This window comes from Ruegeria sp. CF8, from assembly GCF_056537285.1.
On record NZ_JBQFRG010000017.1, the window covers coordinates 1 to 41,302 of the forward strand.

Consider the following 41,302-nt stretch of genomic DNA (forward strand, 5'->3'; position numbering starts at 1 on the left):
CGCAAACAACAGCAAACCAACACGAAGCAGACGTTGAAAATGTTGCAGATTTGCCGGGTTCCTGCGTTCGCAGTCACCATTGCGAACATTCAATGCGTATGTTCAACAGCTGAAACTGGAATTCTGAATAGTCGGGAGAAGATCAGTTCAATTCGTTGAACTAAACAACGCCGGCGCGTTGCAATCCTCCCACCAAGCAGCTTTCGAATTCCAAACTAGTCAACGGAAAATCATGTCGAACCAAGCGCAAACCGAAGTCCCGATTGATTTGCCGGACCCGCTTTACAGCCTGCGACGCCTCGTCTTCCTGGCCCAGATGAGCCTGAGCACAAATCTCTCCCAGGTAAGCAACATAAGTTGCCTTGGGCTGCCTTTGCGCCCGTCGCGACCACTCTACAGCGTCTTGGTAGTGACCAAGGGAAAGCTCTGCCATTGAACGCCCAGCCTCGCCAAGCCAGCAATAGGCTGCATTGGGCGCGACTGTGAGCGCTTGATCAAATGCTTTAATGGCACGATTTGGTGCGCCTTGCACAAGATACGACAGACCAAGCCAGTTGTAGGCCAACCCTAGGTTTGGATTAATTTCTACGGCCCGTTCTGCGGATGCAATTGCTTCGTCTAAATGTCCCAACGCGTAGTTTACACGCGCCAACGCCACCCAGGCAAAATCCATATTTGCATCGAGAACTGTGGCTTTTTTCGCTTCTTCAAGAGACCTCAATCGCATAGGGCTATGGCGATCTCCTCCCACATTATCTTCAAGGTTTTGGTTCATCACGCAGAGTGCATAGGCCAGTGACGCATGTGGGTCTGCAAAGGATGAATCAAGTTCAATTGCCCTTTCGAACAGGGCGATGGCTTCTGTCTGATGCTCTGGCAGGAAAGTCTCAAGGCGTTCAGAACCCCGCAGGAAACACTGCCAAGGATCAAGCTGTTCGATGCGCAGCGGTCTTGCCATTTGCAGCTCATGATCGTTGAGCACTTTGGGTACCGCTCCGACAACCGTATCAACAGCTTTGGTGTCACCATTGAGGAAGGAGATGCGTTCAAAATCCACGCTCTCAGCCCAAATCTGCGTTTGATCGGATGCTGCTATCAAGTTCAGGTTCATGCGAACATTTGCGCCAATTTCGCGTAGGCTCCCTTCGAGCACGTAGTCCGCCCCCAGTTGCTGCGCGATCTCTCCAATAGATTGATCTTTTGCTTGGGAAGCAAAGGTCGATTTTCGGGCCAGAACTCGAAGACTGCGAAACTTTGTCAGTTGCAAGATCACGTCATCTACAAATCCATCCGCGTGGTTCTTCAAAGACGCGTCGTCAGACATCAGCAGCATTGGCATGACTGCCAAGGTGCGAGGATAAGCGCGCGGTGCGATACTCGGAATTGGTGTTGCCGTTGCTTCTGAAACTTCAGCTATAAATTCGAACCCGTAGCCGTAGTGAGTTTTGACCACGTCCTCTTGGTATCCGGCCTTTTCCAAGGCTCGCCGAATGTCACGCACGGCAGAAGAAACGGCAGTGTCTGAGACAACGCGCCCCCTCCAAACCTCTGCGATGACCTCATCCTTGGAAGTCACTTTCCCAGGCTCGCGCGCCAGGAACGACAGCAAAGCAAGCGGGCGCGGTTTGATCGGAACCGGCACGCCGTCCTGCGTCAGCAATTTGGCTGATGTGTCGAGTTGAAAGGGGCCAAATCGAAGAGGCATCAATAAAAATCCGCAGAACAGTGAAACTCTAGAGCGCACTTTGGCCAAATTTGGCCAGATTTCAATCTCCTCACGCCTTCATTCTCCAGAATTGACCGTCTTGCTGGCCAAGATCGATAGCTGGCCTGCGAATAAAGTAGACGCTGAAGCAACGGCACCTTCGCAACCAACTGCATGAAGTACCGCTGCTCTGGGATTTGTTAGGCGCAAGCCACCGAAAAATGAGGAAACAATGCTGAAATCAACTCGTACTGCTCTCTGCGCAGCCCTTTTGACGCTTTCAACAACTGCACAAGCCGAAAACCTGACCTTTACGATCTTCAACGACAGCTCTGCTGATTTAGTGGAATTCAATGTGAGCAAATCAACTTCGGATTCCTGGGAAGCCAACCTGATGCGCGGCGGGTATCTAGCTCCCGGGTACGAGATCGATGTTGTGATTGCTGATGGGCAAACAACATGTGTCTATGACTTGCGCGGCATCTTTGACGATGGGTCTGAAGTTGAGGACTTCGATATCGATATGTGTGACTTAGGGTCATACACGTTCACCGACTGACCGATGACAGTGCGTTCCGCAAGGCTTTGAGCCAAAGAGTTTTGCGGGATGCGGCGATGCCAGGCGGAAGACCTTAAATCTTTGAACGATTGCCCGCAAAAGCTCCAAAAGGACAGTGAGACTCAAATACAATGACCACCATGCAGATCGTTAATTACGCGGCCTTTGCCATCCTTATGGTGGCCACGTTTCTAGGCATCTCTACGGTTTGGGGTTTGCTGTTTCTCTATTGGGTGATCCCGAACTTCTACTCGGGCCATGCCTTTCTGATCTCCGACATCGCACGGGATGATGACCCGGTGCTGTTTTGGCTCATTCAGGTGACCTGGGTCGTGTTCGGTGTCGTCCTTCTGATCTCTGACTTTGTACCGGCCCTGCAATGACAACAGCGTCTTCCGCCTCAATGTTCCACCACCTCCCCGTGGAGGCCTACACAAGCCAAGACTGGTTCGACCGGGAACAGTCCGACATCTTCTCAAAGACTTGGGCTTACGCCGGTTTCATGGAAGATGTCCCGGAGCCCGGGCACTACATCACGGTGCAAGCTGGCCTAAACAGCATCTTCATCGTGATGGGGCGCGACAGACGCCTGCGTGCTTTTCACAACATCTGCCGTCATCGCGGCACACAATTGATCCGGGCCGTTGGAAAAACGGAAAAGGCGTTAACCTGCCCGTACCACGACTGGACCTACGATCTGGAAGGGAACCTTGTTTCGGTCCCCAAAGAGGACAAAGAGTTTGGTGAAGTGGACAAGTCCTGTTTGGGGCTAAAGCCTGCTGCTGTTGATATCTGGAAAGGGATGCTCTGGGTGCATCCCAATCCTGAGGCCGGGTCTATTATGACCTGGTTCGGCGAAGTCGACGACAAGCTTGGCCCGCACGAGCCCGAACGGCTGATTGAATATCCTGAGGCGCGCACCAGCTATCAAGTGAGGGCCAACTGGAAGATCGTCGTGGAGAATTACATCGACGTCTACCATCTGAGCCATCTGCACTCGAACACTTTGCAAATGTATGATCACGCCAAGGCTGAATACGGCTTTGTTGGTCCGCACTTCGTGTTCTGGGAGCCGCCCGTTGCAAGTTTTGCTGAAGACCAAGAAAAGAAACTGACGATGCCTCGCGTGATACCGGAAGACTATTCCGGAGCGTGGGTGCCAATGCTATTTCCGGGCATCGGGATCGGCGCATCAGAGGACGCATGGTCTACGTTTGTAATTGAGCCGATCGCGCCAGATTTGACGCGCATTGAAACAAGAACCCGCGTTGCAAACGCATCCTCTTGGGAATTCACCAAGCAAAGCATACGCTCGTCAGGATTCTGGAACAGCTTTGGCCTGCGCGGAAAATACGAAGCGCATAATGCTAACGGTGAGGACGATCCGATGGCTTCCGGCGATTTTTCCAAAGAAGATATCTACGCTTGCGAGCAGCAGCAAAAGTCGCTGCAAAGCCCCTATTTTGAGGTCGGACCTGCATCTGCAGGCGAACGTCCGGTTCTGGAGCATCAGATTGTAGTCAAAAGCTACATGGATGGCGCGGTATGACCGGCGGATTTCATGAATTGACTGTTCTTGGCACGCGTGACGAGATTGGCGGTTCCGCAAAAACGGTTGTTTTTGATGTGCCACAAGACCTGTCTGACCAATTCAAATGGCGACCAGGGCAGCATCTGTCGCTGCGCTTCACTTTGGATGGGAAAGAGGTTCGGCGCAGCTATTCAATCTCAAATTCCCCGTATACCCCCCAGCCTCTTCAGTTCACGGTCAAAAGGGTTCGGGGTGGCCTCGTAAGCAATTACATCAACGACGCTTTGAGTGCTGGCGATAAGGTGGACGTGATGCAGCCGTTTGGACAGTTTTGTTTGACGCCAGAACAAGACCTGCGGCGCACGCATTACTTTTTTGCTGCGGGCAGTGGGATCACGCCAATCTTTGCAATGCTGCAGTCCGTACTGTTGGCAGAGCCTTGGTCTGATGTGCGTCTCCTTTATGGGAACCAAAATGCAGACAGTATTCTGTTTCGCGACACGCTTGACGCGCTCGCACATGACTTCTCTGGGCGGCTCGCCGTGCGCCATATCCTGTCCAGCCCATCAATGTGGTCCAGCTTCGAACACTGGCGACGCGGCAGGATCGATGCAGGTGCAATTGCAGATTTCATCGGGGAGCTTCCCCCCTATGCGCAGGATGCACAGTACTACATGTGCGGACCGGGCGGGATGAACGAGGCTGTCGTGCAAGGGCTCACATCACTTGATGTGCCGGAGGCACGCATTCATTCCGAAAGCTATGGCGGCGCTGACAGCACTCCATCCAGTGTCGAAGGCATACCGGCAATCGCGCACATCGAGCTTTCAGGCTATACCCACACGGTGCCGGTTGAAGCTGGGCAAACGGTGTTGGAAGCATCGCTCAATGCCGGGATATCCCCGCCATACAGCTGTCAATCCGGTGTCTGCGGGGCATGCCGTGCAAAGCTTTTTTTGGGCGATGCAAAGATGGGCGCACGTATGGCTCTGTCAGACGATGACATTGCTGGAGGTCAGGTTTTGGCATGTCAGGCACTCCCACAAACGCCCGAACTTGCTTTGAAATTTGAATAAAGCCGCATGCAGGACTTCTCCGATAACACGAAAAAGATGCCAGGTTAGCCGACATGTCCACAACTTATACCAGAAGAAAAATCGCTGCCTTGTTGGGAGTAAGCCCCGCAATGCTTGCCCTCGGTTCTGGGAGCATTGGTGCACAAAACAGCAATGAACCGGGCGTTCTGGACGTGGCGATCCTTGGCGCTGGCGCGGCGGGGCTAACTGCAGGTTTCTTGCTGAAAGAAGCTGGACTAAATTTTCGAGTTTTTGAAGCCGCGAGCATCCACGGCGGGCGGGCAAAGAAGGACACAACTTTCGCCGATTTCCCGCTCGATCTCGGAGGCGAATGGGTTCACACGTCGGCTGACATCTTGAACACGCTCTCGCAGACCAAAACCGCTTCACAATCAACACGAGAATGGCGTCCTATGACATGCCACCTGTGGGATGGTAAAAATCTGCATCAAGCTGACCGTTACGCGCACGAATGGCGTGGCGAGCAACGTTTTATTGATACGACTTGGTTCGACTTCTTTGATTGGTATATGGCGCGCGGCATTCGTGACAAAATCACTCTGAACGCCCAGGCAAAGACGGTAGATTACAGCGAGGCCTTTGTGCGCATTGGCTTTGCTGATGGGTCAACGGTCAGGGCGCGCCACGTGATTGTCACCGTCCCAGTCAATGTTCTCAAACGCGGGGATATTGCGTTCACTCCAGACCTGCCACGCAAGAAAAAGCGCGTCCTTAATCAGGTTATCATGCCGGATGGGTTCAAGCTGTTCATGCGGATGAACGAGCGTTTCTATCCCGACATGGTGCTGTTTGATCATGGGTACGAGACACCTGAGTCGGAGTTTATGTTCTACAACGTCTCGCTTGATAAGCCGACACGTCAAAACATCCTTGGCCTTTTTGCACATGGTGAACTCGCAACGCCCTATGCGCAACTGGATGAACGCACGTTGGTTCAAGCAGCATTAGATCAGTTGGACCTTTTGTACGATGGCGCAGCATCGCGGACTTACCAAAGTCACGTGCTCCAAAACTGGAGCAATAGCCCGTTTCAAGGAGGCACCTATTCTTATTTTGGAAGTGGATCCCCAAGAACGCTGGGGGCCTCAATCGATGGACGCGTTCACTTCGCAGGAGAAGCATACAACCAGCGATGGGATGGTGAATGGGGCTACATGCATGTAGCGGCCCGCAGTGCATACGACGTTGTGGCAGAGATCGTTAGCTAGGCTGTCAAAATTAAGACGAAAAGGTGTTCATAGAGATCATTCGGTCATTACTATCAAATTACCGACGGCTTCTTTGAGGCTGGATTAAACTTTTGGGGGACAAAGAAAGGGGCGGTTTAGCGCCCCAGCGGGCTCTTTCAGCAAACGCTTAGTGCGCATACCAGCTATTCGTAGTAATGGGTCAAAGTTCTGCTTTGTCCGCGTTCTGTGAGTTCGCTTGTGTTGAGATTTGCGGTCGCAGCGAATGGCCGGTTCAACGGGCCGCGCCGCAGCATCTCGACCGGGTGGTGGAGGTCCGCATTGGGCCGGGGCTACCAATATCCCCGCCAAGCATCTCCAACCATGCCAGCGCCAGACTCGATGGACTTTCCTACCGCCGCGCCTACAACCAAGTCCCCAACGACGGGTAGATATGCCATAGCTCCAGCACCGGCTGAAGCATTGAATGAAACTACCGACACACCTTTGGTCGCACTCCAGGTTCTTTGCCAAATCGAACGTTCATTACGTGTTTCCATGGCGTCTACTTCGCCGTGAAATGCTGCACATGCCATCTTCTGCGAGTATCGAATTTTTTCTTCAGTATCAGCCAGAATCTCTCTGGCAGTGTTTTTATTTGCCAGTTGTCTTTGAACATCTCTCACAGATCGCCCCAAGTCTGCCGCAGCGCTGTCGTTTACGCCTGACTGCATTGCAATTGCTTTTTCCATTCGCTCAAATTCATCAAGGAATTGGTCGAATGGCATGGCAACGGTAGTATCTGCAGATAGTGCTGCATTCAGATCGCTATTGAAATCCTTGTCTTCAACGAGGTCCGAAAGGGATCTACAGCAGATCTCCAAAAGAGCTGTTGCGTCTCCGATAGGAAGGGGCTGAGTCCGGACTGGTCGTAACTCCATCATGGAATTTGTGACGTTAGCCCAGTATCGATCATCGAATAAGACGCCCATCACTTCCTCCATGAAATGTCTTTTCAGCGTTAGTTTAGGAGCAAGATTGGTTTCAGTCCATCGAGCGCTTTCAGGTCTCTATTCCGAAAAAACGATGATCGACTGCGTAGTTGCGCAAGATTGCAGAGTTAATGCTGTTTCTCATAAAAATTCGAAAGCCCAACCCGATCACACTCATCTAGGTCTGCTTTGACGACGCTGCGTTGCAACATCGGATGCCAAGCTTTAGGTCCGCAATGGGCCGACTCGCAACCCAAATTCCAAGAGGTCACCCGTCCAGAACCTTCAACGTAAGCTCAACAATCCTCTGAAAGCCCTTCCGTCCCGCAATTTCATATCCCTGAATGGCATATGCCTTGCGCTTTGCCTTGAAATGCTTCGCAGAGTCCTGCGCCAGTTTGTGCGCTTCCTCTAGCTCGCTTTTGCCCATTTGATATGCCGTGTATGCCAATCTCATCTGGAAGATCGTGGCACGACCGAATTCGGCGGCAAAAATGGCTGGCGTCTTGCCGGTGTAAGTTTGGAGAGTTGGGTTCGCGCCAGCAACAAGAAGAGCTTCAAAACATCGATCGGCTCCAACCTTGGCGGCTGAATGCAATGCTGTCCGACCAAGTGCGTCACGCGCATCAATATCCACATGGCGATCAATGAGGGCGTTTACCATGTCTACATCTTTTCGCTCGGCCGCCAGCATCAGCGCAGTCTGTTTCAAATAGTCCCGCGCATTCAGAACATCCGTGGGCAGCAAGCTTACTAGCTTCAAATGCGTTTCGGCCATCGAGTTAGCAAGTTCGACCGGATCTTTGTGGATTCCGGAATAGGTCGGCATTTGCCTCATTGCACGCACAAGATCCGGCACCATCTTTGATGTCACAGTGAAGAACGTGTCACCACGCACATCTCTTAGCTTGCGCTTAAGCTTGCCGCGAAAGTGCTTGATGAAACCGCGTAACTCCAACTCTGACGCACTGGAGAGAAGCAAACCAGCGTATGACCTAATGATGTCAGATTCTTGTTGAAGCGGCGCTTCGATTTCCACCCCTTCATAAGGGCGAACAATGTTCTCCCAGAACCAAGCCGCGTGATCGGCCGCCGCTAAGCGCATAGAGTAATCGATCGGGCCTTCACCGAGCTTCCAGCGAGCAGCTACTTCAGGTTCAACTGACTTGCAAAGTAATCGAAAACTGCGTTCCGCACTGCGACGGCTGAACGCTTCCTGAGCAACCGCAAGTGAGAAGTTGAGCTTAGCGATATCCAGTTTCAGTGGGCCGATGGACCGTGCCAGACAGAGTTCGAGAGCCTTTTCAGCGTGTTCGCACGCGCCGTCAAAATTTCCTGACGAAATTTCGTTAAGGGCGCTAAGATAGGCGAGGTCCGGTTCAAACTCGGCAATGCCGGGCAATTTTCGAAGCTTTGCCAAGTGTGCTGCGACACGGTATTGGCGATCGGGTTCATTGCTTTTCTGGATTTTAATGCAGTGATCGATGGCTTCCTGAATCCTTTGTCGCTGTTCTACCAAGCTTCCGTTGAATGTCATTATCGCCGGCGACCTTAGCTTTAGATCTCGAAAAACATCGGGGAGCGTATCGTCGCACGGTACAGAACTTATTATTCCACTCAGGAAATCGGCTACCTGCTCTGTGGCCAGTAGCCTTCCGGACCCGTCTGGTGTAATCACACGAAACGGGCCTTCCTTTATCCAGAATGGTAGAGCCTTAGCAAAAGCCTGATCGGCCGATGGCGGGTTGGCTGGGTCTGTCGCGACAGTAGCCTCGTGGCTCCACCTAAAAAGCTCGATCAATTGCAGCGCCTTGTTGCGCATAGGATCCGCGTCGTTCGGCTGAACACCTGGCGTCAAAAATCCAACGAGATCCTTGTAGCTTTGCTCGAGTGCACGCGCCCAAAGCAACAACGAGCGAAGCTGCGGTGTCGACAGATGAGCTTCGTCTGAACTCTTATATGAAAACTTATGATCGTCATTAAACCACTCCATGATCCTGGAAATCGCTGGCGTCGTTCGGCCTGACTTCCAGTTGTCAAGGGTCCGTCTCCTTTCTTCATCGTACTCTCCCCAAAGCTGATCGAGAGGTCCTTCCACTTGCTTCAGCCACCAACTCAGAATTGCTTCGACCGGCAGGATCAAACGATTTGAGTTCGCAGTGTCTTGATGGGGCAAAAACCAAAGGCCTTCTTCAGGCATGCGAGGTAAAAGCGCTTCATCCTGACACCAGAAGCCCCACGTTCTGCCAAGGGCAGGCATAACGTCGAACGCAAGAAGCACCCAAAGTGCCTGCTGCGGATTTACCGAATATGTCCGCGTGTGGAGCTCTAACGCATCCAGAGACAGCCCAAGTCTCAAAGCTTGCTCAACAACATCGCCCCATAGGGTTGATGATTGCTCCAGACCCAACGCCTGCCTTAGCAAATCAAGCAACTCGAGCGTTCGGTCAGCCCCTCCCTCCAATCGCATCTCAAAATTTGCATAACGGCGGCGTTCGGAGTGCTGCCATTTCGGTGAGCCGAATAGCGACACAGCATAAAGGAGTGCGGAATGTGAAGTTGGAAGTTGAGCTTTCGGCAGAGTGTCGAGCATGGTCACACCTCAGCCTGTTGGCGGTGCAGCCTGGACAGCTCTGCCTTCACGTTCCGAAACGCTCGCCGATCACTCGGTGTTCGTGAGAAAACCAGTAATCCACCACCAGCCAGGAATAGCTTTGAGTGTTTTTTTCCAGAGACATAACGCGCCCCAGACTTCACTTCTTTTGCAATCACCTTGTTCAACTCCTTGTCTTTTGAATAATACACTTTGCACCTCGATAAGGGGATGGCGGCGCAACCACCATCCCAATCATTTCTTTCAGTAACTGTCGTAGGCGAGCCTTTTTTAGAAGCCTTTGTGCGTGCTGCGCGCGGCTGGCTAGAGGCTACTATTTCCCCTTAGGCGGATTGTTTCCGCGGCCAGAACCAGATTTGTTTCCTGTGGTTGATGGGCCGTTCGTAGGGCGTGGATTTGCCATTTCTCTTTCCTTTTCTTTGATCCATTTTTTGCCTCGCAACTGAATGTTGCTTGGCATGAGGAAGAGATAATCGAAGCCGACCCCATCCGTGAGGAAATCGGGAATACAGTCGCAAAACTGATCATGAGGGAGACAATTGGCCTTAAGATCACGTCAAACAGCCAATTTACGCCTAGGTCCAGAGCAGTTCGCACGGCGAATGTCTGCTAAGCGGGCTGCATCTGCAGCGGTAGGTACCAGAGCTAGACGGCGGCTTGGGGCCGCTTGTCACATCGCATTGGAAACTGGCAGAAGTCCGTCGACCGAGCGGACCTTGTCGCTTACATGGTCAACGAAGCTAGAAATGCGCGCAGGTATGATGACGGAGGGTTGGCGTACTGCATAAAGAGGGAGCAGTTTTTGAGAGTATTCTGGCAACACAGTGACGATGGCGCCGCTCGCAATCTTTGGCGCGAAGGCCCAGAGTGGGCCGACGTGGATGCCTTGTCCCTCGGCAACAGCCTTGACCGCTGAACGAACCGCGTTGATGGCGATGCCGCCCGAGCGCTGAACTCTTACGGACGCGCCACTTGGGTCGAATAACTCCAATGGTTGCTGACGATTGGTCGGGGAAAAGAAGATGAAGTCGTGCTGCGTCAGGTCCTCGGGGCGCTCCGGGGTTCCCTTACGTTTTAGATAGTCGGGCGAGGCGACAAGCACGCGGGGAACATCGGCCAGTTTGCGCGCAACCAGGCTGGAATCTGGAAGCTCTCCTACGCGCAGCGCCACATCAATCGCATTCTGGTTCATGTCGACATAGCCACTGGCGAGGATGAGGTCGTAGTCGACGCCGGGGTACATCTGCCGGAATTCCAGCAGCCAATCCGTCACGAACTCCTGCCCGAAATCAATGCCGCAGGTGACGCGCAGAAGGCCGCTTGGAGTGAGGTTTTCGCCGCTGACTTCCGCGTCGAGGGCCTCCAACAGATCGATGATGGAGGACAGCCGCTCGTAATAGACCTGACCTTGCGCGGTCGCCCGGGTCGCGTTGCCGCTCCGGTCTACAAGCTGGGTGCCAAGCCTTTGCTCCAACTGGGTGATGCGGCGCGAGATGCCTGAGGGATCCTGCCCCAAGGCGCGCGCCGCGGCACGAACAGACCCGAGTTCCACGGCTTTTAGGAATGCGACTTCGGCGGCCTTCTTCATGCTGCATGTTGTAGTTTTGTCCACATCAAGTTGTCAATTCCACGACTGATGGTGGGAAAAACGTTCACTTAGGTTGCCTTCAACGCATCAAGGAGGCGCCGTGATGGAAAAGGTACTTGAAGGAAAAACCGCCCTTGTGACGGGGGGCAGCCGCAATATCGGGCGGCTGACGGCATTGGAGCTGGCGTCCAAGGGCGCGGATGTCATCCTGACCTTCCACAGTCAGGCGGGTGCTGCTGCTCAGGTTATTTCCGAGCTAGAAGCTCTTGGACAGAGGGCGGTCGCTTTCGAGGCCGACTTCTCGCAAGACGGGGCCGCCGCTACTTTGGCGGCACAGGTGCAAGAGAGGCTGGCGTCTTGGGGCGCAGCGGGGCTCGACATTCTGATCAACAACGCGGGCACGCTTCGGATCGGTGGGTTTGACCAAATCACCGGCGATGACCTCGACGCGATCTACACCACCAACTTCAAAAGCGTTGTGTTGCTAACGAAGGCGCTTGTCCCGCAGATGTCGGATGGGGGGCGTATCGTAAATCTCAGTTCGGGCCTTGCCAATGGTGTATTCCCACCTCTGATCTCTTACGGGCCGCTCAAGGCCGCGTTGCAAGCCATGACGCTCTATTGGGCGCAAATCCTCGGACCCCGGCAGATCACCGTGAATGCGGTGGCGCCCGGCGGGCTGGACGACGATTTCAACGCCAAGCTCTTTGACGAGATCATCCCCGGTGCGCGCGACTACATCGCGGGCAGCACAGCGCTTGGCCGCGTTGGTCTGCCCGAGGATGTCAGCGGCGTGATCGGATTTTTGTGTGAACCCAAGGCCGGGTTCATCACAGGCGCCACCATCAAAATCGATGGCGGCTTCAAACTTTAACTACCCAAAACAGGAGAGAAGACCATGACGAATGAAACCCTTTCCATGTCCCGCCGGTCCGTCCTGACCCGGCTGGGTGTCGCCGCTCTTGCCGGTGCGGCGGCAACACAAGCACAGGCGCAAACGGCAGGTGTAAAACCGCTCACTGGCAAAGTGGCCATCGTCTCAGGTGCTCGCAACAATATGGGCCGCGCTTTCTCAGTCAAACTGGCCGAGATGGGCGCGGATGTGGTGGTGCACTACCACCGCGCCGAGACCCGCGATCAGGCCGAAGAAACCGCCCGCTTGGTTGAGGCGCAAGGCGCGCGCGCGGCCTTGACGATGGGCGATCTCGGGCAAGTTGAGAATGTGCGCGCCATGTATGACACGGCCGAGACGACGTTTGGCGGAGTCGATATCGTGCTCAATCATGCTGGGGCCATCATCAAGAAGCCGCTGGCCGAATTCACCGATGACGAGTTCGAACGGCTCGATGCCATCAACAACCGCGCCTTGTTTTACAGCCTGCGCGAAGCGTCGACACGCATGCGCGACGGCGGGCGCATCATCAACACGGGCACGTCCCTGTTGGCTGGCGCTGCCCCAGGCTACACGATCTATTCTGGCACCAAGGCGCCAGTGGAAGAGTACACCCGCATGCTCGCCAAGGAACTGGGGCCAAAGCGGATTACGGTGAACTCCTTTGCGCCTGGTCCGGTCGATACGCCGTTCTTCCATGGTCAAGAGACCGAGCAATCCGCGGCCTACGCCGCGCGCCTGTCGACCGAACAGCGCCTCGGCGTGATCGAAGACATCATACCCGTCGTCGCTTTCCTGGCGGGTCCTGACTCGCAGTGGGTGAACGGCCAAACCGTCTGGATCAACGGCGGCTACATAACACGCTGACCCTTACAGGGCCGGGGGTGCTGTGCATCCTCGGCCAACCCGGAGAACACAATGCTCAAGACAATCACAGCACTTTTTGTGACAGGTATCGTTCTGCTTTCAGGGGCCCAAAACGCCATGGCAATCGAAGAAACACCCCTAGAATACCAGGCCAATGGCCACGTTTTTGAAGGCACTCTGGTTCGACCAGACGCATCAGGCGATTTGACCGGGATATCCGTTCTCATTGCCCATGATTTCCTGGGGCCCGGAGAGAACCAGCTTGCTCTTGCACGAGATTTCGCGACGCAAGGTGCGCTGGTTCTTGTCGCTGACCTCTATGGCGCGGGCCGTCGTCCTGACGGTGTTGAAGAGGCGAACGCATTTGCCTTTGCGCTGCGGGAAGACGTTGGCGCGCTGCGCGCCACGATGCAGTCGGCCTTCGCAGCCTTGATGGCTGAGGGTGGTACACCGAACCGAACACTGGTTCTGGGCTCGAGTGTTGGCGGCCTCGCGGCACTGGAACTCGGTCGCACCGGTACGAATGTTGGTCATATCGCTGCCATGTGGTCGGTGATCGAGAACACCGAACCCAACAGTGCCGAACCATTTCAATCGTCGGTTACGCTACTGCAGGGCACCGCCGATCCTTTGGGGGATCCCGAGGCTGTCGCGGCACTGTGCGCTGAGCTGGAGACTGCAGAAGTCCCGTTCCAAATTGTCACCTACGATGGAGTCGCCCATGCCTTTACGCTTCCCTTCGTCGGCGATGATCCCAGCACCGGCTTTGCCTATGATGCCGACGCCCACGCTGACACTTCACGCCGTATGCTAGAAAGTCTCGCTGGACTTTAACAGGTCCAGCTTCCAAACGGTTTTGGTTCAGTCCAATACGTCGAGGCACATCTCTCTCAGCCAGATCAGGAATGGGTCGCCGTAGTCGGCGCGGAACATCAGCGTCGCAGGAGCATCCGGCATCTCAAACGGAACAGGCATAGCCGTCATGCCGAGGCGCTTACCCGTTTTCTCGAACGGGGCGCGCAGCGTGGTGAAAACGGCGCCGGTTTCAGCGGCCAGCATCAGGGCTGCAGAAAAGTTTGGCGCGTAGCCTGCGACTTGGCGGTTGAGCTTGTGTTTTCTAAGCGCCTTCTCAACGGGTCCCTCCTGTGCGCTGCCTTGGCCCACAAGAATATGCCTCGATCTGCTCCACTTCGTCACGGTGGGATCGGCACAATAGTCATGAGATTTGGGCGCAAAGGTACACCACTGTAAAGGGGCAATCCGATGCAGCACGAGATTGGGGTCAGATTTCGGGAGGCCAAAGCCCAAACCGATATCCGCCTCTGATCTCAATACGGCTTGCCGGGCCGCACCGCCTTGGATGAACTCGACCGACGCCTGCGGCGCTTGGTCCGACAGAGCGCGGATAAAACCGGTAAAGAGCGCTGTGCATAAATCAGGGGCCGCGATGCGAATGCGGCGTGTGGTTGTGGATGGGTCGAATGCGAAAGTGGTTGCGAACATTAATTTAGCGGCTTGCGCGGCAGCGGTCACGCGTGGTTGCAACTCTGTGGCAAACGGCGTGAGCCGCATTGACCAACCCTCGCGCACCAGAATTGGATCGCGGAAGTGCGCTCGCAGGCGTGACAGGCTATGCGACATTGCCGATTGTGTGCGACCAACGGCGTCCGCCGCCTCAGATACAGATTGGCGGTCGAGAAGCGCATGCAGAGTGGTGATGAGGTTCAGGTCCAGGCCTGCCAGATTATTATCACTTTCATTCATGCAATCTTTATAACCATCAATTGGATTCACGTCACTCCATCAGCCAGCCTTACTGTAGAACACTGCAGCAGAGGACATACTCATGAATCACGTACAGCTCTTTCTAAAGGTGATTGCGGCCGGCTTGGTGGCGACGCCGATCCTGGCGCAGCAAAGTGACATTGATCTTAGCGGAACGTGGGAGAGCATCGCTTGCGAACTGCGCCCGCAAGCGGGTCAGGACGGGATTGCGCCCTGGTACTTGAAGCGGTCCATTGTTTTTGGTCCGGGCCGCATCAATGCCCACTTTACGACCTTTGCCGACCCCTCCTGTTCCGCGCCCCTGCTTGAGTTGAAATTCGGTGGTGACGTGACCGTTCTTGGGGTTTCCGATGTCGCCCCTGGCGCGCGGGAGGTGGATCTGGTCGTCAATGACTACCTGACTGTCACGCCACAGATGGAAGGCTTCGCCGCGTTCCTGAATTCGGCAGAATCCAATACTTGTGGAAGCGTGGAATGGTCCGTTGGGGTTGAACACGACATTTTCCAAACAGGATGCTCGGTGATGGGTGTTGCCGCGAACGCGCCAACGACTGAGTACGAAGTGCTCCATGTTTCGGCCGGGCATCTCTACTTTGGCGCGCGTCCGGTGAACGGGCTTCCCCTGGCGCAGCCTGATGACAGGCCTACCGCTTTGCAAATGCCGCTGAAACGATTGGAGGGCGGCATGACACAGAAGGTCGGCGCGGATGATCTGCGGGTTCCCAAACACGTCGAGATTGTATTGTTCGAACAAGCCGAGGGCGCCGACCCAGCCGAAGTGCGCGCGTTCTTTGAGGCGATCACGCAGAAGATGAACCAGAACGACACGCTTCTCTATCGTACGGTCGGTCAAGGTGACGACGGCACATGGCTGTGTGTGAATTATTGGACCAGCCGTCCCGACATGGAGACGCTGAACGCCCAAGCGCAAAGCTGGTCCGACGAATTCGCAGCCATGGGAGAGTTGGTCGTCCCGAGCAGCTTCAGGCTGACGAGTTACGACACCGGCCTTTGACTATACCATGATCTCTTAAGCCTAGCTGGCCATCTGTCGGAAAATCTACGATCCTTGGCCTCGGGGACAACCCATCTATCAGCTGCGGCGAAGGTCCGGTTTGGCGGGCCGCGCCGCAGCATTGAGTTCAGGTCATCAATGTCCGGATTGGGCCGATGTCGACCAGTCTCGCGCCCTACAGCTGGATCTCCATCACGTCTGTTGGTGTTGCGATGGAGGCCCGTCAGGCCGCAGGAAGCGCCGTAAACGGGTGTTAACGTGATGCTTTTTCTCAAAATCTTGGATTGTCAAATGGCTTGTACACACAGCGCGACAAACATGCTTAACCAGCTCGCGGCATTGGGCATTGAGCCCGTGTTTTTGTACTAGGCCGGATCCGTAAGCATCACTTGTGGTTCAGTCGTCCCCTGCCGCTCGCAAAAAATTATCGGTACTTTTGTCTTCCTAAATTTGCAAAATTGACGTAAGGTAAAGCATATTTATCAATTGCGATTTCGCTTTGTGCATCAATTACCGCTGCACACCTGCAACATAGATCAATCGGCTTTCAGGGTTCGGAATCGCTCGTATTTCAGGAGTTCCGATGACTGCAATTTTGCATGTTCCGGCGCCCAAACTTGTAGATGGGTTCAATGCCGTTCCCATCCGGATTACGAACGTTACCGGGTTGTTTGAATTTGACGCGACAACGCAGACGGCAACTGCTTCGGCGGTGATGGAGTTTGATGTTGGTCCCCATAGCGGGTTCCCGATTTTCGATATTCGACAGACCATTCAGGCGGCCACTCTTGATGGCAGTTCCATCGCTGTGAGCGATCTGGCACACCACGATTTTGGTCCGGGCAACGATCACGCGCTCCGCATCATCAATCGCAATCTGATGGCCGGCAGCAGCCACGTCCTGACACTCGCTTACGCCCTTCAAGAACCGCAATCGCCCAATGCGCGCGATGTCATTTGGTTGCCTTCGGGCGCACTTTCGTTTGACTTCCATCTGTCTGATCTGAACCCGGCCAGGTATCTGGAAAGCTGGTTGCCTTCAAACCTGCTGTTTGACCAGTTTCCGGTCACGCTGGATATTGCATTGACCGGCGCGGCAGCTCACACGCTGATTTCCAATGGCGCCATCACCCAAAATGGGTCGAACACGTGGACGGTCGCCTTTCCGGCGCATTTCGCGCCGTGTTCTCACATGTTGATGATCGAAGCGGATAGCGAGATCACTCAGCAGATCGGAACGGTCAATCTATCTGGTGGGCCGGTCGCGCTTGAACTGACAAAACGAGCAACTGACGCTTCCCTGAATCTCAACTCGTCCGAAGTGGCCTTGGCGTCTTTTCTGACGGACATGGACGGGGATATCGGTCCCTACATGCACGGTGACCGCTATGTGGCTTATCTGACGTCCTTCAATAGCCACTCGATGGAGTATGATGGCGCGACGACAAGCCGTATCGGGGCTTTGGAACATGAAGTGTTTCACAGCTGGTGGGCCCGTGGTCTGGTCCCGGCCACAGGTGAGGATGGGTGGCTGGACGAAGCCTGGACCACATATATGACCACTACACCGGATGCGGTGCCGCTGGACATAAACGACCCGCCGGTTGCCATGTGGCAGAATGATCCATGGCGCCGAAACACCAATGGCGCAGCCTACGGGCATGGATCGGACGTGTTTTCGGGCATCGCAGCCGAGATTGGTATAGCGCCGTTGCAAAGCCATATGGCCGCCATTTACAATACACGCGAAGGACGCCATTTCTCGACTCCGTTGGTTGAGGCCGAACTGATCCGGCGATCCGGCAGCTTCGCGATAGCTGATATTTTTGATCGGTTCGTTTACGGCGGGAACACGGCCCTACCGGGTTCTGCCAATCTCCATTTGCGAGATGCAACAGATGACACCGGAGCAGAGCCCTATACGGGTGTATTTTGGCGCTCACCCGATGTTTGGGTTCGCAATTCCCCTGATGGCGGCACAACCCCGCAACCCCCGGAGGCTGGTCAGGACAACTGGCTTTACGCGCGCGTCACCAATCGTGGTTCGGCGACAGCGCGCTCTTTTGTAGTGGGTTGGAAAATGCAGGTCTGGGCTGGAACACAGTTCGAATATCCCGGTGACTGGTTTCCACTGACAGGCGCGGCTGTCGGGTTTGATCTTGCCCCGGGTGCAAGCCAGATTGTCTGCACCAAATGGCCCGCGTCTGATATTCCCCCAGAGGGTACGCACGGTTGTCTTCTCGCCATGGTTTGGTGTGCTGATGACAGACCTGTTCCGGGTCGCCATGTCTGGGAAGAGGACACTCTCGCACAAAGAAACATGACCGTCGTTGACGAACTCCCGGATGAATGGGAACACCGCCCGTTTCGGATCGGCAGTCGCCACAGCCCAACAAGCCAGATTGCCCGCATTGAACTGCATCGTCCACGTGCCTTTCCCGAACTGGAGGTATTGATAACACACAAAGACCCGGCTCGGATCAAAACGCTGCTTTCCAGTGCAAAGGATCGAAAGTCGTCGCGCAGAAAGAAACAGCGACCCTTGGCCCTTCATCTGGCGTCCAGAAGATTTGACCTGTCAGACACCGTGCAGATACGCGCGGCAGACGGATCATGCCTGATTGTTGGCGATCATCAGGGCAATGACCGCCAGGGACCCGCGCAAATACACTTGACCAAAGATCCGCGTGGGCAGCTGGCCATTGCTTTCGATCCCGGTCACCGGAGCGGCTTTGACATTGCATTGAACAAGGGTGAGGTCCTGGGGTTCGATCTTTGCTTTCAGATGCCAAAAACCAAAGGCAAACCCCAACACTTTGATGTCGTGCAGTTCAATGACCGAGGCCGCATGCAAGGTGGCTTTACGATCATCTTGAACAACCAGCTAAAAAGGGAGACCAAGTAATGCCCGCTCCGGTAATCTATTTCGATCTCGGCAACACACTGGTTTTTGGCCCAACCGGCGACAAGACTCCGTTCGCTGATGCCGTTGTAACAATCGAAGCACTTTGGCTGCGCGGTTATCGCATCGGCCTTTTGTCTGATCAGTCTCCGGGGACGACCATCGCTGATGTCCGTCTGAAGCTTACGGATTATGGTCTGGAGGAGTTTCGCTTCGACGTGATCACTATTAGCTCGGAATTTAGTCCACCGATCTACAAACCTGATGCGCAGATATTCCAAACCGCGTTGACCAAAGCCGGGCATACATCGGCCAATAGCCAGACGGTTTTTGTGACCGAGACACTTGATCACATCGAGGCCGCCCGAACGCTGGGCTGGCGCGCCATTCACAAGCCATTCGGGGCTTCATGCACATCTGCTTCGGGTGAGTGCATCGAAACGCTGGATGAATTGCTCGATTTGTTCCCGCCGCTGGCTATCGATGTCTTCATGCGCGACAATACCGGCGATGACGGGGATGAGCCCTCCAGCGGCGCATTCTGGAACTCGCCCGATCTGTGGGTCCGCAACCAGAACGATGATGCATCCAGCCATCAGAACCCAATCGCCGGGCAAGACAACTGGTTCATGGCAAGAGTTTACAACCGCGGCGTCGGCATCGCGCGCAACGTATTGATATGGCACAAAGTTCAAGAGTGGGCGGGTACTCAGTTCGTCTATCCGGATGACTATTGGCCTTACACAGCGTTGACCGGCACACAGGTTGATCCCGGTGAAAGCACCGTCGCAAAGGTGGTTTGGCCAGCGGATCAGGTGCCGGCTGAGGGCACCCATGCATGCTGGACATCTGCAGCGATCATAAACGGCGACGCGATCGCGACCCCTGCGCATGTCTGGGATTCAAACAACCTTGCCCAGAAAAACCTGACGATCATCGAAATGGAAGCGGGCGGCGAAGCTGAAATGATGGTGGCCATCGGCGCTCGTACCGTGCTGCGGGATCAGTTTGCGATACTGGAGTTCTGGCAATCCCGAAGGGGACCCAAGTTGGAGGCACATCTGACAGGTCATGTACCACGTGCTTTGGCCAACGCAGCAATGCGTGCCAGAAATATCCAAAGAGACCCGATTGTGAAAAGACGTCCTTCTCCCGTTTCGCTTCGGTTCATCGACCAGGCCCGTGTTGAGATTCTGGGGGTCGCCTCAAATGATGGGGATGACATGATCCTTGATCTTGCCCCTGGCTCTCAACTTGATATGCGGGCGAAACAACCTGCAGGTGGGCGACAGCCAGTGTTTCAACGCCCACTGGCACCGCTGACGGCACGTTTGATCGAATCAAAAGACGGCGCGTCTGCGGTTGCCTTTTCTGATCATGACGCCAGTGGGATCGAACTTGGTCTGCGCCCGGGTGAAGTCATCCGCACCCGGTTGCGTCTGGTCGCCCCCAAGACAACACGACCCGGAGACCGAATGGATGTCGATCTGGTGCAGCGCAATGCAGACGGCACCATCGTCGGTGGCATTACGGTTTCTGTTCGCATCATCGAACAACCCAAAAGAAAGAGCAGAAGGAAGTCCAAATCAACCGGTAAAGGGAGCACCAAGTCATGAAGGAATTTTACAGTTCCGACCTTCGCGCACATATTCAAGCTGATGCCAAGGCCAAGGTCCGTGCAATCCGACACTCGGACGAGTACTGGGAAAGCCCAAATCGCACCGGAGGTGCGCTTGATACCGCGATCGCCTATCTTCGGAGCTTTGCAGATACCTATGAAGTCCCGACCAGACGCTTGGACAACGCCAGAACCAAAGTAAGCTATGTCGATCCGGTAGAGCAGGGTGAAGAATACCGTCTGGGCGAAGAAAAACACCATTTCGATGCCGGGGTCTTCGGCTTTTATCAGACCGTACACAATATACCCGTCTGGCGAAAAGGCATGAAAGTGACAGTCAAGCAGGGGCCTAACCGTGTTGTGGCATCCGTTGATACGAGCCTGCACGATGTCGATGTCACCCTACCGTCAACTCGGGTCCTGAATGCCGCACGAAAAGCGCTTTTGTCTGCCAATCAGCGCAGTCTCGGCCAGCGCGCCATCAAGGCGAACCAGGATCTCTCGCTTCGGGCGGTTGAAGCCAAAGAGGCAGAAGCCGAAAGCGCGCCGGATGAGGCCAAGTTTCTCACGAAGTTCCTGAAACCTTCTGATGACGGCGAAGCGGCCGCTGTGTCTCGATCCCGGATTATCAGGGGCAGGTTCTGGATTTATCGCTACGACGCAAAGCGACGCCTGAGCATGGATGCGCATCAGCACCCCGATCAGGACAACCACGTGCATGAAGACCCGAAAGGCGGCGGCGAAGTGCACGGTCAACTGCACCTGCCGTTCAAGCTTCCGGCTGTGCCGGACTCGATTCAGCACGGCAAGGACTATGTCGTGGCCGAGGTGACCTTTGCGTTGGCGCATGGCGGTCATAAGCATATCTGGCGCGTTCTCGTGGAACTTGAAACAAGCTCTATTCTTTATGTTGAGCCCTTCTTCGCAGGTGTGAATGGTCTGGTTTTTGAAAACGATCCGATCACCAAAACCGGAGACACGTCGTTGGACAGCACGTCAGACTCGATGACGCTCAATCCTCATCGCGACGATGTGGTCTTGCAAAATCTTGATGCGCCAAGCGGGGGCAATCAGAACCTGTCCGGAACCTGGGCCTTTGTCGGTCAGGAAGAGGGTGCGAATATTGCGCCGCCCGTGGAAAGCAACGGCACGGATTTCGATTACGATGTGCGTACTAACAATTTTGCTTCGACCAGCGGGTATTTCCACGTCGACCGGATATTCCGGACCATTGAGGACCTTGGTTTCAATGTGACCACTTATATGGCCAACACCAATTTCCCGGTACCCGTCGATATTCGCTGTTTCAATATCGTTAATGCCCATTGTGTCGGTGATGGTATGGGGGGGATTGATCATGTCGGCTATGGCTTGATGGACACAACGGATACCGCCAATCCTTTGGGCCGCGCCTGCGATCCTCGGGTTCACCTGCATGAAGTTCTCGGCCATGGCATTCTCTATGAAGCGGTCGATAGCGCCAATATGAATTTCACGCACAGCGCCGGTGACTCGCTGTCTCTGATTTATTTCGATCCCGACAGTCAATGCTGGGGCGTTGATGGAACACCCGTCAACAAACCGGGCGATTTGCGCTTTACCTACGTGCCGTGGCACCCGTCGCTGGACCGCCGCGCCGATAGGGATGTGGCGGCCGGTTGGGCCTGGGGTGGATCGCGCGACAATTCAGGCTACGGGTCAGAAGAAATACTGTTGACCACGCTCTTCAACTTCTATCGCTCAATTGGCGGAGATCATCCAAATCTGGGTCGCCGCCAGTTCGCATCGCGTATGGCGATGTACCTGATCATCCGCGCGATTGGTGATCTGACGCCTGCGACTGACCCCGACTACGCGAGAGATTTCGCCGCCCAGATGATGACAACCGATCAGCTGAACTGGACGTCAGAGGGGGTCTTCGGCGGTGCTTATTCCAAGGTCGTCCGGTGGGTTTTTGAACAACAGGGTGAATACCAGACACCGCTGATCACAAATGCCACCAGCGGTAGTGTAACCACAGCAGGTGATCCGCCTGAATTTGATGTGTATATCGATGACGGTCGGGCCGGTGGGTACGAATTCCAGCGTGTCCATTGGGCGTGTCCCAACGTTTGGAACCGGCGCGATCCCGATGGCATCCACAGCCACCAAGAGGCCGCTCTTGGCGAGACAAACTACATGTATTGCAAGGTCAAGAACCGGGGCACCTCGCAAGCACAAAATGTCGTTGTTCGGGGATTCCACACCAAACCGGGTGCCGGATTGAATTGGCCAGCGGATTTCGATCCGCTAACCACAGCGCAATTGCCTGTCGGTACATTAGATCCGAATGACTCCGAAGAAGTTCTGGTTGGCCCCTTCGAGTGGACGCCTAACGTAAATACGCACGGTCATGATTGTGTTCTGATGGTTGTCAGTTCGGATGGCGATCCTGCCAATATTGACAATTTTACCGCAGGCGAAACAATCCCCGAATGGCGGCTTGTCCCCAATGACAATAACGTCGCTCAGCGCAACGTGAATCTCGTACCCGGCGGAGGCGGCGAGGATGGGCTAATGGCTGGTTTGAGTGGGATCAGCTTTTTTGTCGGCAACCCCAACCCTGCTCGCGGGCGGTTTACTTTTGACATCACCCTTCCCCGTATACTGCGCAAACTGGGCTGGCGTCTGGAGATCGAGGGTCTTCGCGAAGGGGTGGTTCTCAAGTCCGGTGAACGGCGCGAGGTATTCCTGAAGCTACATCCCGGCAATAACTTTACCGCCGACGAAATCGAGGCGATTAAAGACCGCGACATACGAATTGAAGTCCTGCATGATGACAATCCGGTCGGCGGAATGACCTATCGGCTGGACCCATCGATCAAACGTCCCTTCAACGATTTGAAAGACAAGCGCCTAGGTTCACGCGCCGGTGGCAAACCTGACGACTGTACCGACCAGGCCCAAAAATTGGCCGATTGTCTGGGAATCAAACAGGATATCGATGGCGTGTGCGTCAAAGAGATTGTCTTGGGCTTGAAGGTCAAAGGGAGTGACTGCTGTTAAGTCAGTCCGTCTTGGCTTGAACTGAATATCGCAGAAGGTTTGTGCGACCCGTTTGTGGCGGGATGTGGGGCGTCTGCCGTCGTTACAATCTGCTGTGGCGCGGTCTTCAGTTCGCCACTTCTCCAAGTTTCCTGTTGACCTTGAGTTTCTCGAGGCCGGTATCTCCAAGAAAACAGGACGAAATCCGTTGTGCGTATTTCAGTAGCCGCGTCCCGGTCAGGGCTGAAGATCATTACGATTCGATATAACGAAGCAGAAGGATTAGTTCCCAATACTAAACAGCGGCTTGTGGAAAGACCTACACACTGCAGTGGGGATAATCGTTCGCTTCCATTCTAATTCTGAATCGTTCCAATTGAATGGATATTCCAATGTCATTGGACAGATAGGCGGCATCAAATGATAATGGAGGCATGGAGCTATCAGCGACTACACCTGTCCACTTGATCCACGTGGACCCAGAAGTCAACATGGCGCGGTTCTATGGAATAGAGTTGCAACCGACGCTGTTTGGGGAAGTGTGTGTCCTTCGGACCTGGGGACGCATTGGCACAAATGGGCAGGCCATGATGGAGACCTACGACGACCAAGCTCAAGCAGCTGACGCGCTCCAAAAACTCGAGGCACAAAAGCGCCGTCGAGGGTATGTCCAGGTTGCAAATCCCGGGCCAGCCGGGTCGTGACTGTGCTCTTAGTTTCAGCTGACGCGCCGGCTTCTACCCTGAGCACCCCAGCATGATCTCCCTGTCCCAATTCAGAACTTCCGGCAATCAGTGAAACTGTCTTGTTTAGAAGCGCGCTCGAGTGCGGTGAGAGGCAGCACTTGCTTTCACGACCAGCGCTGGAAACACGTTAGTCCTGATCCAAGGCTCGAAATCCTTCTCAATAGGGGGGTTCTCTTTTGTGCTTTTCTCTACTGAGGAAAGGAGAGCACACCCCGGCAATGAGGTTTCATTCTAGACCTGCTTGGGGGCGAGTTTGTTCCACTCATCCGCGCTCATGCTTTTTCGCGTTAGCCCGTCCTCTGAGACGAACTGAGCTGCTTTGACGAGGAGAAAGGCCACCGTGATGGCGTCTACCTCGCAACGTTTCTCGAATTCTTCGGTAGTTTCATTGGGACCTTCTTCCGACATTCCCATTCCCCTCTGTATCCGACGCTTTCGGGCAATTGGCTAACTTTGCATAGTACTTCATCGCGCTCGGAAAGCCAGTTCTCGGGCGTGCGAGCGCTTCTTCAGGAGAGGCTCTAATTCTGCAAACAAGCCCGTCCTCCAGCGCGAGTAGTTTGCTATGGTGCAGAAGGACGGGAGACCGGCCCCGGTACTCTTCATTGCTCGTTTTGCTGGGTGCCATCTGGCGACACATCGTGCTCATTGTCAGACGTTGCTTCAATCTCCCGAACAGCCAACTCCGCGATTTTTCGAACCAGATACCAAACGCTGCTGCGGCGTGTGTGCCCCTTGATCCAGCCACTCACATCCTGAGCCGGGATATCGAGATGCGGTGCTTCGTCTTCGAATACTCTGACCTTGTAATCGGAGATATCCGCAAGCTCGCTCATGTTTCCAGCCCGGGCTTCCGCGATTGACGTACGGTTTACATAAACAACAACTCTTAGCATTTTCGTCTTTCCTATTTTGGTGTGTCCGCAGGCTTGGGCTTTCGCGGGCCCGCACTAGTTCCATGCGTGGTTTTTGGTTTTCTGATGCAGAAGGCCGCGCACCAGCCGTCTCAAAACCCGCACTGACTTGTGCCGCTCGTATGTAACCACCAAAGCTTCGATGTCGCCGAGATCCAGCCGAAAGAACTCGGGCCTTAACCCAAACTCATCGGCGAATTCGCTCACCAGGCTTTGAATGATCGCAGGTAGTTGCTCCGGTGCCGGAGGAGGGATTTCATAGATTGTGCAACGGCTGAGAAGAGGGGCGGGTACGTCACTCAAATCATTTGCCGTCAGGACCCAGCTCACATGTGAGGCATCCACGTCAGCCGCCAGGTATTTCTCTCGATATCTCCTAGCCTCAGAGGGCTCGAGCAACGCCAGAAGTTCGCCAGTGATATCTCCGTTGCGACCCGAGTGCGTCTTGTCGATTTCGTCGAGGATGATCATTGGGTTAAGGACGCGTGCCGTTGCCACAGCCTCCGTCACGATCCCTGCATGCGCCGAACTCCAGCCGACGGAGAGGCCAAACAAATGGTTCTCCGATTTTCCACCGACATTTGCGCTCTGCACGTAAAGACCGAGCGCCTCACTAGCCGCCTTTGCAAACGCTGTTTTGCCTACGCCGGGCTCGCCAACCAGTAGGGTGGGTTGGATATGAAGGATGTCAGATCCGATGCTCCATCGGCACTCGATATCATGGGCCATCCCTTCGATGACGAAGTTGCAATGAGGGAACCTTTGGGAAACTGCACGAAGCTCGTTCAACTCATCAAGTGAGGCCAGTCGGGCGAATTGATTGCTCCAGGTTGTGAGTTGCTTGATATGTTCCGGCATTTCGTTTCGGAGCGTGCGCGGCAGGTATTCAAAGTCCGCCTTGTCCAGAAGATACCGAGCAGCAGTGGCTTTCTCACTCTCTACGCGAGATGCTTCCATGCTCATATCGGCAGCATGACGTTCGGAAATAAGGCCCATGAGCTCTTTCCAGCGCTTGAGGCTCGCCATCTGTTCCACCGTGTCCTGGGCGAAGACGGCGAGAGCAGGATCGATTTCCCTCAAACGTTCAATTTCCGTCTGCCGCCAGTTGTCAGGCTCATCGCTAAACCTTGCGGTTTCTTCAGATCGTTGATTGATCACCTTGAGAAGATCTTCAGCACTGGCTCTTTCCAAAATCAATTTCTTTACGATTTCCCAGGACGCACGGGACTTAGCTGCGCTCAAAACAGGGCGGAGGATGTCTGCCTCGTCATGACAGAAGCCAGCCAGCGCAAAGATCTCATCTTCTTCCCAGGTTGTTCCACTCATCGGGCTACCAACCTTTCGCCACACACGCAGGACATCGGTGACCCGAAGCACCCCAGGCAATTTGGCCGATATAGCCACAGCTTCGGCATTGAAGCGCATCTCGCTTAGCGCGAGTATTCAAACGCACCGTGGGAAAGGTCTCCATTCGCTCAGTGGCCACCTCATGCGCATGCCAACAGCACAGGTTTACATGCCAGGCAGCGATGACCTGAACTGTGGATGCGTTACCGCACCGCTCACAGGACATCTCTGCTTCCTGCATAGCTTGCTGCAACCGCAGTTGAATGAACGTGTCTTCCTGCGTCCCATCCATGTAGATCCGAAGCGACCCGAATTTCTGCTTGATCTGGCCGACCGAGGGATAGCTTTCCTCATGCCGGTCGCAGTGCTTCTTGATCGCTTCAAAGCACTCAGTGACAATCCGAACCCAGCCCAGATTGTCTTTTCCCAGATGCTTCTCAACGGAGCCGCGGATGTCATCGTAGTCGAAGGTGTCACTCATCCGCCGGATTCCCGGTTCTAGGGGGTTCGGATGCTTGCTCTGAAGCGATTTCCTCCAGCGCAGCAATAAGACGATGCAGGCTTTTTTCTGTCTCTGCCGCCACCGTCAATTTCAGAGCGGAGAAGTGTTCGTCCGGTAAGTCGAACAGGCATTCAGCGACGTTTCGATGCCTGATACTTTCATGGTCGAATTCGTGCAAAGGGAATACCAATCGCAGAATGGCATCTGGAGGAAGAAGGCGCTTATCTTCCTTTCCAACGTCTGAGTACATCCGACCTGTAGCGCCATGGAACAGAAGCGTTTCTTTCAGCTCACCAGTCTCGATGCGCGTTTTAACTTCCGATAGAAGCTCGTCGTTGGCGTAGAGCTTCAGGCGTCTTTTAAGGTCTTCATTTGTATTGGGGTTCTGTGACATGGAATGCCTCCAAAGGATGGTAGGAGGCGTCGGAATCGAACCGACTCGTGCACTCTTATCTGGAGCTATCACAGGGGTATAAGCCCCGCCCGCATACCAATGCTGCCTCCCACGTATTTCGCGTGGGGTATCGACTTAAGCCGATATTCGTTGGCAGCGGATGCGTGTGTTGGTCATGGAGCGAAGCTGCACCTGCTGGGGGCATCGTGTCAACATGAAGCGTGCAAAACGATGTGATTCACCGCGTAGTTCCGGGAACTTTCTATCATGGGTTGTGAGAGGCGCTGCCTTCCGACCGTATCAGGCACGTGTATTTCCCCACTTAAGGTGAGAATCGGCAGGTGATTCTGGTTTCACAAAGAGCGCCAGAACGTCCAGTTTCTTAGTCGGCGCGAACTGATTTGAAGTTTCCGTGTCTTCTTTGAGACAGCGGGAGACCAGCTCTTAAGTCACTCCACATGAGGCGATGAGTTTCGTGAGCGGCGTGGAACCCGCCCGGATCTTACCAGCCTTTTTTCACGCAGCAGGGGCATCTCCACCTGTCATCGGAACGGTCTATATGTCCAACGTAGCCACAGACCGAACAGGTAAGGTGCTCGGGGGCGTCCGTTCGGCGGAAATAGCGGCGTTTGTGCTCATTGAACCGCCTGGCCGCTTCTTCATGCGCGCACCAACAGCATAACGTCATGATCCAGCTCCCTAAATTCTGAGGGCGTGCCACGTTCCCGCATCTCTCGCAGCTTTGGTTTGCCTTATTGATAGTAGCTGTGACCCAGTTATGGATGCGTTCATCCTCGGAAGCCTTGCTGAAGTAGATCCGAAGTTCGCCAAACTTCTCCTTGATCTGGAGTACCTTTGGGTACTCGATCCCAAGCTCGTCACTGCGTGCTTTGATCTGCTCAAAGAGCTCGGTCACGATCCCCGACCAGCCCAGTGGGGTCTCACCCAATTCGAGCTCAACGCTTTTCTGAATGTTGTCGTAGTCGACCACATTGATGGTGGCTTCAGCTTCAGACATTACGCGCCCTCCTGGAATTCCGCCGGTAGGAGGGTCAGCTCCGATTGGGTTCCGGCAGCACTTTGGCGGGACAACGATCTTTGCTTGGGGCATCAACTGCAAGTTGTAGTATCTATTACTACAGGAAAGTCGCGTGCCTTTGTGCTGGATTTGCAACTGCTGTCAGTTGTGTTTCGAATTTCTCGAATGGCGACAAAAATATAGGTGTTGGTGGTCGCGCCGTTGTTGGACCCAGAGAACCTTCTGAGCAGTTACCTAGAAGGAGTAACTGTCAACTGAGGGCAAGGGGAGGGGGGACATTCAAGTGTATCGAAGCATCAGTATGTCGACAAATCGATGTGACCCCCGCCGGCTCTTTGCACACTCGGTAAGCAGTTGTGCCAGGACCGACATCTGAAGCCCGCTCTAATAGATTGCGGTCAACTATGGGGTACTGGTGGAAACCAAATCTTTTGTGCTCTACCCATTACTCCTCCCAAAAGAAAACAAATTCTGGAGATGAGTAACCAATTTCTTGATTGTAAAAGTAACCAGAATGTTGAGCGTGGTAACCAATTCGCACTCCAATGGGGTTTCGAATGCTGAGCGCCCGAGCGGTCGCTGTCCAATACATGACAGTAGGTTTCATAAAGACCGACAGACTAAAGGATTGCAGGTGACCACATAGCTTAGGGTCCATCAAGTTTAGGTGGGTTGGCTTGCTCGAAAGTGTCAATCTCATACCGTTTGCTTTAGCGCGATACAGGTCTTCTAGTATGTGTCACGCCAAGGGAGGTGACCGCCCCTTTGAGTTTCCATTCAATCTGATTTGGACAGTGGTCCTTCCTATAAGCTTGCTTGTTTGGATAGATGTATTGAGTCCCAAACCACTATGATCAGAATCCGAACGAGTTGGCTTAAGTTGCCTGCCAGTATTGGGATTCGGAACGCTATAAGGGTTTGATGTTTTAGGTTTGTGAGTCCGTTTTTTGGGCCGCCGGATAACAATTGCACGTCTGGACCAGTTTCTGACTCGCGGTGATTTGTTGCCGGTATGTTGTTTAGAACCACCCTCTATAAGAGTCCCAATATCTATGGCCAGGGGAGGGCTATTGGGGCGCTCCCGCTGGGGATACTCTGATGCACCATCGTGATACAGTTCAACTAAGGGAGGGCTCTCTGCGGTAACCTGGCTCGTCTTGGCTAGGCCCGCCTTAACTTCATTTGCAAACTCAACAGCTTTAGACGCGATCTTCGCACCCGTTTCAACAACCCTGCGATACTTCTGAGCCGTGGTGGTGGAAACGCCCGCAGAACCAGCGAGTGTACGAACCGAGATCTTCTCTCCTGCGGCTTTGAGTTGGTCATAAGCCGTCTTGACCTTTTCGAGCGCTTTCTGGGCGCGTCTGTCGTGCGTATAGCCCGCTCCAATCCTCTGTCGATCCTGGCGGTCCATGCCAAACTCGAGAAGGTCTGAGCAGGCGCCCCTGTTGCGGTCGCAATAGTCGCTGCCCTCATATTTGTACCATGTCCACTCGGCGATGGACTTGGTAATCTGTGAAATCTCTTTGGACGACAGCGCGCTGGGGAAGTTCATCCCATCGTGTGTTTCCTGAACGATGTCGGACACAACAATATGGAATTGTTCGTAACTTACACATCGAGCCTTGGCTGCGTAGCATTTGTGCCGGGCGAGTTCGAACACATCAAGGTTGCGTTCTCCGGTAATGCCGGACTTTCGACCGGCGCGGCGCGCCATTCTTTTTTTGTACCGGGCAATGTTCTTTGCCTTTTTCTCTTCTTCCTCCAGGTCCGAGATGCCAAGCATTTCCGCCCAATCACGCAAGCTATGGCGATGATTGGTAAAGAAATGAACATCCCAGACATGGGCCGCTGGGTTTTTGAATGTGACGCCCTGACGTCGGTCAACAGGAATGCTGTGGCTTTCGAGGACGTCGTAGAATTGGTCCAAAACGACATCCATGAAGAACTTCTGTTTCTGGTCACCTTCGTTGATTGGGAACTGCAGAGGGTAGACGAGATGCGCGCGGGTACGCCGGCTTTCTTCCCCTCTCGATACCAATCGGGTGCAGGCGAAAGCTGGCATCGGAATCTCTCCATCCAGGATGAGGTCCGTTAGTTTCTGCCAGACATCATCCTCCCATCGATCATCGATGTCGATCACGATCACACGCCGCTTACGGCGCTCTGCGAAGTCGACATTGAGGCTCATGTATTTGTGGTGCTCACACTGCCAGTGCGGTTCTTTGCGAACAGATACACGCCCGATAGTATCCTTGTTGACGCCCAGGTACATGATCCGAGGTGTGCCAAAAGCCACGATGGTTTCAATGGCCCGCTGGCGCGCCGACTTGCCCTGGTACGGCTCAAGCGCCGGATACACAGGTGGCTCAGAGCCGGCATCGTCCTGAAGTGGTATGGGAAGGAGGTTTTCGTTGCTTAAGGCTGCCACATCCGCCGTGCCGTTTCTCGGCCGGTCACAAGGTCAGGTCGCCTGACAGCTGCGTCGGGTGAGGCCGGAACTGGCGCAAAAACGGATGGGATGTGATCGTACGTGCCTTTGATCTTGGACGTCATTCTTCTGCTCTCTCGTTTTTGTATCCTCTCATACCAGTGCGCGGCCGAGCGAAATGGCAGATCGGTCAAGCCCTTTTGTGGGCTGTTACAAATTGAACTAGGCAGGTGAAAAGCGTGCCGCAAGTTTAGAATGCGTGAACGTTTACAAGTTTTTAACGATTTTTAAGCTCAGGTTAAGGCGTGGGTTCGTTTCACTGGTGACGCCTTGAACTCCGCGTGCTGAGGGGCATTTCAGAAGAGCGATGATATGGTGCTGTACTGTGACTGTATTGAGGCGTTCAATCGATCTAGCTCTCATGATTGAACGTGCTTGCGCGGCCAACAAATAGCCCCGGGTTTTGCGACCCGGGGTTTTTAGTCATTCATCGCACTCTTGTTCGAATACGTCCACTCGAATAAACTTCGATATGGCCGAGTGCAGAGTCAAAACGCGCACCTGGAATTTTTGTTCCTGACAATATACAGGTTACCGCAAAACGAATTTGATCTATATTGAATTCTCCATGTTCTGGGATGTCATTTCCAGTATCTCGGTGAACATTACGCACCCATTCTTCCAATTCAATGTTGTCTTCAATCGTGAATTCACAATCCAAACAGTAGTTTCCAAGTTTCATGATTGGCTCCTTTCCTCAATGTGTGATGGTACTTAGTTACATGGTTTGTCGGAGTTTTTTTCGAAAGCAAGCCGGTGTGCACACGAAACTTGGAAAATAGGAAAAAGCGTTGATTATGGCAATTAGGGAGTGATTTCAAAGCTATTCTTTGGGCAAAGGGATAAAATAAATTTCTAGAAGAATAGATTAGAAACATTGCCCTCAAGGTAAGAATAGTTTGAGAGAATATTTGACTGATAATCCATATGACTGCGATTGAAATGCAACGCAGCGGATAAAATCCTTGGCTTGAGATTGGGACATTACAAGCCAAGAAAATTTTTCAATACTCGAATCGACTTTTTCTTCGAATCAAGTTTCGTCAACATGTTACTCAGCAAGCGTTTTAGCTTCTAAGTAGTGTCCCAGTCATATATGGGCAATTCTGGGATTTCGTACTGAATTTCCGCATCACTGTCATACATGATGAACTTCAGGTTCCAGTTCCACGCGAGTTTGAGCGCGGCGCGGAACCCGGGGCAGGGGCATTTCGAAAGCTCAGCTTGGATATTCCCGCCTTGATCGCGTGACGGGATGTAAAATAAGAAACTGTACTTACCTTGAAGGTAGACATCCCTGTAGAATTCGCCGCGATTGATCTGCTCAACGGTTTGGAGAGGCAGATGGTTTGTGGAGAGATCCAACATGAAGAAAGCTCTGACTGGACCGACCTCAAGAATTGCCATGACCGTTCCTTTCCTGCTCTAGGTTGAACGACGGGGTAAATGGGCCGAGTCTAGAGCCGTATTCAACAAACAGCGCTGTTTCGGAAATCCTGACTCTGGCGTCGGGCAGGCCGTCACGCAAAATTTCAGCTACAGAATTTACACAACCAGAATGTCCATCTTCAGTGGCCCAGGCTCCTGTTACCTCAATCTCCTGAGACTTAAGGTGCCGACACAGAAACTCGGCAGCGCGTTCCTGACGCTGGAATACGCGCGGCAAACACTCACTGCCAAAGCTTTCCCACTCATCAAAGGGTGGCTCTCCCATATCACAACCCCACAAACGCATAGCCAATACGGAGTCTAATGCCCCAGTTCGATGGGCTACAGTCAGCGCATTATTGAACCCCGTGTAGATGGCGTCCTCAAATTCTTCCGTGATCTCGTCGGAAAGGAACCCATCGATGACAATAAGTTGTCCTACATGGTTCAAAAGCCGGTTCCGGATTTTCTCTCGGCATCTGCGAGCAGCATATCCAGCGGTATAGTCGCCGCTCCCGAATAGGCTGCCTGGGTGCACAAGGACGAGCGTCTTGAGTAAGTTTTGGTTTCTCTTGGTGACTATATGATTTTGGTCGCAGTGGACATGAGTTTGCATCAGTCTTTACTTTCCTTTTGGCACACCTCTCCCGTCGCCGAAATTGCAGACGGCGCTTGAGAAAAGTGTTGAGGTTTTGGGGTAAGGGAGCGTTGTTCTACTGGCCCGAGCTGAACCGCTAATTAGATGGAACTGACTAGGCTCAACGCAGACGGTTTATGCCCCTTAAGATTAGTTTGTAATTTCCAACACTGTGACATCCATGGTTGCGGCTCGTACGATATCAGCGTGAGCCGCGGGAGGAACGCGAACAGCTTTGAAATCGGGTTGATTGACAAAACAGTGATCTCGTTGCGCATCCACCAACCGCCAACCGTCAGTCACGCGGCGTAGTTTTACACGGGTCGTGATACTCGCGCCTGCTTTTCTGGCGTAGCTGTTGGAAGCTTGCTTGCCTCCAGGCCGGTATTCCACCTCCGCGCCAACCCGGTTCTTCTTCGACACTTGCTTTTCGTCCAAAAGGATTTCTGTTCCTCGAGCGAGCGAAAGAACATCATGTTCGGAGAGAGTGTAAGTGATGGCGTTTCCGTTGACAGCATCAAGGTGCTCAGCAAGTGGGTGAAGCAAAGCTCGTTCGAGATGCTCGCGCTCTTCTGTCAATTGTTCGAGCTTCGTCTCAAGCTCCGTTGCGCGGCGGTCTGCGGTGCAAAAGGATCGAGATGCTGTCTCACCGTTGGTCGAAATTGGGGATGTTTCTGGTTCGGAGCTTACTGCGGATTTACCGATCTCTGAGAGTAGCTTTGTCTTAAGTTCCAATAGCTCTTGGATTTGGCTGTTGAGTGCGGAGACAGCGTTTTCGACAGGCTTGGTAGTGACTTTGATATGGTTCATATCTGTTCCTTTTTTTTGCGCCAAACCAGAGGCGCAGGTGATTGCTTTTCACGGTGTCGGATCGTGCGATCTGACGCCACTTGTCCTCCGCATAGCCGCTCAGGAATCCTCGTGGCAAGTAGAAAAACTTAGACATAACAACGTGTTAAATCGGATATTGTTGAGGGGAGGGTGGGCGCAAAAAATTGCCCTTAGAATTCCCGAGGATCAACGTAGGTGAGCCAAACACTCAAAACAGGTCAAATCCTTCATCAAGGGTGTTGACTGCTCGTTGCGTTCATCTATCGGCTTGCCGAAGATCAAAATTTCGGGGAAAATTTCGGCAAAAAACTGCCGATCCGAGGGGTGATTGGGCAGAGACTAGCTCTGCGCCTGCCAAAAAGACCTTGTCTTTCAACTCACCTTTTCATGGGGGCGTTGTTACGACGTGGAAGATGTCGTTCTTGCAAACAGACCGTATTAACCGGCATCACTGTTTGGTTGCCGCATGGCCTTGAACATCCAGTGTCCAGGGCGGCAGAAGCAGCTAATAGGTCGGTAGGGTCGGGGCCATCAAGGAAAGTTGGTGCCAAAGCGCGTGTTCTGGCACCACATGTCGCTCGCTTCAGTTCACTGTGACCAACTCACCATCATTGTGAGTGCACAAAAGCATCACACTTGTCTGAGTTCCGTCGCAGCGCACCATCCCGGCCTTGCCCCGTCGGTGATCGCCGCCACCTCTTTCATCATTGGACTGGGAACGCGGTCCACGATCCAGGACGGTTCTTCATGAACGTATTTAGGTCCAACGTATCTGTCGTGAAAAATAGCATTTCGAACACGACGGAAATCACTCCCGAGAAGAGGTATTGCCAGTTTCACTCCATGCATTTCATCCAGGAGAGAGTGACGTTCAGACAGCCCCGACACCAATGAATTCCAAGCCTCGAGAGACAGTTTGGCGATAGAAAAGCGCTCCCTTTCATCCAAGTTTAGAAGGTCCACGCCAATATCGCTAAATGGTCCTATCGGTTTCTTAAGATACCCTGCTAAGAAGCCGGGCACTCCGTCCACTTGGCCTTTCATAAAGAGGCAGGGCGCAAAGTTTGGGCCCGCAAGATCCGCGCATTGCATTTCCAGATCGGCCCGTGCATCGACAAAAATGCTCTTGGATATGTCTTTACTGCACTGTCGCATATCGCGCGCGAGCCGAACCAGGCCAGCTGCGCGTGCAATGTCGTGCTTAGATCGCAGCGGGTCTCGTTCAGAAGCATCCAAAACAACATAGCTGTCGTAGTAACCCCCGATGTGGACGGTAACAGGATAGTCTCCCACCCCTCGTCTATCGATCCTCGGCAAGACTCTTAGGATACCGCTACTTATTCCGTATTCCTGATCGATTTCGGGGAATGGGACAGTCATGCAGTCGGGAAGATCTGCAGCCCATGAGATGATAACGGGAGGTATTCTTGTCTCTTGACTGCGATCAACCTGTGGGCGGTGAGATCGCAGCTCTTTGGCGTCGAGATCCAGCGTCCAGCTCTCACTTATGAGAAGTTCCCAAGCATTGGCGGGCTTCAAAAAAGCAAGATCTGGATCGCGATCCGACCCAGTTCTGTACGTGACATGTTGTGTAAACAGTAACTTATCGACCTGTTTGAGCTCTTCGAATGCCAGATCGTTGAGGCATGTATGAACTGATATGGACGAAGTTTTACTCTGCTTTCGTGCAAGGCGTTTCAGGTCCCGCGTTAACTTTGCGGTCGGCGTAAAAGACAATGACATCGGATCCTACTCCAAGGGAGATCAGGGTCGGGCTCCTGACCTCCAGGACAGCGAGGTCAATAAGAGTTTCGAGTATTGCCGTTCCAGCCTGGCCTTCGACATGCCCGACAGCGGGGTCGGGGCAGGAACGACGCCCCTAATCGTACGATGCCATAACCTGCTTTGCATTTGAACACATTATCGACGATTCAGCCTTTGACGGCATGGAGGCCTAAGCGATCATTTAAGTAGTGCTAGAGGAGAGGCACCTGCCACCTGTTTCGCTGGATTTGATGCTTGAGCCTTTGTTGGACGAAGCCGGGATTTGTTGGCAAAGCTCTCTGGAAACTGTGACATGTCTACTTGCTTGCTACATCAACTGAAACCGCTTGGAGTCACAAACGAAACTCAAATTCTGTCTCAAACAAATGTTTGCTTACAGGTATCCTTCTCGTTTTCATCGGCGACGCCAATGTGTCTCTCCCTGTTTTCATGGGGCACTACAGTGCCGGTTTCGCAAAGGTATCGATTTCGGGGAATAGAAGGGACGGCGACAGTTGCGCTTCTTTCCGTCACGTCTGTGCCGCCCCATGTCGAGACCAAATCGTCAGGACTGCCATGCGGTCCGTTCGAAAGCCAGTATCCAGTCATGCGTCTGATAGGACAAGAAAACCGAGCTCCGTCTAGTGTCAGGTAACCCGCGTTAAAACGAGTCCTTGAATTCAGATCCGCGCCAATGCGGGCGACGCCAGGTCATCACCCCGTTGCGTCCCCTGAAAAGGTTACCGTTTACGAAATGCCTTGCCCTCTTCGGGTCACTCCGTTCTACACCCGGATCAAAGCCTACATAAGCGTTTGCGATTTTCCTCTGATCACTGACATTCATCGAAATGACGCGCAACCGATCTTGGTGAACATGCTTTGGCAGGTTGGGTGACTTTACGCGCGCAGAACGTTCGGGGCGGTCGACAGTGCCGAGAACCGGCTCACTCATGGGAAGTTTGCCCGCAGCCAGAACAGACAGCATCGCTGCGATATTGGTCAGCTCGCCCGCACAATTGTTTTGGGCTTCCTTTTCGATTTGGCTGCGGCTTTTGCCAATCTCGACCAGGTCTGCGATGTAGAGTTCGTCTTCCCTGGTATGACGGATTTCAGGGTGTACCATTTGCGCGGTGCAATAGCTCCACCATGCAATGTGGGTTACGTCACGTTCCGTCAGGTTCCGACCAAAAACGCCACTCGTGCTCTGCCATTTCGACCCATTGTAATGCGAGACAGCGGATTTCTCGCCGTTTCGAACCCGGGCGGCAAATTCATCAATAGTGGGATAGTTAGCCTCGTGAGAAACGCTGATCGTCGAAAACCCTGGAGTCGCATTGAGCCGCATAAACTCCAAAAAGGCCTGCTCCTGCAGTTTGGTCCGTGTGAAGCCAGCACGTTTGCTTTCTTTGAGCATTCTCTTGGCTTGCCGGGTTGAGTCCCCCTTGGGATCAGTAAATGACCAAACCGGCCGGAAAGTAGCTCTGCCTTGCCCTTGAATATCGACAAGAATGCCGGACAAGGAGGGCACGCTTTCTTCGGACGCAAGCGGTCGAATGAGCGTGTTGCGCACTGGGTTAAGTGCTTTAGCCCTAATCTCCCCATCAGCTTCAAGCCAGAATTTTCGTGGCGGACCGGAAAGGACTGTGTATAAAACGCGATGTAGTTCGCCCGGGGCGTCAATCTTGAGACCGCCCGCCATCAAAAGCGCACTGGGATTGAAGGCGAAGAGCTCGGCTTTGTCCAGAATGGTTTCGGCGAGTTTCGACTTGAACTCGACGAAGCCGCGGGGAAAAGCCTTTCGATCAGCCGAAGACAGTCCGTCTCTGATCAGGCGCATTTTGTCTGCCAGGTACATTGATACCTCTATACTGTTTAGAATGGTGAGAGAATTTGGGAACGCGTTTTCGTCGATTTCTCCGGTGGATTGGTCTGTCGCATCAATTGAAGCGACAAATTGCCAGACCGTTCGGCTACTCTGCAGAGCCAGGCGACAATTTGGCCGCGTGGCACCCGAACGAAATCACGCGTGGGCGGACTTTCTACGTTGCATCGGCGAGTTCGCCATTCATCTCGTCGAGCTTTTCGTAGATATGCGGCGCCGCAAGTCCGAATAGATATCCCTCTTTCCTTTCAAGCGGTGGAACAAGGGGGCGTTTGCTGGAAAGTTCCATGTTCCTGAGAACAAATTCATGGCTTGAAAGCAGCTCGATGTGGCAAGTGGCCGTCTCGCCACCCTGATAGCGGAGGTCGACGACGAACTTGTTACCATCGATTGAGACTTCCCGGACCTCCCACAAATCGTCGATATCAGGATCGTCGGAAAAAACGGATTCCTCCGGTCTTCCGGACGTATCTGACAAGACCTGACGCAGGCTGGTCCAATTCTTCGAGAGGTCCCAACACCGATTGACGGCCAAAGACACGGCCATCAGCTCGGCGGGCATTAGGTTTGCAATGGCATTGAGGTCAACGTTTTGGGTGTCACTGATACCGTAGCTCTCCGCGATGCTCGCGGCCAAACGATGGATTTCACCTGCCACCAAGTCTTCTTCAAAAAACGGCGTTGGTATTGCCGTATTCAGGATCATCATCCATTGGCGTTCTGTTAGCAGGGGAAAGTGTGCGGTTGTCGCGTGCAAAGCGGTTTTCAGGAAGCGACTGACTTTCCACCCATCGCTGAGCCATGTTGTGCCATCATAGACGTCGGTGGCGACGGCAGGTTCCTCCGGTTCGGTGCTGAGATCAAAGAGCCGGATGGCCTCAGGATCCACTACGAGCTCGACGGGCACGTTCTTTAGGTAGTCGAAGTTTCTCATTTTTATCTTTCATTTTTCATCGCGATGAGCGTTCGCGAATTATTGCTGCTCGATTGCGCACTTCTGGTGTGGCGATGAGCCCCGAACGAGGCGACATCTCACTACAAGTTTGCGGTCGATTGACTTTGATGTATATCGTCCGCAAATTGCAATCAAGAAAAAAGTCTTTCATCCGCAAAAAATGGCTGCTAGCGTCCCAAAGTTCTTTCAAAAGATTGTGCATGGAGGTTCCGCCTTCTTTTTCTTCTTTCTTCCAACGCAGTCTCCTGACTGGGAGTCGCCGGAGTTCACCAATTTTTGCCAGGCTTGCTTTGCTGTTCGCCGGTTCAAACCAACTTTGACCATCGGCCAAATGCGGACCGCGCTGACTGTCGCTGCGTCGACACGGGCCATGGGGTTTCGCGAGGTGGCCGAAGCCGCTGAAATCGAATACGGGCAGGCCACGCACCAAATTGCGCAATTGGCAGATGGCAAGGGGTCCGATCCAGGCCTGAACTTGCTTGTGCGACAGAGGGAGGAGGGGCGTCGTTCGAGCTTTGTGGTGCCCTCACGGACCGGTAAAGCCATCGCGTGTCGTTATGTGCTATCCGCGGAAAGGGACCGCGCTTTGACGTTGGATGCTGACGAGCGAGCAGAACTGTTGGCTGAGCATCTGAAGCAATCGATTCTGCCAGCGCTTCACGAGATTACTACACGCTCGCAGGGATTGTCTTTGGGATCTTTTTGCGTGCTGCTGTATGTGACCCTGAAGCAGTTCGAGATTGGCTTCGAAGGTCAACCCTTGCGGGAGATTTCCTCGTCGATTGGCATTTCCAATGTCCCGAGGCACATTTCCTTCCTCTCGGATGGCACCCCAAAAAGAAAGGGTCTTGGACTGATTGACCTGGCCCAGAATCCTGAAGATCGACGCCTGACGCTTCCGAAGCCATCAGAAGCTGGAATTGAGCTGATGGCGGCAATTTCCTCCCGGTTGTTGCACCGGCCCGCTGCGGAGCTTCGAAGGCCAAAACCCGAAGCAATTGAAGCATTGGAGTCACCGGACGATGTCGTGAAGCTGAAGAAAGGTGATTACGACTACTTTGACCCGGACACGCTTGAGAGATCGCATGATAAAAAGTCAAAATAGTCACAGTCGCACCGTGCACAGCTTGTTGAGCGGTTGTCGAATGGAATAGACAAGCCATTCAAGTATCTACGATATCCTGCAATGAGGGCCGAAACAGGCCCGCGCGGCGGGGCAGCAAGCTTGAGCGCATCCAGTGTATTGCGCTGTAGCGTAAAAGACTAATTTTTACGTTGAAACGTAAATTGCTATGATTTACGCTGCGCCGTAAAAGGAGCCACATCATGAATCTCACGGCGCGAACGGCTGAGCAGATCGGCCAGGCACTTCGCCGGACGCGCAAGGCGCGCGGCTGGACCCAAAGCGATATCAGCGCACGCACGAATTTGCGTGTCGCGACGATTTCGTCGCTCGAGAATGGCGACGCGGGAACCAAGCTCGCCACGGTGCTCGCCGTCATGGCTGCGCTTGGGCTTGAGTTTCGTTTGGTGGAGCGCGGTGGCTCGCTTGAGATCGAGGATATCTTCTGATGGCCAAACACGGGCGTAGCGGCCTGATGCAGGTGCTCCTGAACGGACGGTTGGTGGGGATTTTGCGTCTTGCTGGATCGGGGGCGATCAGCTTTGCCTACGATCAGGACTGGCTGTCGTGGGAGCACGCCATGCCCATCTCGTTGTCACTGCCTTTGCGTGAAGAAGCGCATCAAGGCGGCCCTGTCATTGCCTATCTGGAAAATCTGCTTCCGGACAATCAGGCAATACGTGAGCGCGTTGCCGCTCGGGTACGCGCAGGCGGCACGGACGCGTGGCACATGCTGGAGAAGATCGGGCGTGACTGCGTGGGGGCGTTACAATTCGTTTCGGGCGAGATGCCCGAGGCTGGTGCGCTCGAGGGAGAGCCCGTATCTGAGGCGCAGATTGCTGACATGCTGCGCAACCTTGCGAGCGCCCCCCTTGGCTTGGACGCAGACGACGACTTCCGCATTTCCATAGCAGGGGCGCAGGAGAAAACGGCGCTACTGCGCTACGATGGCGCGTGGATCCGCCCGTCCGGGCTCACCCCTACAACCCATATCCTCAAAACCCAGCTTGGTGTTCTGCCCGCAGGGATCGATTTATCCGACAGTGTCGAGAACGAGTATTTCTGCATGAGCTTTTGTCGCGTCATGGGAATGGAGGTGGCGGAGGTCGAGATTGCCGACTTCGAGGACGTGCGAAGCCTTGTTGTGACACGGTTTGATCGGCGTTGGGCCAAGGATGGTCGATTGATCCGCCTCCCGCAGGAAGACTTTTGCCAAGCGCTCTCAGTCCCGCCTAGCCAGAAATACCAAATGGACGGTGGGCCGGGGATCACAGAAGGCGTCGGGTTGCTAGCGGGTAGTGATGACCCCGAGGCAGATCAGCGCGCGTTCTTTCGCACACAGGTGTTGTTTTGGCTCTTGGGAGCGACAGACGGGCACGCCAAGAATTTCAGCATTGCATTGCGTCCGGGCGGATTCCGCATGACCCCGCTCTATGATGTGCTGAGCGCCCAGAAAGCCGTAGATGACGGTCAAATTCGCCAAAATCGGATGCGTCTTGCGATGGCGATCGACGGACACTACCGGATCAACGAAGTGGTGCCGCGTCATTTCCTACAGGCTGCGAAAGCGGCAGGTTTTGGTGTGGTGTTGGCGGATGAGGTCTTGGCGGGCATCGCCTCTGAGATTGAGCCCGCCTTGGAGAGGACACTAGCAGATTTGCCGGATAAGTTCCCAATGCCATTGGCGGAAGCCATTGCTGCTGGCGTACGATGTCGGACAGCTGCCTTTCATGCGGTATGATCAGCAGATCATGTTTTCTCTTTTAACATAATTTCGCTTCTGCGTTTTTGATTGTTTGAGCAGGCACATTCTAAACTGCGTTGCGACAATTCCCCTATCTTGCTGAAAAGCAAGGAGAACGGAAAATGGCACACACGGAATTAGATCTGCACG

35 protein-coding genes and 1 tRNA gene are annotated in these 41,302 nt (G+C 53.8%); 16 read left to right on the plus strand and 20 right to left on the minus strand.

All coding sequences use genetic code 11. From position 1 onward, the window contains the following. Positions 1–160: 160 nt before the first annotated feature. Positions 161–1,744, minus strand: coding sequence for a winged helix-turn-helix domain-containing tetratricopeptide repeat protein (locus ACR0EV_RS23570; protein ID WP_480802371.1), 1,584 nt, complete (start codon positions 1,742–1,744; stop codon positions 161–163). A gap of 193 nt (positions 1,745–1,937) precedes the next feature. On the opposite strand from ACR0EV_RS23570, the gene ACR0EV_RS23575 reads away from it, so the two are divergent. The 5 genes from ACR0EV_RS23575 (at position 1,938) to ACR0EV_RS23595 (ending at position 6,100) form a co-directional block, all read left to right on the plus strand. Further along, complete coding sequence (locus ACR0EV_RS23575) at positions 1,938–2,264, plus strand: hypothetical protein (RefSeq protein ID WP_480802337.1); 327 nt, start codon at positions 1,938–1,940, stop codon at positions 2,262–2,264. Between the two features lie 131 nt (positions 2,265–2,395). Then, the gene (locus ACR0EV_RS23580; protein ID WP_480802338.1) at positions 2,396–2,647 is read left to right on the plus strand and encodes a hypothetical protein; all 252 of its coding nucleotides are present in this window, start codon (positions 2,396–2,398) and stop codon (positions 2,645–2,647) included. Further along, positions 2,644–3,813, plus strand: a complete 1,170-nt coding sequence (locus ACR0EV_RS23585) for an SRPBCC family protein (RefSeq protein ID WP_480802339.1) — start codon at positions 2,644–2,646, stop codon at positions 3,811–3,813. The genes ACR0EV_RS23580 and ACR0EV_RS23585 overlap by 4 nt, the downstream gene beginning before the upstream one ends. Beyond that, positions 3,810–4,871, plus strand: coding sequence for a 2Fe-2S iron-sulfur cluster-binding protein (locus tag ACR0EV_RS23590; protein ID WP_480802340.1), 1,062 nt, complete (start codon positions 3,810–3,812; stop codon positions 4,869–4,871). Before ACR0EV_RS23585 ends, ACR0EV_RS23590 begins: the two co-directional genes overlap by 4 nt. A gap of 53 nt (positions 4,872–4,924) precedes the next feature. Next, positions 4,925–6,100, plus strand: a complete 1,176-nt coding sequence (locus ACR0EV_RS23595; RefSeq protein ID WP_480802341.1) for a flavin monoamine oxidase family protein — start codon at positions 4,925–4,927, stop codon at positions 6,098–6,100. 311 nt (positions 6,101–6,411) lie between these two features. On the opposite strand, the gene ACR0EV_RS23600 is transcribed toward ACR0EV_RS23595, so the two are convergent. From ACR0EV_RS23600 to ACR0EV_RS23610, 3 genes are all read right to left on the minus strand, one after another. Next, positions 6,412–7,062 (minus strand): hypothetical protein, encoded by a 651-nt coding sequence (locus tag ACR0EV_RS23600; protein ID WP_480802342.1) that lies wholly within the window; start codon positions 7,060–7,062, stop codon positions 6,412–6,414. 256 nt (positions 7,063–7,318) lie between these two features. Next, positions 7,319–9,643: an ankyrin repeat domain-containing protein gene (locus ACR0EV_RS23605; RefSeq protein WP_480802343.1), complete on the minus strand. Its 2,325-nt coding sequence runs from the start codon at positions 9,641–9,643 to the stop codon at positions 7,319–7,321. Between the two features lie 691 nt (positions 9,644–10,334). Beyond that, positions 10,335–11,252, minus strand: a complete 918-nt coding sequence (locus tag ACR0EV_RS23610; RefSeq protein ID WP_480802344.1) for a LysR family transcriptional regulator — start codon at positions 11,250–11,252, stop codon at positions 10,335–10,337. Positions 11,253–11,355: 103 nt separating this feature from the next. Between ACR0EV_RS23610 and ACR0EV_RS23615 the strand changes: the two genes are divergently transcribed. From ACR0EV_RS23615 to ACR0EV_RS23625, 3 genes are read left to right on the plus strand one after another with little or no spacing between them, the layout of a single operon-like run. Continuing rightward, on the plus strand, positions 11,356–12,126 hold the full coding sequence (locus ACR0EV_RS23615) for an SDR family NAD(P)-dependent oxidoreductase (RefSeq protein ID WP_480802345.1): 771 nt from the start codon (positions 11,356–11,358) through the stop codon (positions 12,124–12,126). Positions 12,127–12,150: 24 nt separating this feature from the next. Further along, entirely contained in the window at positions 12,151–13,011 is an 861-nt protein-coding gene (locus ACR0EV_RS23620) for an SDR family oxidoreductase (protein ID WP_480802346.1), read from the plus strand. Between the two features lie 51 nt (positions 13,012–13,062). Then, a complete protein-coding gene (locus tag ACR0EV_RS23625; protein ID WP_480802347.1) occupies positions 13,063–13,845 on the plus strand; it encodes a dienelactone hydrolase family protein in 783 nt (260 codons plus the stop codon). A 27-nt stretch (positions 13,846–13,872) separates the two neighbouring features. Here the strand turns inward: ACR0EV_RS23625 and ACR0EV_RS23630 are convergent, their stop codons facing one another. Then, on the minus strand, positions 13,873–14,775 hold the full coding sequence (locus tag ACR0EV_RS23630; protein WP_480802348.1) for a LysR family transcriptional regulator: 903 nt from the start codon (positions 14,773–14,775) through the stop codon (positions 13,873–13,875). Positions 14,776–14,857: 82 nt separating this feature from the next. On the opposite strand from ACR0EV_RS23630, the gene ACR0EV_RS23635 reads away from it, so the two are divergent. From ACR0EV_RS23635 to ACR0EV_RS23655, 5 genes are all read left to right on the plus strand, one after another. Next, positions 14,858–15,811, plus strand: coding sequence for a hypothetical protein (locus ACR0EV_RS23635; protein WP_480802349.1), 954 nt, complete (start codon positions 14,858–14,860; stop codon positions 15,809–15,811). A 583-nt stretch (positions 15,812–16,394) separates the two neighbouring features. After that, a complete protein-coding gene (locus ACR0EV_RS23640) occupies positions 16,395–18,716 on the plus strand; it encodes a hypothetical protein (protein ID WP_480802350.1) in 2,322 nt (773 codons plus the stop codon). Next, a complete protein-coding gene (locus ACR0EV_RS23645; protein WP_480802351.1) occupies positions 18,716–20,329 on the plus strand; it encodes an HAD family hydrolase in 1,614 nt (537 codons plus the stop codon). Before ACR0EV_RS23640 ends, ACR0EV_RS23645 begins: the two co-directional genes overlap by 1 nt. Further along, complete coding sequence (locus ACR0EV_RS23650) at positions 20,326–23,376, plus strand: hypothetical protein (RefSeq protein ID WP_480802352.1); 3,051 nt, start codon at positions 20,326–20,328, stop codon at positions 23,374–23,376. The genes ACR0EV_RS23645 and ACR0EV_RS23650 overlap by 4 nt, the downstream gene beginning before the upstream one ends. A 413-nt stretch (positions 23,377–23,789) precedes the next feature. Continuing rightward, positions 23,790–24,059: a WGR domain-containing protein gene (locus tag ACR0EV_RS23655; RefSeq protein WP_480802353.1), complete on the plus strand. Its 270-nt coding sequence runs from the start codon at positions 23,790–23,792 to the stop codon at positions 24,057–24,059. Between the two features lie 273 nt (positions 24,060–24,332). On the opposite strand, the gene ACR0EV_RS23660 is transcribed toward ACR0EV_RS23655, so the two are convergent. The 15 genes from ACR0EV_RS23660 to ACR0EV_RS23730 form a co-directional block, all read right to left on the minus strand. Then, positions 24,333–24,509 (minus strand): hypothetical protein, encoded by a 177-nt coding sequence (locus tag ACR0EV_RS23660; RefSeq protein WP_480802354.1) that lies wholly within the window; start codon positions 24,507–24,509, stop codon positions 24,333–24,335. 194 nt (positions 24,510–24,703) lie between these two features. Continuing rightward, positions 24,704–24,997: a hypothetical protein gene (locus ACR0EV_RS23665; protein WP_480802355.1), complete on the minus strand. Its 294-nt coding sequence runs from the start codon at positions 24,995–24,997 to the stop codon at positions 24,704–24,706. Between the two features lie 54 nt (positions 24,998–25,051). After that, the gene (locus ACR0EV_RS23670) at positions 25,052–26,341 is read right to left on the minus strand and encodes an AAA family ATPase (RefSeq protein ID WP_480802356.1); all 1,290 of its coding nucleotides are present in this window, start codon (positions 26,339–26,341) and stop codon (positions 25,052–25,054) included. 4 nt (positions 26,342–26,345) lie between these two features. Then, on the minus strand, positions 26,346–26,843 hold the full coding sequence (locus ACR0EV_RS23675; protein ID WP_480802357.1) for a hypothetical protein: 498 nt from the start codon (positions 26,841–26,843) through the stop codon (positions 26,346–26,348). After that, positions 26,836–27,258 carry a hypothetical protein gene (locus ACR0EV_RS23680; protein WP_480802358.1) on the minus strand — a complete coding sequence of 141 codons (423 nt, stop codon included), beginning with the start codon at positions 27,256–27,258 and terminating at the stop codon, positions 26,836–26,838. Before ACR0EV_RS23680 ends, ACR0EV_RS23675 begins: the two co-directional genes overlap by 8 nt. A gap of 17 nt (positions 27,259–27,275) precedes the next feature. Then, positions 27,276–27,369: transfer RNA gene (locus tag ACR0EV_RS23685), tRNA-OTHER, on the minus strand. A 391-nt stretch (positions 27,370–27,760) separates the two neighbouring features. Continuing rightward, positions 27,761–28,276 carry a hypothetical protein gene (locus tag ACR0EV_RS23690; RefSeq protein WP_480802359.1) on the minus strand — a complete coding sequence of 172 codons (516 nt, stop codon included), beginning with the start codon at positions 28,274–28,276 and terminating at the stop codon, positions 27,761–27,763. Positions 28,277–29,036: 760 nt separating this feature from the next. Further along, positions 29,037–30,728: a hypothetical protein gene (locus tag ACR0EV_RS23695; RefSeq protein ID WP_480802360.1), complete on the minus strand. Its 1,692-nt coding sequence runs from the start codon at positions 30,726–30,728 to the stop codon at positions 29,037–29,039. A gap of 487 nt (positions 30,729–31,215) precedes the next feature. Beyond that, positions 31,216–31,470: a hypothetical protein gene (locus ACR0EV_RS23700; protein ID WP_480802361.1), complete on the minus strand. Its 255-nt coding sequence runs from the start codon at positions 31,468–31,470 to the stop codon at positions 31,216–31,218. A gap of 392 nt (positions 31,471–31,862) precedes the next feature. Next, complete coding sequence (locus ACR0EV_RS23705; RefSeq protein ID WP_480802362.1) at positions 31,863–32,156, minus strand: DUF5983 family protein; 294 nt, start codon at positions 32,154–32,156, stop codon at positions 31,863–31,865. A 25-nt stretch (positions 32,157–32,181) separates the two neighbouring features. After that, a complete protein-coding gene (locus ACR0EV_RS23710; protein WP_480802363.1) occupies positions 32,182–32,667 on the minus strand; it encodes a hypothetical protein in 486 nt (161 codons plus the stop codon). 336 nt (positions 32,668–33,003) lie between these two features. Continuing rightward, a complete protein-coding gene (locus ACR0EV_RS23715; RefSeq protein ID WP_480802364.1) occupies positions 33,004–33,663 on the minus strand; it encodes a hypothetical protein in 660 nt (219 codons plus the stop codon). A 651-nt stretch (positions 33,664–34,314) separates the two neighbouring features. Next, entirely contained in the window at positions 34,315–35,427 is a 1,113-nt protein-coding gene (locus ACR0EV_RS23720; protein WP_480802365.1) for a hypothetical protein, read from the minus strand. Positions 35,428–36,109: 682 nt separating this feature from the next. Next, complete coding sequence (locus ACR0EV_RS23725; protein WP_480802366.1) at positions 36,110–37,147, minus strand: hypothetical protein; 1,038 nt, start codon at positions 37,145–37,147, stop codon at positions 36,110–36,112. A 340-nt stretch (positions 37,148–37,487) separates the two neighbouring features. Then, positions 37,488–38,264 carry a hypothetical protein gene (locus ACR0EV_RS23730; protein WP_480802367.1) on the minus strand — a complete coding sequence of 259 codons (777 nt, stop codon included), beginning with the start codon at positions 38,262–38,264 and terminating at the stop codon, positions 37,488–37,490. A 109-nt stretch (positions 38,265–38,373) separates the two neighbouring features. Here ACR0EV_RS23730 and ACR0EV_RS23735 point away from each other — a divergent pair, with 109 nt between their 5' ends. The 3 genes from ACR0EV_RS23735 (at position 38,374) to ACR0EV_RS23745 (ending at position 41,149) form a co-directional block, all read left to right on the plus strand. Next, positions 38,374–39,390 (plus strand): hypothetical protein, encoded by a 1,017-nt coding sequence (locus ACR0EV_RS23735; RefSeq protein WP_480802368.1) that lies wholly within the window; start codon positions 38,374–38,376, stop codon positions 39,388–39,390. A 221-nt stretch (positions 39,391–39,611) separates the two neighbouring features. After that, a complete protein-coding gene (locus tag ACR0EV_RS23740; RefSeq protein WP_480802369.1) occupies positions 39,612–39,857 on the plus strand; it encodes a helix-turn-helix domain-containing protein in 246 nt (81 codons plus the stop codon). After that, a complete protein-coding gene (locus ACR0EV_RS23745) occupies positions 39,857–41,149 on the plus strand; it encodes a type II toxin-antitoxin system HipA family toxin (protein WP_480802370.1) in 1,293 nt (430 codons plus the stop codon). The genes ACR0EV_RS23740 and ACR0EV_RS23745 overlap by 1 nt, the downstream gene beginning before the upstream one ends. The last annotated feature ends 153 nt before the right edge of the window (positions 41,150–41,302 follow it).

Excerpts from the sequence above, each read along its gene's own strand:
- ACR0EV_RS23690 (WP_480802359.1), bottom strand. The coding sequence starts at position 28,276 with ATGTCTGAAGCTGAAGCCACCATCAATGTGGTCGACTACGACAACATT.
- ACR0EV_RS23660 (WP_480802354.1), bottom strand. The coding sequence starts at position 24,509 with ATGTCGGAAGAAGGTCCCAATGAAACTACCGAAGAATTCGAGAAACGT.
- ACR0EV_RS23635 (WP_480802349.1), top strand. The coding sequence starts at position 14,858 with ATGAATCACGTACAGCTCTTTCTAAAGGTGATTGCGGCCGGCTTGGTG.
- ACR0EV_RS23745 (WP_480802370.1), top strand. The coding sequence starts at position 39,857 with ATGGCCAAACACGGGCGTAGCGGCCTGATGCAGGTGCTCCTGAACGGA.
- ACR0EV_RS23715 (WP_480802364.1), bottom strand. The coding sequence starts at position 33,663 with ATGAACCATATCAAAGTCACTACCAAGCCTGTCGAAAACGCTGTCTCC.
- ACR0EV_RS23720 (WP_480802365.1), bottom strand. The coding sequence starts at position 35,427 with ATGTCATTGTCTTTTACGCCGACCGCAAAGTTAACGCGGGACCTGAAA.
- ACR0EV_RS23615 (WP_480802345.1), top strand. The coding sequence starts at position 11,356 with ATGGAAAAGGTACTTGAAGGAAAAACCGCCCTTGTGACGGGGGGCAGC.
- ACR0EV_RS23580 (WP_480802338.1), top strand. The coding sequence starts at position 2,396 with ATGACCACCATGCAGATCGTTAATTACGCGGCCTTTGCCATCCTTATG.
- ACR0EV_RS23680 (WP_480802358.1), bottom strand. The coding sequence starts at position 27,258 with ATGTCACAGAACCCCAATACAAATGAAGACCTTAAAAGACGCCTGAAG.
- ACR0EV_RS23575 (WP_480802337.1), top strand. The coding sequence starts at position 1,938 with ATGCTGAAATCAACTCGTACTGCTCTCTGCGCAGCCCTTTTGACGCTT.
- ACR0EV_RS23725 (WP_480802366.1), bottom strand. The coding sequence starts at position 37,147 with ATGGCGGGCGGTCTCAAGATTGACGCCCCGGGCGAACTACATCGCGTT.
- ACR0EV_RS23665 (WP_480802355.1), bottom strand. The coding sequence starts at position 24,997 with ATGCTAAGAGTTGTTGTTTATGTAAACCGTACGTCAATCGCGGAAGCC.
- ACR0EV_RS23610 (WP_480802344.1), bottom strand. The coding sequence starts at position 11,252 with ATGAAGAAGGCCGCCGAAGTCGCATTCCTAAAAGCCGTGGAACTCGGG.
- ACR0EV_RS23590 (WP_480802340.1), top strand. The coding sequence starts at position 3,810 with ATGACCGGCGGATTTCATGAATTGACTGTTCTTGGCACGCGTGACGAG.
- ACR0EV_RS23650 (WP_480802352.1), top strand. The coding sequence starts at position 20,326 with ATGAAGGAATTTTACAGTTCCGACCTTCGCGCACATATTCAAGCTGAT.
- ACR0EV_RS23620 (WP_480802346.1), top strand. The coding sequence starts at position 12,151 with ATGACGAATGAAACCCTTTCCATGTCCCGCCGGTCCGTCCTGACCCGG.
- ACR0EV_RS23585 (WP_480802339.1), top strand. The coding sequence starts at position 2,644 with ATGACAACAGCGTCTTCCGCCTCAATGTTCCACCACCTCCCCGTGGAG.
- ACR0EV_RS23645 (WP_480802351.1), top strand. The coding sequence starts at position 18,716 with ATGCCCGCTCCGGTAATCTATTTCGATCTCGGCAACACACTGGTTTTT.
- ACR0EV_RS23625 (WP_480802347.1), top strand. The coding sequence starts at position 13,063 with ATGCTCAAGACAATCACAGCACTTTTTGTGACAGGTATCGTTCTGCTT.
- ACR0EV_RS23740 (WP_480802369.1), top strand. The coding sequence starts at position 39,612 with ATGAATCTCACGGCGCGAACGGCTGAGCAGATCGGCCAGGCACTTCGC.
- ACR0EV_RS23630 (WP_480802348.1), bottom strand. The coding sequence starts at position 14,775 with ATGAATGAAAGTGATAATAATCTGGCAGGCCTGGACCTGAACCTCATC.
- ACR0EV_RS23655 (WP_480802353.1), top strand. The coding sequence starts at position 23,790 with ATGGAGCTATCAGCGACTACACCTGTCCACTTGATCCACGTGGACCCA.
- ACR0EV_RS23705 (WP_480802362.1), bottom strand. The coding sequence starts at position 32,156 with ATGTTGGATCTCTCCACAAACCATCTGCCTCTCCAAACCGTTGAGCAG.
- ACR0EV_RS23670 (WP_480802356.1), bottom strand. The coding sequence starts at position 26,341 with ATGAGTGGAACAACCTGGGAAGAAGATGAGATCTTTGCGCTGGCTGGC.
- ACR0EV_RS23730 (WP_480802367.1), bottom strand. The coding sequence starts at position 38,264 with ATGAGAAACTTCGACTACCTAAAGAACGTGCCCGTCGAGCTCGTAGTG.
- ACR0EV_RS23675 (WP_480802357.1), bottom strand. The coding sequence starts at position 26,843 with ATGAGTGACACCTTCGACTACGATGACATCCGCGGCTCCGTTGAGAAG.
- ACR0EV_RS23595 (WP_480802341.1), top strand. The coding sequence starts at position 4,925 with ATGTCCACAACTTATACCAGAAGAAAAATCGCTGCCTTGTTGGGAGTA.
- ACR0EV_RS23700 (WP_480802361.1), bottom strand. The coding sequence starts at position 31,470 with ATGAAACTTGGAAACTACTGTTTGGATTGTGAATTCACGATTGAAGAC.
- ACR0EV_RS23600 (WP_480802342.1), bottom strand. The coding sequence starts at position 7,062 with ATGGAGGAAGTGATGGGCGTCTTATTCGATGATCGATACTGGGCTAAC.
- ACR0EV_RS23640 (WP_480802350.1), top strand. The coding sequence starts at position 16,395 with ATGACTGCAATTTTGCATGTTCCGGCGCCCAAACTTGTAGATGGGTTC.
- ACR0EV_RS23605 (WP_480802343.1), bottom strand. The coding sequence starts at position 9,643 with ATGCTCGACACTCTGCCGAAAGCTCAACTTCCAACTTCACATTCCGCA.